General features: G+C 72.1%; 44 protein-coding genes and 1 tRNA gene (1 of these 45 running past the window's edge). 23 read left to right on the forward strand and 22 right to left on the reverse strand.

Annotation, left to right across the window (positions count from 1 at the left end; all coding sequences use genetic code 11):
- From ABT053_RS40105 to ABT053_RS40120, 4 genes are all read right to left on the reverse strand, one after another.
- Positions 1-1,411, reverse strand: a 1,411-nt coding sequence (locus ABT053_RS40105; RefSeq protein WP_350976732.1) for a type I polyketide synthase, incomplete at its 3' end; no start/stop codon positions are given.
- Positions 1,401-11,345: a type I polyketide synthase gene (locus ABT053_RS40110; RefSeq protein WP_350976735.1), complete on the reverse strand. Its 9,945-nt coding sequence runs from the start codon at positions 11,343-11,345 to the stop codon at positions 1,401-1,403. The genes ABT053_RS40110 and ABT053_RS40105, both read right to left, overlap by 11 nt.
- Positions 11,346-11,937: 592 nt before the next feature.
- Positions 11,938-12,156: a DUF6461 domain-containing protein gene (locus ABT053_RS40115; RefSeq protein ID WP_350976737.1), complete on the reverse strand. Its 219-nt coding sequence runs from the start codon at positions 12,154-12,156 to the stop codon at positions 11,938-11,940.
- A gap of 26 nt (positions 12,157-12,182) precedes the next feature.
- Positions 12,183-12,395 carry a hypothetical protein gene (locus ABT053_RS40120; RefSeq protein WP_350976738.1) on the reverse strand — a complete coding sequence of 71 codons (213 nt, stop codon included), beginning with the start codon at positions 12,393-12,395 and terminating at the stop codon, positions 12,183-12,185.
- Between the two features lie 105 nt (positions 12,396-12,500).
- Between ABT053_RS40120 and ABT053_RS40125 the strand changes: the two genes are divergently transcribed.
- Entirely contained in the window at positions 12,501-13,568 is a 1,068-nt protein-coding gene (locus tag ABT053_RS40125) for a hypothetical protein (RefSeq protein ID WP_350976741.1), read from the forward strand.
- Between the two features lie 318 nt (positions 13,569-13,886).
- Here the strand turns inward: ABT053_RS40125 and ABT053_RS40135 are convergent, their stop codons facing one another.
- Entirely contained in the window at positions 13,887-15,008 is a 1,122-nt protein-coding gene (locus tag ABT053_RS40135) for a glycosyltransferase family 2 protein (RefSeq protein WP_350976743.1), read from the reverse strand.
- A gap of 234 nt (positions 15,009-15,242) precedes the next feature.
- Here ABT053_RS40135 and ABT053_RS40140 point away from each other — a divergent pair, with 234 nt between their 5' ends.
- From ABT053_RS40140 to ABT053_RS40155, 4 genes are all read left to right on the forward strand, one after another.
- Positions 15,243-15,551, forward strand: coding sequence for a hypothetical protein (locus ABT053_RS40140; RefSeq protein ID WP_350976745.1), 309 nt, complete (start codon positions 15,243-15,245; stop codon positions 15,549-15,551).
- Positions 15,552-16,054: 503 nt separating this feature from the next.
- The gene (locus ABT053_RS40145; protein WP_350976747.1) at positions 16,055-16,696 is read left to right on the forward strand and encodes a TetR/AcrR family transcriptional regulator; all 642 of its coding nucleotides are present in this window, start codon (positions 16,055-16,057) and stop codon (positions 16,694-16,696) included.
- Positions 16,693-16,908, forward strand: a complete 216-nt coding sequence (locus ABT053_RS40150) for a ferredoxin (RefSeq protein ID WP_350976750.1) — start codon at positions 16,693-16,695, stop codon at positions 16,906-16,908. The genes ABT053_RS40145 and ABT053_RS40150 overlap by 4 nt, the downstream gene beginning before the upstream one ends.
- Positions 16,895-18,169, forward strand: a complete 1,275-nt coding sequence (locus ABT053_RS40155) for a cytochrome P450 (RefSeq protein WP_350976753.1) — start codon at positions 16,895-16,897, stop codon at positions 18,167-18,169. Before ABT053_RS40150 ends, ABT053_RS40155 begins: the two co-directional genes overlap by 14 nt.
- A 152-nt stretch (positions 18,170-18,321) precedes the next feature.
- On the opposite strand, the gene ABT053_RS40160 is transcribed toward ABT053_RS40155, so the two are convergent.
- Positions 18,322-19,209 carry an LLM class F420-dependent oxidoreductase gene (locus ABT053_RS40160; protein ID WP_350976755.1) on the reverse strand — a complete coding sequence of 296 codons (888 nt, stop codon included), beginning with the start codon at positions 19,207-19,209 and terminating at the stop codon, positions 18,322-18,324.
- Between the two features lie 286 nt (positions 19,210-19,495).
- Between ABT053_RS40160 and ABT053_RS40165 the strand changes: the two genes are divergently transcribed.
- Positions 19,496-21,079 carry a S1 family peptidase gene (locus tag ABT053_RS40165; protein WP_350976756.1) on the forward strand — a complete coding sequence of 528 codons (1,584 nt, stop codon included), beginning with the start codon at positions 19,496-19,498 and terminating at the stop codon, positions 21,077-21,079.
- Positions 21,080-21,211: 132 nt separating this feature from the next.
- Here ABT053_RS40165 and ABT053_RS40170 read toward each other — a convergent pair whose 3' ends face one another.
- The 3 genes from ABT053_RS40170 to ABT053_RS40180 all read right to left on the reverse strand — a co-directional run bounded on the left by ABT053_RS40170 (position 21,212) and on the right by ABT053_RS40180 (position 23,973).
- Positions 21,212-22,528, reverse strand: coding sequence for a hypothetical protein (locus ABT053_RS40170; protein WP_350976757.1), 1,317 nt, complete (start codon positions 22,526-22,528; stop codon positions 21,212-21,214).
- Positions 22,529-22,537: 9 nt separating this feature from the next.
- A complete protein-coding gene (locus ABT053_RS40175; RefSeq protein WP_350976758.1) occupies positions 22,538-22,924 on the reverse strand; it encodes a cupredoxin domain-containing protein in 387 nt (128 codons plus the stop codon).
- Between the two features lie 209 nt (positions 22,925-23,133).
- On the reverse strand, positions 23,134-23,973 hold the full coding sequence (locus ABT053_RS40180) for a copper resistance CopC family protein (protein WP_350976759.1): 840 nt from the start codon (positions 23,971-23,973) through the stop codon (positions 23,134-23,136).
- Positions 23,974-24,409: 436 nt separating this feature from the next.
- Here ABT053_RS40180 and ABT053_RS40185 point away from each other — a divergent pair, with 436 nt between their 5' ends.
- Complete coding sequence (locus tag ABT053_RS40185; RefSeq protein WP_350976761.1) at positions 24,410-25,795, forward strand: glycoside hydrolase family 16 protein; 1,386 nt, start codon at positions 24,410-24,412, stop codon at positions 25,793-25,795.
- A gap of 61 nt (positions 25,796-25,856) precedes the next feature.
- On the opposite strand, the gene ABT053_RS40190 is transcribed toward ABT053_RS40185, so the two are convergent.
- Positions 25,857-26,291 carry a cold-shock protein gene (locus ABT053_RS40190; protein ID WP_350976763.1) on the reverse strand — a complete coding sequence of 145 codons (435 nt, stop codon included), beginning with the start codon at positions 26,289-26,291 and terminating at the stop codon, positions 25,857-25,859.
- Positions 26,292-26,726: 435 nt separating this feature from the next.
- Between ABT053_RS40190 and ABT053_RS40195 the strand changes: the two genes are divergently transcribed.
- Complete coding sequence (locus ABT053_RS40195; protein ID WP_350976765.1) at positions 26,727-27,707, forward strand: threo-3-hydroxy-L-aspartate ammonia-lyase; 981 nt, start codon at positions 26,727-26,729, stop codon at positions 27,705-27,707.
- A 241-nt stretch (positions 27,708-27,948) separates the two neighbouring features.
- Here ABT053_RS40195 and ABT053_RS40200 read toward each other — a convergent pair whose 3' ends face one another.
- Positions 27,949-28,908 (reverse strand): glucosyl-3-phosphoglycerate synthase, encoded by a 960-nt coding sequence (locus ABT053_RS40200; RefSeq protein WP_350976766.1) that lies wholly within the window; start codon positions 28,906-28,908, stop codon positions 27,949-27,951.
- Between the two features lie 131 nt (positions 28,909-29,039).
- Here ABT053_RS40200 and ABT053_RS40205 point away from each other — a divergent pair, with 131 nt between their 5' ends.
- Positions 29,040-31,283, forward strand: coding sequence for a CHAT domain-containing protein (locus ABT053_RS40205; protein ID WP_350976769.1), 2,244 nt, complete (start codon positions 29,040-29,042; stop codon positions 31,281-31,283).
- A 38-nt stretch (positions 31,284-31,321) separates the two neighbouring features.
- Here ABT053_RS40205 and ABT053_RS40210 read toward each other — a convergent pair whose 3' ends face one another.
- A complete protein-coding gene (locus tag ABT053_RS40210) occupies positions 31,322-32,791 on the reverse strand; it encodes a helix-turn-helix domain-containing protein (protein WP_502991967.1) in 1,470 nt (489 codons plus the stop codon).
- A gap of 394 nt (positions 32,792-33,185) precedes the next feature.
- On the opposite strand from ABT053_RS40210, the gene aceA reads away from it, so the two are divergent.
- On the forward strand, positions 33,186-34,478 hold the full coding sequence (gene aceA, locus ABT053_RS40215) for an isocitrate lyase (RefSeq protein WP_350976771.1): 1,293 nt from the start codon (positions 33,186-33,188) through the stop codon (positions 34,476-34,478).
- Between the two features lie 249 nt (positions 34,479-34,727).
- On the opposite strand, the gene mihF is transcribed toward aceA, so the two are convergent.
- Positions 34,728-35,036 (reverse strand): integration host factor, actinobacterial type, encoded by a 309-nt coding sequence (gene mihF, locus ABT053_RS40220; RefSeq protein WP_344750230.1) that lies wholly within the window; start codon positions 35,034-35,036, stop codon positions 34,728-34,730.
- Between the two features lie 163 nt (positions 35,037-35,199).
- On the opposite strand from mihF, the gene ABT053_RS40225 reads away from it, so the two are divergent.
- Both ABT053_RS40225 and ABT053_RS40230 read left to right on the forward strand, forming a co-directional pair.
- Positions 35,200-35,373 carry a hypothetical protein gene (locus ABT053_RS40225; protein WP_350976774.1) on the forward strand — a complete coding sequence of 58 codons (174 nt, stop codon included), beginning with the start codon at positions 35,200-35,202 and terminating at the stop codon, positions 35,371-35,373.
- A 536-nt stretch (positions 35,374-35,909) separates the two neighbouring features.
- Complete coding sequence (locus tag ABT053_RS40230; RefSeq protein ID WP_344750228.1) at positions 35,910-36,197, forward strand: HU family DNA-binding protein; 288 nt, start codon at positions 35,910-35,912, stop codon at positions 36,195-36,197.
- 216 nt (positions 36,198-36,413) lie between these two features.
- Here the strand turns inward: ABT053_RS40230 and ABT053_RS40235 are convergent.
- The 5 genes from ABT053_RS40235 to ABT053_RS40255 all read right to left on the reverse strand — a co-directional run bounded on the left by ABT053_RS40235 (position 36,414) and on the right by ABT053_RS40255 (position 41,497).
- Positions 36,414-36,547: transfer RNA gene (locus ABT053_RS40235), tRNA-OTHER, on the reverse strand.
- 123 nt (positions 36,548-36,670) lie between these two features.
- Positions 36,671-37,405: a DUF7873 family protein gene (locus ABT053_RS40240; protein WP_350976776.1), complete on the reverse strand. Its 735-nt coding sequence runs from the start codon at positions 37,403-37,405 to the stop codon at positions 36,671-36,673.
- Positions 37,406-37,552: 147 nt separating this feature from the next.
- Positions 37,553-38,368 carry an ABC transporter ATP-binding protein gene (locus ABT053_RS40245; protein ID WP_350976779.1) on the reverse strand — a complete coding sequence of 272 codons (816 nt, stop codon included), beginning with the start codon at positions 38,366-38,368 and terminating at the stop codon, positions 37,553-37,555.
- An 84-nt stretch (positions 38,369-38,452) separates the two neighbouring features.
- Entirely contained in the window at positions 38,453-40,102 is a 1,650-nt protein-coding gene (locus ABT053_RS40250; RefSeq protein WP_350976822.1) for a serine/threonine-protein kinase, read from the reverse strand.
- 264 nt (positions 40,103-40,366) lie between these two features.
- A complete protein-coding gene (locus tag ABT053_RS40255; protein ID WP_350976782.1) occupies positions 40,367-41,497 on the reverse strand; it encodes an alpha/beta hydrolase fold domain-containing protein in 1,131 nt (376 codons plus the stop codon).
- 549 nt (positions 41,498-42,046) lie between these two features.
- Between ABT053_RS40255 and ABT053_RS40260 the strand changes: the two genes are divergently transcribed.
- The 5 genes from ABT053_RS40260 (at position 42,047) to ABT053_RS40280 (ending at position 47,219) form a co-directional block, all read left to right on the forward strand.
- On the forward strand, positions 42,047-42,733 hold the full coding sequence (locus ABT053_RS40260) for an ABC transporter permease (protein ID WP_350976824.1): 687 nt from the start codon (positions 42,047-42,049) through the stop codon (positions 42,731-42,733).
- Between the two features lie 87 nt (positions 42,734-42,820).
- On the forward strand, positions 42,821-43,606 hold the full coding sequence (locus ABT053_RS40265) for an ABC transporter permease (protein ID WP_350976784.1): 786 nt from the start codon (positions 42,821-42,823) through the stop codon (positions 43,604-43,606).
- Positions 43,607-43,609: 3 nt separating this feature from the next.
- Positions 43,610-44,359 (forward strand): ABC transporter ATP-binding protein, encoded by a 750-nt coding sequence (locus ABT053_RS40270; protein ID WP_350976786.1) that lies wholly within the window; start codon positions 43,610-43,612, stop codon positions 44,357-44,359.
- Positions 44,360-44,814: 455 nt separating this feature from the next.
- Positions 44,815-45,645, forward strand: coding sequence for a helix-turn-helix domain-containing protein (locus ABT053_RS40275; protein WP_350976789.1), 831 nt, complete (start codon positions 44,815-44,817; stop codon positions 45,643-45,645).
- An 11-nt stretch (positions 45,646-45,656) separates the two neighbouring features.
- Positions 45,657-47,219, forward strand: a complete 1,563-nt coding sequence (locus ABT053_RS40280) for a sensor histidine kinase (RefSeq protein WP_350976790.1) — start codon at positions 45,657-45,659, stop codon at positions 47,217-47,219.
- Between the two features lie 191 nt (positions 47,220-47,410).
- Here ABT053_RS40280 and ABT053_RS40285 read toward each other — a convergent pair whose 3' ends face one another.
- Positions 47,411-47,887, reverse strand: a complete 477-nt coding sequence (locus ABT053_RS40285; RefSeq protein WP_350976791.1) for a hypothetical protein — start codon at positions 47,885-47,887, stop codon at positions 47,411-47,413.
- 102 nt (positions 47,888-47,989) lie between these two features.
- Between ABT053_RS40285 and ABT053_RS40290 the strand changes: the two genes are divergently transcribed.
- The 3 genes from ABT053_RS40290 (at position 47,990) to ABT053_RS40300 (ending at position 51,245) form a co-directional block, all read left to right on the forward strand.
- Entirely contained in the window at positions 47,990-48,544 is a 555-nt protein-coding gene (locus ABT053_RS40290; protein WP_350976793.1) for an MFS transporter, read from the forward strand.
- A 76-nt stretch (positions 48,545-48,620) separates the two neighbouring features.
- The gene (locus ABT053_RS40295) at positions 48,621-49,370 is read left to right on the forward strand and encodes a YcnI family copper-binding membrane protein (protein ID WP_350976795.1); all 750 of its coding nucleotides are present in this window, start codon (positions 48,621-48,623) and stop codon (positions 49,368-49,370) included.
- A gap of 513 nt (positions 49,371-49,883) precedes the next feature.
- Entirely contained in the window at positions 49,884-51,245 is a 1,362-nt protein-coding gene (locus ABT053_RS40300; RefSeq protein WP_350976797.1) for an ABC transporter substrate-binding protein, read from the forward strand.
- Between the two features lie 197 nt (positions 51,246-51,442).
- Here the strand turns inward: ABT053_RS40300 and ABT053_RS40305 are convergent, their stop codons facing one another.
- The 3 genes from ABT053_RS40305 to ABT053_RS40315 form a co-directional block, all read right to left on the reverse strand.
- The gene (locus ABT053_RS40305; RefSeq protein ID WP_350976799.1) at positions 51,443-52,354 is read right to left on the reverse strand and encodes an ABC transporter permease; all 912 of its coding nucleotides are present in this window, start codon (positions 52,352-52,354) and stop codon (positions 51,443-51,445) included.
- Positions 52,355-52,583: 229 nt separating this feature from the next.
- The gene (locus tag ABT053_RS40310) at positions 52,584-53,612 is read right to left on the reverse strand and encodes an ABC transporter ATP-binding protein (RefSeq protein ID WP_350976801.1); all 1,029 of its coding nucleotides are present in this window, start codon (positions 53,610-53,612) and stop codon (positions 52,584-52,586) included.
- Positions 53,613-53,936: 324 nt separating this feature from the next.
- Positions 53,937-55,205: a LolA family protein gene (locus ABT053_RS40315; protein ID WP_350976802.1), complete on the reverse strand. Its 1,269-nt coding sequence runs from the start codon at positions 55,203-55,205 to the stop codon at positions 53,937-53,939.
- Between the two features lie 172 nt (positions 55,206-55,377).
- On the opposite strand from ABT053_RS40315, the gene ABT053_RS40320 reads away from it, so the two are divergent.
- The 3 genes from ABT053_RS40320 to ABT053_RS40330 form a co-directional block, all read left to right on the forward strand.
- Complete coding sequence (locus tag ABT053_RS40320; protein ID WP_350976805.1) at positions 55,378-56,052, forward strand: response regulator transcription factor; 675 nt, start codon at positions 55,378-55,380, stop codon at positions 56,050-56,052.
- A 94-nt stretch (positions 56,053-56,146) separates the two neighbouring features.
- A complete protein-coding gene (locus ABT053_RS40325) occupies positions 56,147-57,601 on the forward strand; it encodes a sensor histidine kinase (protein WP_350976807.1) in 1,455 nt (484 codons plus the stop codon).
- A 59-nt stretch (positions 57,602-57,660) separates the two neighbouring features.
- Positions 57,661-57,671, forward strand: the beginning of a protein-coding gene (locus ABT053_RS40330; RefSeq protein ID WP_350976809.1) for a TetR/AcrR family transcriptional regulator. It continues 634 nt past the right edge of the window; only the first 11 of its 645 coding nucleotides appear in the window; the start codon lies at positions 57,661-57,663; the stop codon falls past the right edge of the window.

The following is a 57,671-nucleotide window of genomic DNA, read 5'->3' on the forward strand; positions in this document are numbered from 1 at the left end:
CCACCAACGGCACCGGAACCCCTGGAACCTCCGAAGACCCGAGAGACTCGACCACCGGCCCCTGCTCCAACACCACATGCGCGTTCGTCCCGCTGATCCCGAATGACGACACCCCCGCCCGCCTCGGACCACCCGTCTCCGGCCACGGCACCGACGACGTCAACAACGACACCGCACCCGACGACCAGTCCACATGCGGCGACGGCTCATCCACATGCAACGTCCGCGGCAACACCCCGTGCCGCATCGCCATCACCATCTTGATCACACCAGCCACCCCAGCAGCCGCCTGAGCATGACCGATGTTCGATTTCAACGACCCCAACCACAACGGACGCTCACGCCCCTGCCCATATGACGCCAACAGGGCTTCCGCCTCGATCGGATCACCCAACCGCGTCCCCGTACCATGCGCCTCGACCGCATCCACCTCCGACGCCGCCAGCCCCGCGTCCGCCAACGCCCGACGCACCACCCGCTCCTGCGCCAGGCCGTTCGGCGCCGTCAACCCGTTCGACGCACCGTCCTGATTCACCGCCGAACCACGCACCACCGCCAGCACCCGGCGGCCGTTGCGCACGGCATCGGACAGACGCTCGACGACGAGCACTCCCACGCCCTCGGACCAGCCCGTGCCGTCGGCCGAGGCCGCGAAGGACTTGCACCGCCCATCAGAGGCCAGCCCACCCTGACGGCTGAACTCCACGAACATCCCCGGATTGGCCATCACCGTCACCCCACCGGCCAACGCCAACGAACACTCCCCCGCCCGCAACGCCGACACCGCCTGATGCAACGCCACCAACGACGACGAACACGCCGTGTCCACCGTCACCGCCGGACCCTCCAACCCCAGCACATACGCCACCCGACCCGACACCACACTCGACGTCGTACCGGTCAGCAGGTGGCCTTCGAAGCCCTCCGGCGGGGAGTACAGGGGAGCCGCGTAGTCCTGCGCGATGGCGCCGATGTAGACGCCGGTCTGGCTGCCGCGCAACGACGACGGGTCGATCCCGGCGCGCTCCACCGCCTCCCACGAGGTCTCCAGCAACAACCGCTGCTGCGGATCCATCGCCAACGCCTCACGCGGAGAAATCCCAAAAAACTCCGCATCAAACTCCCCCACCCCCTCCACGAACCCACCCACACCAGACGCCGACACCTCCCCCAACACCCCAAGATCCCACCCACGATCCACCGGAAACCCCGACACCACATCCCGACCCGACACCACCACATCCCACAAACCCTCCGGAGACACCACCCCACCCGGAAAACGACACGCCATCCCCACAATCACCACCGGATCGGGGCTGCGGGACTCCGCCTCCTGGAGGCGCTGCCGGGTCTCCTGCAACTCGATGGTGACCCGGCGCAGATACTCGACGAGCTGCTCGTCATTCGCCATGGGTGAGCTCCTTGTCGATGAAGCTGAGGAGGTCGTCGACGCTGGCCGTGCGGAGCCGCTCGGTGACGTCCGAGCCGGGCGGCGGTGCCGGTGGGATCGCCGGTCGGACCGGCGGTTCCGGGGCGGCCCGGTCCTCGGGGAACAGCCGATCGCGCAGATGGCGGGCCAGGACCCCGGGACTGGGATGGTTGAACAGCAGGCCGGTCGGCAGCCGCAGACCGGTGGCGGCGCTCAGCCGGTTGCGCAGCTCGACCGAGGTCAGGGAGTCGAACCCGAGGTCCTTGAACGGCGTCTCGCCGTCGATCGCGTCGGCGGCGTCGTACCCGAGCACCAGGCCGGCGTGCGTGTGCACCAGGTCGAGCAGGAGTTTCTCGCGCTCGGCGGGAGCCGCCCCCTCGAGCCGCTCGCGCAGCGTGGGCCCAGCGGTCTCCTCGACCGGGACGGGCGTCGCGTCTCCTCCGGCCCGCGCGGGCGTCCCGTCCCCGGTCGACATGGACGTTCCGGTCCACATGGACGTTCCGGCCCGCGTGGATGCCGCGTCCCCGGGGTGCGCGGTCAGCAGCCCGCGCAGCACCGCCGGTGTCTCCCCGCCGCGCGCACGCAGCGCGCCCAGGTCGAACGCGGCCGGTACGGGAACCGCCTCGTCCCCGGCCAGGGCCAGGTCGAACAGGGCGAGCGCGTCGGCGGTCGGCATGGGCCGCAGCCCGGAGCGGGCCATCCTGGCTAGGTCGGCGGCGGCGAGGCCACCGGCCATGCCCTCCTCCTGGCGCCAGGGGCCCCAGGCGAGCGCGGTGGCCGGCAGGCCGTGGGCCCGCCGGCTCTGCGCCAGCGCGTCGAGTGCCGCGTTGGCCGCCGCGTAGTTGGCCTGCCCGGCGCCGCCCAGAGTGGCCATGACGGAGGAGAACAGGACGAACGCCGACAGGTCCGCGCCGGCGGTGAGCTCGTGGAGGTGCAGGGCGCCGTCGACCTTGGCACGGAGCACGGTGTCGAGCCGTCCGGGGGTCAGCTCGGTGATCACGCTGTCGTCGAGGACACCGGCGGCGTGCACGACGGCGGTCAGCGGGTGCTCGGCGGGGACGGTGTCGAGGAGCGCGGCGACGGCCGCACGATCGGCGACGTCACAGGCGGCGAAGGTGACCGTGGCGCCCAGTCCGGCCAGTTCCCGCCGCAGGTCCGCGGCGCCGTCGGCGGCGGGGCCGCGGCGCCCCGCCAGGATCAGGTGGCGCGTGCCGTACGCGTCCACCAGGTGCCGGGCCAGGGCCCGGCCGAGCGCGCCGGTGCCGCCGGTGATCAGGACCGTGCCTCGCGGGTCGGGCCCGTCCGGGACGGTCAGCACGACCTTGCCGGTGTGCCTGGCCTGGCCGACGAACCTGAACGCCTCGGGTGCCCGGCGCACGTCCCAGGCGGTGACCGGCGGTGGTTCGAGCGTCCCGGCGGCGAACAGCGGGGCGAGCTCGGAGAGCATGCGGCCGATCCGGTCCGGTTCCCGTTCGAGCAGGTCGAGCAGGTCGAAGGCGTGGTAGCGGATTCCGGCCGGGTCCCGGAGGTCGGTCTTGCCCAGCTCGACGAAGCGGCCCCCGGGGGCCAGCAGCCGCAGGGAGGCGTCGGTCGGCTCCCCCGCGAGGGAGTTGAGCACGACGTCCACGCCGCGACCGCCGGTCGCCGCCCGGAACCGTTCCTCGAAGGCGGTGTCACGCGACGAGGCGACCCGCCCGGGTGGCAGGCCGGTGGCGCCGTGCTTGGCCGGGGAGGCGGTGCCGTACACGTCCGCGCCGAGGTGCAGGGCGAGCCGGACGGCGGCCGTGCCCACCCCGCCCGCCGCGGAGTGGATCAGTACGGACTCGCCGCGCCGCAGCCCCGCCAGCTCGACCAGCGCGTGGTAGGCGGTGAGGTAGGCGATGGGCGTGGCGGCCGCCCGCGCGTACGTCCAGCCGTCGGGGATCGGCGTGACGGCCCGCCGGTCGGTGACCGCGACGGGGCCGAAAGCGCCGGAGAAGACGCCCATCACCCGGTCGCCCGGCGCGATCCCCGTGACTCCCCGTCCCACCTCGCTGACCGTTCCGGCCGCTTCGAGGCCGGGGAGACCGGGATCGCCCGGGTAGTGGCCCAGGGCGCCGAGCACGTCGCGGAAGTTCACCCCCGCCGCGCGTACCGAGACCCGGACCTGGCCGGGCGCGAGTGGTCCGTCCACCTCGGGGCAGGGCCGCAGGGCCAGCCCGTCCAGCGTGCCCCGCCGGACGACCCCGAGCCGCCACGGGACCCTCCGGCCGGACACCGGGGAGGCGTCCCCGTCGGGCAGGGGGAGCGAGCCGGGGCGCGGGGCGGCGGCTCTGGCCAGGCGCGGGACACGGACCGTGCCGTCGCGAAGCGCGAACTGGGGCTCCCCGGTCGCGAGCCCGGTCGGGAGCACGGTCGCGAGCCCAGTCCTGAGCCCGGTCGGGAGCACGGTCGCGAGCCCAGTCCTGAGCCCGGTCGCGAGCGGGTCCCCGGAGCCGTCGTCGGTGTCCACCAGCACCAGGCGCCCGGGATGCTCGGTCTGCGCGGAACGCACCAGCCCCCACACCGCGGCCTGTACCGGGTCGGCGTCCTGTCCCGCCTCGGTGGCGACCGCGCCGCGGGTCACCAGGAGCAGCCTGGCGTCGGCGAGACGCTCCTCCGCGAGCCAGTCGCGCACCAGCGCCAGGACACGCCCGGTGACGGCGCGCACGCCACCGGACCGAGGACACCAGGCGACCACCACCTTGGGCCGCTCCGCACCAGAAACCGAGCCGGAAACCGGACCGGGGACCGGACCAGGAACCGAGCCGAGGACCGGTCCGGGGATCGGAGCGGAGACCGGACCAGAGGTGCCGTCGGAGGACCGGTCGAGAGCTACGTCGAGGACCGGCGCACCGGTCGCGTCGAGGACCGGGCCGAGGGCCCCGGCGGTGATCGGGCCGTGGGCGAGACTCATCCCATCGACCACCGACCCATGGTCGAGGTCAGGGGCCGGGGCAGCGGTTTCGTCGAGAACCGGGCCAAGGGCGAGGTCCTCTCCCAGCGTGACGATCCGTCCCACCCCCACCGGTGACCCACCGGGCGGCACGGAGAGCCAATCAAGCCGGAACATCGCGTTCACCGGCGCCACCGAGCCGGGGCGGGCCGGGCGCAGCACCAGCTCGTCGATCGACAGGACGACCCTGCCCTCCTCGTCGGAGGCGGTCAGCGTGATCCCGCCGCCGTCTACGGGCGCCAGGCGTACCCGCAGGGTCTCCGCGCCGGTCGTGACCAGCGACGCGCCGCTGAAGGCGAAGGGCAGCTCGGGCGGTCCCTCACCGGCCGCCGGGCGACCGGCCCACGCGTGCAGGGCCGCGTCCAGCAGCGCGGGGTGCAGCCCGAAGCCGCCGCGCGGCAGGCCCCCCGGCAGCCTCACCTCGGCGTACGCCTCCGCGCCCTGATAGCGGACGGTACGCAGGCCACGGAAGGCGGGCCCGTAGGCGTAGCCGCGTTCGGCGAGCCGGTCGTAGACGGCGCCGGCGTCCTCACCGGCGTCTCCGGTGACGTCTCCGGCGACCGGCGGGATCGCGTCGCGCGTGATCCCCGCGTCGCACGTGGTGCCCGCGTCCAAGCCGGACGGCGTCGTCCCGGCCCGAGCGAGAGTGGGAGCGGGGCCCAGCAGCCCGGAACCGTTCCTCGTCCACTCGCCGTCCCGGGACCGGCTGTAGAGTGTGAGGGCCCTGCGGCCCTCGGCGTCCGGGGCGGCGACCACGAGCTGGACCTCGACGTGGCCGTCTCCGGGCAGCGTCACCGGTCGTTCGAGGGTGAGCTCCTCGACCCCCGGGCAGCCCGTCCGCGCGCCCGCGTGCCAGGCCAGCTCCAGCAGCACCGCCCCGGGCAGGATGACCGATCCGGCCACCTCGTGGTCGGCGAGCCACGGGTGGGAACGGCGGGAGAGCCGGGCCGTGAACAGCGTCTCCCCCGAGGCGGCCGACTCGACGGGAGCGTCCAGCATCGGGTGCTCACCCGCCGCGGCCCGCGGCGTCTCCAGCCAGTAGCGACGGCGCCGGAACGGGTAGGTCGGCAGCGGGGCGGGACGCGCGCCGCCGAAGAACGCGCCCCAGTCGACGTCCGCACCGCGCACGGCGGCCGTCGCCAGCGCGGTGGCCAGGGTCGTCGTCTCGGGTACGCCACGGCGCAGCACCGGCGCGAAGACCGCGTCCGGCGCGCATTCGGCCCCCATCGCGGAGAGCACCCCGTCGGGCCCGAGCTCCAGGAACGTCCGCACCCCGTCCGCGTGCGCGGCCCGCACGGCGTCGGCGAACCGGACAGGTCCGCGTACCTGGCGCACCCAGTGTTCGGCGGAGAAGTCGACCGGCCCCCCGGTCACGGTCGACACGACGGGAACACGCGGCTCCCCGTAGGTCAGTCCCTCGGCCACCTCCCCGAAGGCGTCGAGCATCCCGTCCATGCGCGGCGAGTGGAACGCGTGGCTCACCCTCAGCCTGCGGACCTTGCGGCCACGCGCCTCGAAGTGCGCGGCCACGCCGAGCACGGGCGCCTCGTCGCCGGAGACGACGACCGCGGCCGGGCCGTTGACCGCGGCGAGCGCGAGTTCGTGCTCGTGCCCGGCCAGCAGGCCGAGCATCTCCTCCTCCGACGCCTCCACCGCCGCCATCGCCCCGCCCTCCGGCAGCGCGCCCATCAGGCGGCCTCGGGCGGCGACCAGCGCGCACGCGTCGGGCAACGAGAGCACCCCGGCGACGTGGGCGGCCGACAGCTCTCCGACGGAGTGCCCGGCGAGGACGTCCGGGCGGACGCCCCAGTGTTCCAGCAACCGGAACAGCGCCACCTCCAGCGCGAACAGCGCGGTCTGGGTGTGCTCGGTCCGGTCGAGCAGCTCGTCGGGCACGTCGCCGAACACGATGCCGGCCGGTGAACGGCCGAGATGCGGCCGGAGCCCGTCCCAGACCTCCTCCAGCGCGCGGGCGAACACCGGATGGGCCGCGTGCAGCTCACGGCCCATCGCGTGCCGCTGACTCCCCTGGCCGGTGAACAGGAAGCCGAGCCCGCCGGAGGCCGTACCCGTGACCAGGCCCGGCGTCTCCCGTCCGGCGGCGAGCGCCGCCAGGCCGCGGTCGAAGTCCCGGATGTCCGCGGCGACCAGCGCCGCGCGCCGGGTGAACGTGGCGCGGGTGGTGGCCAGGGCGTGCCCGACGCCGGCCGGGGTGACCGCGGGATGTGCGGCCAGGTGCTCGCGCAGCCGCGCCGCCTGCTCGCGCAGCGCGCGGTCGTCCCTGCCGGTGACGATCCACGGCACCGGACGAGCCGCCTCCCCGGCCTCCGCACCCTCCCCGGCCTCCCCAGCCTCCGAACCCCCCGCGCCCTCCCCATGCTCCGGACCCCCGGCGTCTTCCCCGCGCTCCCCGGACTCTGGGCCCTCCGCGCTCTCCCCCTGCTCCGGGACGGCCGCAACCCGCGGGACCACCCGGACCTCTTCGCTCTCCGGAGGAACCGCCACAACCCGCGAGACCTTCGCGCTTCCCCCGGCTTCCGGAGCGCCGATTTCCCCAGTTCCCCGGGCTCCCTCGACTCCCCCGGCTTCCCCGTCGGCCTCCCGGGGCTCAGGGACCTGCGGTCCCTGCTCCAACACCACATGCGCGTTCGTCCCGCTGATCCCGAACGACGACACCCCCGCCCGCCTCGGACCACCCGTCTCCGGCCACGAAACCGACGACGTCAACAACGACACCGCACCCGACGACCAATCCACATGCGGCGACGGCTCATCCACATGCAACGTCCGCGGCAACACCCCATGCCGCATCGCCATCACCATCTTGATCACACCCGCCACCCCCGCAGCAGCCTGAGCATGACCGATGTTCGACTTCAACGACCCCAACCACAACGGACGCTCACGCCCCCGCCCATACGACGCCAACAGGGCCTTCGCCTCGATCGGATCACCCAACCGCGTCCCCGTACCATGCGCCTCGACCGCATCCACCTGCGACGCCACCAGCCCCGCGTCCGCCAACGCCCGACGCACCACCCGCTCCTGCGCCGGACCGTTCGGCGCCGTCAACCCGTTCGAGGCACCGTCCTGATTCACCGCGCTGCCGGCGACGACGGCCAGCACGGGCCGCCCCAGGCGCCGGGCCTCCGACAGCCGTTGCAGCAGCAGTACGCCGACGCCCTCGGACCACGCCGTGCCGTCGGCCGAGGCCGCGAAGGACTTGCACCGCCCATCCGAGGCCAGCCCACCCTGACGACTGAACTCCACGAACATCCCTGGATTGGCCATCACCGTCACCCCACCGGCCAACGCCAAAGAACACTCCCCCGCCCGCAACGCCGACACCGCCTGATGCAACGCCACCAACGACGACGAACACGCCGTGTCCACCGTCACCGCCGGACCCTCCAACCCCAGCACATACGCCACCCGACCCGACACCACACTCGACGTCGTACCGGTCAGGCCGTAACCCGCCGTCTCCCCCCCGGTCTCGTGCAGGCGCGGGCCGTAGTCGGTCGGCATCGCGCCGATGTAGACGCCGGTCTGGCTGCCCCGCAACGACGACGGATCGATCCCCGCCCGCTCCACCGCCTCCCACGACACCTCCAGCAACAACCGCTGCTGCGGATCCATCGCCAACGCCTCACGCGGAGAAATCCCAAAAAACTCCGCATCAAACTCCCCCACCCCATCCACAAACCCACCCACACCAGACGCCGACACCTCCCCCAACACCCCAAGATCCCACCCACGATCCACCGGAAACCCCGACACCACATCCCGACCCGACACCACCACATCCCACAAACCCTCCGGAGAGGACACCCCACCCGGAAAACGACACGCCATCCCCACGATCACCACCGGATCGGTGGAGGGCGTCGCGACGACCGGGGTCTCGGGGACGGCCGGTGCCGAGCCCAGGTGGGCGGTGAGGGCCGAGGGGGTGGGGTGGTCGAAGACGGCGGTGCCCGGCACCGGCCGCCCGGTGGCGGCGGCGAGCCGCTCGCACAGCTCGACCGACATGGCGGAGTCGAAGCCGAGGTCCTTGAAGGTCCGGTCCATCTCCACGGCGTCGGCCGCGTAGTGGCCCATGATCGCGGCCACCTGCGCGCGCACCACGCCCGCGAGGTCCCGTACCGGCTCGGGGGAAGTGTCATGAGCGGCGGGAAGGGACACGGGGAGAGACGAGGTGGCGTCGCGGGACGGTCCCGGGCCGGTCCGCGTGTCCAGCCAGTAGGGGCGCCGTTCGAACGGATACGTCGGCAGGTCCACCGGCCGCCCGCCGGGGAAGATCGTTTCCCAGTCGACGGAGGCGCCCGCGACCTGCGCCTCGGCCAGTGAGGCCAGGAAGCGGTCCGTGCCGCCCTCGTCGCGGCGGAGGGTGCCGACGACCGCGCCCCCGGCCCCGAGGGTGTCCCGGACGGCCCCGGTGAGCAGCGGGTGCGGGCTCACCTCGACGAAGAGGTCGTGTCCCGCGGCCTCCAGTGCGCGGACCGTCTCCTCGAAGCGGACCCGCCGCCGCAGGTTGAGGTACCAGTAGGAGGCGTCCAGCCGGTGGGTTTCCAGCGGCCCGGCCGTGACGGTGGAGTAGAACGCGACGCGCGACCCTCCCGGCCGGAGGTAGGACAGCTCGCCGAGCAGCCGCTCGCGTACCGCGTCGACGTGTTCGCAGTGCGAGGCGTAGTCGACCGCGACCCGGCGGGCTCTGACGCCGTCCGCCTCGCAGGCGGCCCGCAGCTCGTCGAGCGCGTCCAGGTCTCCGGAGACCACGACCGACGCCGGGCCGTTCACGGCGGCGACCGCGAGCCTCCCGGACGCGCGGGCCAGCCGCGCCAGGACCTCGTCGGCGGGCAGGGCCACCGACAGCATGCCCCCGCGCCCGGCGATCGCGGACATCGCCCGGCCGCGCAGCGCCACCAGGCGCGCGGCGTCGTCCAGTGACAGCGCGCCCGCCACGTACGCGGCGGCGACCTCGCCCTGGCTGTGGCCCACGACGGCGGCGGGCCGCACCCCGTGGGAGCTCCAGAGGGCGGCCAGCGAGACCATCTGGGCGAACAGCGCGGGCTGGACAACGTCGTCGCCCGTCAGGGGCTCACCGTCGGCCAGCCGGTCGATGAGGGAGAAACCCAGGTGGGGGGCGAACGCCCGGGAACAGTCGGCGAGCCGGTCCCGGAAGGCGGGGACGGTCTCCACGAGCCGGGCCGCCATCCCGGTCCACTGCGAGCCCTGGCCGGGGAAGACGAACGCGATCCGTCCGGCACCCGCCGTACCGGCTCGCTGGACGAGGCCGGGCGCGGGTTCGCCGCGTGCCAGCCCGGCCAGGGCACGCAGCAGCGTCTCGCGGTCCGGCGCGACGACCGCCGCGCGGCGCTCGAAGGCGGTCCTGGTGGTGGCGAGCGAATGTCCGAGGTCGGCGAGGTCGAGTCCCGGGTCGCGCTCCAGCCTGTCCAGCAACAGGCCCGCCTGCGCCCGGAGCCCTTCCTCACCACGGGCCGAGACCGGCCAGACGCCGGGAAGTTCTCCGCGTACCACGGGCTCCGCGCCGGTGGGGCTCACGGAGGACCCGGCGGTATCCGAAAGCGAGGCGGAGCCCGAAGAGACGGTGGAACCCGGGAAGCCCGTGGAACCTGGGAAGGGTGCGGGCCGTGCGGGGACCGGGCGCGGGGCCTCCGCGAGGATGACGTGACAGTTCGTGCCGCCCATGCCGAAGGAGCTCACACCGGCCACCCGCGGGCGGTCCGCGGCGGGCCACGGGCCGGTCTCGGTCTGCACCCGCAGGCGCAGCTCCTCCAGCGGGATGTCCGGGTTGGGCATCTCGAAGTGCAGGCTCGGCACCAGCTCGCCGTGGGCGACGCACAGCGCCGTCTTCACCAGCCCGGCGATGCCGCCCGCGCCTTCCAGGTGACCGATGTTCGTCTTCACCGAGCCGACCCGCAGCGGTGTCCCGGCCGTTCCCGTCGCTCCCGCGAAGGCCGCGCCGAGGGCCCGCGCCTCGACCGGGTCGCCGACCGGGGTGCCGCTGCCGTGCAGCTCGACGTACTGGACCTCCTCGGGGCGCACCCCCGCGCGGGCGTGGGCCCGCCGGACGACCTCTTCCTGGGCCGCCGCCTCGGGTGTGGTGAGCGTACGGCCGCCGCCGTCGTTCCCGGTCGCGGTGGCGCGGATGACGCAGTGGATCCGGTCGCCGTCCGCGAGGGCCGCGGCCAGGGGTTTGAGCACGAGGACGGCACCGCCCTCGCCGCGCACGTACCCGTCGGCGCGGGCGTCGAAGGTCGCGCACCGGCCCCGGGGGGACAGCCCGCCGAAGGCCGCGGAGACCTCGGCGCTGTCGGGGCCGATCATCAGGTTGACGCCCCCGGCCAGCGCGAGGACGGACTCGCCCGCCAGCAGGCTCTCGCAGGCCAGGTGCACGGCCACCAGCGAGGACGACTGCGCCGTGTCGACGGTGAGGCTGGGACCGCGCAGGCCGAGCGTGTAGGAGAGGCGGTTGGCGATGACGCCGCGGTGCAGCCCGGTCATGGCGTGGGGTGTGAGCGCGGACGCGTCCCGCCCGCCCGCGAGGGCCGCGTAGTCGTCCCAGATCGCGCCCGCGAAGACTCCCGTACGGCTGCCGCGCAGGCTCGCCGGCACGATCCTGGCCTCCTCCAGCGCCTCCCAGCCGAGTTCCAGCATCAGCCGCTGCCGCGGGTCCATGAAGGCCGCCTCCCTCGGCGAGACGCCGAAGAAGGCCGGGTCGAAGTGGTCGATCCGCTCGATGAACCCGCCACGCGGGCCGGCCTGACCGGGGCGGCCGCCGGGCGGCCCGGTGACGGCGTCCACCCCCTCCCTGAGGAGGGTCCAGAACTCCGCGGGACTCCCGGCCATGGGGAACCGGCAGGACAGTCCGATGATCGCGATGGCGTCGTGGCCGCTCCGCGCACCGGGATCGCTCATTCGTACACCTCACCCCCGTGAGAACACCCGCCCCCGCGGCGGGTCAGACCCCGCCGTCCCGCGTGAACGCGCCGTCATGCCACGTCAGCGGCGTAAATCACCAAGGCCCCCTTTGGTGAAAGATGATCTACAACACGCATAGTACGTCGCCGGATGAGCGAGTAAATGTCCGTCCTGTTACTTGTTATGGGGCGACCTGACTTGCCACTCGATGTGGTGATCACGGAGGGCGTGACCCCACTCTCCTCCTCCGATGCGGCCGATGGTCAGCGAGGGTCGTGGAGTTGACTGAAAGGTTGACAGGGAGCCGGAGCGACACCGGTTTCGCGTGGAGCGAACGCACACGTATTGACACACCGAATTACCCAGAAGCACACGTAATACCATTTACAGCGCCATCCATCATCACAGATAACTAATCTTGCCAAATACTACGAAAAATGTAAAAAATAACATTACAGCCATTAAAATGGGACACTCAACCCGTCGGCACGACGTATGGGACATCGCCCGCATCCGAAGGATCCACGGAGCAAGAGGAGTGCATCACTGCGTCACCACCACTCCCGGCCCGTTCCATCGCCGGGGTAAGTCAGAAACAGGCACCGAGAACGGGGCGGTGAAGGTGTTGCGGGGTGATCATGACACCGGTGACACGGGTGGCGAGAGCCAGGGTCGCCGGGACGGGGTTGTCGATGGAATCCTCGATGGCCGGATCGATGCCCAGCTCACGGAGGTGACGATTGAGCCGGTCGGGATCCGCGCCCTGCCTGTCGAGGGGAAACCTCGGGTTGACGTCGGCATCGGACATGATCAGAAACTATCGAAGCCGCGACGTCAGCCGGCGCCACACCAGTAGGCGAGTTGCGCGCTCGTACTTTTGACCACCTGTGGGACGGACTCGGGCTGCGGCCAGATCTGCAGCAGATATCGATCTTCCGCTCCCGAATCCTCGTCCATGTTCACGGCGTGGTAGCGCAGCCGGTACCACCCCGGCCCCGAGGGCAGGTCGGGCAGCTGGTGGACGTCTCCACCTCCCCACTCGCACAACAAGATCCGTCTGGCCTCGGACCGGAAAGCGACAGCCGGATCTCACCACCCCGTCCTGCCGCATGCAAACTTTTCCGCCGAAAGGCGCGTCTCACCTTTATGGGAATGTTGTTTCGCGGCACCGCCGCGGCCGTCGCCTTCTTCGTCGCAGCCGGGCCGGCCGCCGCCCACGCCGAGGCACCGGCCGGTCGGTGGAGCGTCGTCCACGACCAACCCCGTGACTCCTACGACGCGGTGACGGTGACGCCGGGTGGGGCGGTCTGGGTCGCCGGGACGAGGCGCCCGGATCGCGCGTCGAGCCGCACCGAGTCGCTCCTGCTCAAGGGCGGCCGTACCGCCTTCAAACGGGTCACCGGGCCGGGCTTCCGGGTGAGGCGGCTGGCGTCGGCGTCCGACACCAGGGTCTGGGCGTTCGGCTCGTCGCGGTACGCCCGGTGGGACGGCAAGCGCTGGCAGGTCAAACGATGGCGTCATGGCCGGGTCGATCGGGCGTACTCCATCGGCCAGAACCTGTGGGTCATCGAGAACTCGAACACGTTCCCCGCGGCCGGTGACGCCGGGTGGAAGGCGCGGTCCACGCTGCGGCGCCTGACCGGGTCGGTGTGGCGCAAGGTCGGCACGCCGATCGTGGTCAAAGGACTCGACGGCAAGTGGGCGGCGGGTTCGGCGCGGGGCAGGGCGGCCCTGGCCCGCTGGACCGGCACGGCCTGGCGCGCGGTCGCGCTTCCCGCGATTCCGTCCGCGCACTCGGGCCAGATCTCGGAGTTGACGGATGTCGCGGTCGACGGTGAGACCGGCCGGGTGATGGCCGTCGGCTGGGTCGCCTGGCCGTGCGGCGGTGCGAAGCGCTCCTTCTGCGGCGAGACTTTGCTGCTGTCGGGCTATCTGGGCGACTTCGACTTCGAGGTTCGTGGCGAACCGGGCATCCAGCCGCGCGCCCAGGCGGAGCCCGACGGCAGAGGCGGGGCCTGGGTCGTCTACGACGCCAAGGGCGGAGGCAGCGGGTTCCTGCACATCGGCACCGACGGTGTCGAGCCGGGCGCCTTTCCGGCTCCGCCGAACCGGAAGGCGTCCGTCCGTGACCTCGCCGTCCAACTGGGGACCGGTTCCGTCTGGGCGGTCGGCGCGGCACCTTCCCGCCGCGGCGGTTTGATCTGGACCTACCGCCGCTGAGCAGGCCGCGGCGATCCGAACCATGCCCGGTCGCTGCTGCCTCCGCCAGAAGCCGCCGCCGGGCTGGCGCGGAAACCAAAAGGCTACTTCGGAGCAGGTGCAGGTCGGCAGGTGTCGGCGCTCCGCAAAGGAAGAAATAAACCAGCCGCACAGAAAACTCCCCCACACCAGCTCCGCGGCCCCGGCGAGCGCGCCAACGCCGTGTCGAAGACCTGGCACATCCTCCGGAAACCACGCTGCCGCCCACTTCGCGCAGGTCGGCTGGTCAAAGCCGTCTTCGTCCCTCAGGCCCGCGAAACGGGATGGAACACGCTCAACTTATCCGCCGTCCACCGGGTAGCGGATGAAGATCTCGGCTCGCCGCGTCGCCGACGGCCGGTGGAAGTAGAGCAGCTCGCCGGGGGTGTCCACGCACTGGACCAGGCCGGCCAGCTCGGCGCCGAGGGTCTCGTCGATGATGAGAAGATCGCTCGTCGCCCCGCGGGCCACCACCTCCGCCGTCGCGGCGTCGACCGTGTCCTCCTCGACCACCACGAGCCGGTAGGTGACGGGCGCCGGCAGCCGGCCCTCGAGGGCCCGCGCGGCGACCTCGAAGCAGCGCATCGCCTCCACCCAGCCGATCCGCGGGCCAGCGGGGTTCATGGCCAGGCCGACGATCGACTGGATCGCCACTTCGGGCGCCTGGTGCTTGGCCATCATGTAGGCGAGGTTGCGGACCCAGTCGCCGTACATTCCGGCGTCTATCCCCCGGCGCCGCTGGTGGTAGGCCACGGCCGAGGCGTTGAACGCGAAGGCCAGTCCCGCCTGCCGCAGCCGATACCCCAGGTCGGTGTCCTCAAGTCCCCAGCCGAGAAACGCCTCGTCGAAACCACCGAGCCGGCGTAGGTGCTCGACGCGCACCGAGGCGTTGCAGGTGAACAGGAGATGCCAGCAGATGGCGAGCCGGTTCATGTTGCCCGAGAATTCGGCCAGCACCTGCTCGCGCGGATCACCCCAGGCGACGTCGGGCATGGCGTCGAAGGTGAATTCGCGGCTGAGGCGCTCCTCGTCGAATTCTCCGTCTCCGAGGTCGGGGCGGGGGCCGATCACGACGAGATCATTCCTGAGCCGGTGATAGCGAACGTGTTCGGCGAGATAGGTCGGCCCGACCACCGTATCGGCGTCGACCATGACGATGAGCTCCCCGCTGGCCTTGGCGATGGCCGCGTTGCGGGCGGCCGCCCGGCTCGACCGATCGGTGCGCGGAAGGTAGAGGTAGGTCAGATTGTCATGGCCCGCCAGCTCGGCGACCATCTCGCCGGTGCCGTCGGTGGAGCCGTCGTCGGCGACGACGAGCTCGAAGAAGTCGTCCGGATCGAGCACGCTGTGCGCGAGGGTGTACAGCAACAGGCGCAACTTGCTCCGTACGTTGAAGGCTGGAATGACGACGCTGACCTTCACGGAACCTCCTGTGAATGGGCGACAAAGGATGACCGGCACGGCCACGGACACGTCGAACGCCTTCGCGACCAGAATTATCAACCGTCCGCAAGTCCAGTGCAATGATCTCCGTATGTTCTCCCTGGATGAGTTCGGTTATCCGGTGAGTGTGAGCACGATCTCCCCGGATAACTTCGGGGCAGGGCAGAGGCCAGCGCCGGAAAAACTCCCCGGATAAGAAGGGGAGTCCGAAGGGTGACCGCGACCGCCTACCGGCGCCAGGCGCCGGCCTACCGGGAGTGGCTGCTCGCGCGGGCGGCCGGGCACGCGGACGCGTTCGCCGACCTGGTCGGCGCCGAAGCCGCCGTCACCGCCTGGCGTCGGCACTACGACCGTCGCCGGGTCAAAGGCGACCGGCACTCCAGCGCGCTGCGCAACACCTTCAACCGGATGCTCGGCTGCCTGCGGGAACGCAGGACCTACGACGAGTTCGCCACGGTCCCTCCATCGGATAACCAGCCAAGACCACGGGTGTTACCGCCGGACACCGTCGACGCGGCCTGATCGCCGGCCGACACCGGTTTGCTCAGGCGCACCTTCTCCTCCGCATAACCTCACGGGTCTCCGCTCGGCGCACAGACTCCTCGTCGCCAATGCGGACGCCCGCCAGGTCAGCAGCGGACCCGCTGAACACCTCTAGATGCATAGCGCGCACGACCTCGGCACCTATCCCGGTGGCGGCTCTGCCCCCCTCACATGTCTCCGGGGTCGCGACGATGCCGTACGCCAGTGAGCGGACATCGCCAGACAGTCCCCGCACATCGAGCCCCAGTGACTCGACGAGTGCCCGTTCCGCACCGCCATCCGATCAACCCAAGAGGAGAACGACTCGTCGGGCTGCGGCTCAACCGCCAACGCCAGGCGCCGAGGGAGGAACCCGACTCTCGTCTTCGACTCCTCACTCTCAAGATCCACGCTGCACTCTCAAGTTCGACGGCCCCAGACACAGTTGGACGAGTCCGGACAGCCCTGTTGACATATCAAATGAACGTTCTTTTAATTAGCGCATGGGGCGTATCGCGGGTGTCACCGCCACCGAGACCCGGGAGCGGCTGCTGCGGGCGGCGGCCGAGGCCTTCGCCCTGCGCGGCTACGACGGCACGCGCGTGGCCGACATCGCCGCGGCGGCGGGGGTGAGCAACGGCGCCCTGTACGCCCATTTCGGGTCGAAGGCCGAGTTGCTGGTGGTCGCGCTGCGCGCGCACGGGCCGCTGCTGCTGGCCAAGTTGTTCGCCGCCGACCCGGACCGGCCGATCACGGAGCTGCTGGCCGTCGTCGGCCGAGGGCTCCCGCGCCGGCGGCCCGACGCCCACGGCTCCCTCATCGTCGAGGCTCTCGTGGCGGCACGCCGCGACGAGGACGTCGCCCGGCCGATGCGCGACTACGTCGGCGAGCGCGCCGACTGGCTGGCCGGTCTCGTCCGTGCCGCCCAGAACGACGGCGAGCTGGACGGCGCGCTGTCGCCGGACGCGCTGTCGCACTTCTGCCTGCTGCTCGCGATGGGCAGCGCGCTCGTCACCTCCGACCTGCACACGGTCGACGACGAGGAGTGGGCCGCGTTGCTCACCCGTGTCGTCGCCGCCCTGGCTCCTGCCGACGACACCGCGCAGAAGGCCGACAGCACCGCGCAGAGAGGAGCGCCACGATGAAGGTAAGAATCGACTCCGGACGATGCCAGGGGCACGGTCGATGCTACGACCTCGCCCCCGGCCTGTTCGGCGAGGACGACGAGGGCTACGGGCACGTCGTCGGCGACGGCCTCGTACCGCCTGGCGAGGAGCAGGCGGCGCGCCTGGCCGTGGCGAACTGCCCGGAAAGAACGATCGAGATCCTCCAGGAGGCGCGACATGACCGTCGATGACCGCTTCGGCGAGCACGAGTTCCAGGAGAGGCTGCGAGACCGTCCCGACGGCGTGCGCAACGCGGTCGTCACCGGGCCGGTCTCCGACTGGGCGACCGACTTCTCCCACACCGAGCCGGAGTGGGCGGCCGACCCGTACCCGATCCAGGACGACCTGCGGCGGCGCTGCCCGATCGCGCACACCGAACGGTTCGGCGGCGCGTGGCTGCCGACCCGCTACGAGGACGTCGCGGCCATCGCCTACGACACCGATCGCTTCTCCTCCCGGTCGATCATCGTGAGCAACTTCCGGCCGCCGCCCGAGGTGGCCCCGGTGGGCGGCACGCCGCCGATCTCCTCCGACCCGCCCTTCCACCACGACGCGCGCAAGCTGCTGCTGCCGATGTTCACCAAGACGACGGTCGCCAGGCAGGAGCCGGCGACGCGGGCGTTCTGCCACTCGCTCCTCGACACGCTGGAGGGGCGGGACGTCATCGACGCCGCCCGTGACTACGCCCAGCACATCCCGACGCGCGTCATCGCCGACATGCTGGGCTTCCCGCCCGAGGACGGGCCGCGCTTCCGGGAGTTCGTCGAGAACGCGCTGGAGGGCATCAACCTGCCGCCGGAGGAGCGCATCCCCCGGATGGAGATGCTGTTCGACTACCTGCTGGCGCAGATCCGCGACCACATCGACAACCCGCGCGACGACCTCACGACCTACCTCATCAACGCGGAGCTGTACGGCAGGAAGCTGGAGTCGCTCCACGTGGCTGGCACGATGGCGCTGCTGCTCATCGCCGGCATCGACACCACGTGGAGCGCGATCGGCGCGTCGCTGTGGCACCTGGCCAAGACGCCTGCCGACCGCGAGCGCCTCGTCGCCGAGCCCGACCTGCTGCCGACCGCGATGGAGGAGTTCCTCCGGGCCTACGCGCCGGTCACGATGGCGCGGCTGGTCAAGGAGGACATGCACTGGAACGGCGTCGACATGAAGGCCGACGACTGGATCCTGCTGTCGTTCCCCGCGGCCAACCGCGACGAGGCCCAGTTCGAGCGGGCGGGCGAGGTCCTCATCGACCGCGAGGTCAACCGGCACGCCGCGTTCGGCCTGGGCATCCACCGCTGCGTGGGCTCGCACCTGGCCCGCATGGAGCTGCGGGTCGCACTTGAGGTCTGGCTGGAGCGGATCCCGTCCTTCAGCCTCGACGACCCGGCGGCGGTGACCTGGGCGACCGGCCAGGTCCGCGGGCCACGCACCCTCCCGCTCCGCATCGGCTGACCGCCCCCCGGGGCCAGCCCCCGGGGCCGGAACTCCGCTCACCTCCCGGCCCCGGCGGTGGTGCGTCCCGGGGCGGAAACGGTCACCTCCCGATGCGCGGCGGTACGCAGCCCGCAGAGCGGGTCCCTGTCCCCCCGGGGTGTGGCCGGTGCTCAGCCGTCCATCGGGAGTGCCTCGGCCAGGCGGCGCCACGCGGCGCGCGGCAGGTCGCGGAAGGGGTCGCCGGTCACCACCTGGATCGCGAGGTGATCGGCTCCCGCGGCCAGGAAGTCCGCGGCCCTCCCCGCGACGGCGTCGGCGTCCCCGAGCGCGAACACCGCGTTCACCAGCCGGTCGCTGCCGCCGTCGCGGAAGTCGTCCTCCCCGAAGCCCAGCCGGAGCAGGTTGCCGGTGTAGTTGGGCAACGTCAGGTAGAAACGGAGATAGCCGCGCGCGGTCTCGCGGGCGCTTTCGACGTCGGGATCGAGGACGACCTTCAGCTCGGGGGCGAGCAGGGCGTGCTCCCCCAGGATCTCGCGGGCCTGGGCGGTGTGCTCGACGGTGACGAGGTACGGGTGCGCGCCCGCGGCCCTGTCCCTGGACAGCTCCAGCATCCTGGGGCCGAGAGCGGCCAGGACGCGCGCCTGCGCGGGCACCGGATCGGCGGCGGAGTCCAGCGCGTCCAGATACTCCCGCATCGCGGAGTACGGGCGCGTGTACCGCTCGACGATGCCCTCGTGGCTCACGCCGAGTCCCAGGACGAAACGCCCGGGATACCGCTGCTCGATGGCGGCCCGCTGCGCGGCGACCTCGGCGGCCCCGTAGTCCCAGATGCTGAGGATGCCGGTGGCCACGGTGACGCGAGGGGCGGCGTCGAGCAGCGGTACGGCGTAGTCGACGGCCGGGCTGCCGCCGAGCCAGATGGTGCCGTACCCCAGTGCGTCCAGCTCGGCCGCCGCGTCGCCGAACTCGCCCATGTCGGCCGGGCCGTCGCCGCGCAACGCGCTCCCCCAGGCCCCGCTCCAGATACCGAACCTGCCCAACCGGCTGTGCCGCGGCATGACGACCTCCCTGAACGTAGACGGACATGTCTGCTGCCCCCCGGTCCCGCCCGCGGTACCGGGGCGCGGTCACCGGCCACCCGACGACACCGGCTCTCCCGCCTGCCCCTTCATCTCCACCACGTCCCACGGTCAAACCGGGCGGGCGCGCAGCGTGGCGTCCGGCTTCGCCGGCCGGAACCGGTGGTGGCTGGATTAGGGTGGCGATGCCCGTGTCGCACGGTTCATCACGACGCGGGGCGATCTCCCCCCTCACGCTTCACAGCCGAGGCCGAGGAGAGACCACATGTCCCGCAGCCACATCGCCGCCACGGGGTGCGTCCTGGCGATCACCGCGCTCACCCTGACGACCCTTCCGGCCGTCGCCGCGCGCTGGGCGGCGGACGCCGTCCCCGCCCCGGCACGTCCGCCCGCCGTCACCCCTTCTCCCGCCGTCACCGCCCCGGCACGTCCGCCCGCCGCCGCCCCTTCTCCCGCCGTCACCGCGCCCCGGCCGGGGGGCACCGTTCCCACCCCGGCGGCCGTCATCCCGACGGTCCTCACCCCGGTGGCGCCGCCCCAGAGGGCGGAGAGCACTCCCCCCGCGATAAACCTGCCGCCGGGCGTCATCGAGGCGCTCCAGCGCGACCTCGGTCTCACCAGGAGGCAGGCCGAGGCCCGGCTGCGCAACGAGATCCGGCTGGCACCGGTCGAGGCGCGGCTGCGCGAGGAGCTCGGCGGACGCTTCGCCGGCTCCTGGTTCACCGGGACCACGGCGCGGACCCTCGTGGTCGCCACCACCAGCGCCGCCGACATCCCGAGGATCGTCTCCGCGGGCGCCAGGGCCGAGGTCGTCCGCGCGTCGCTGGCGACGCTCAAGGCGGTCAAGCGGAAACTCGACGACGCCCTGCCCGCCCATCCGGCCGGGGGCAGTGTCCGCTACGTCGACGTGCGGAGCAACAAGGTCGTCGTCCTGTCCCGGTACGCCCCGGTGACCCAGAGCGTCGTCAAGTCCATCGGGGTGGACACGAACCTGGTCGTCGTGGTGGCCTCCGAGGAGGACCCGCGTCCTCGTACCGTCGGCGGTGGTGCCCTCGAAGCCGCTGTCGTGGTGGCCACCGAGGAGGAGCCGCCTCCCCTCCAGGGACGTTCCCCGCGCGTCCCGGAGCGTCCTTTGCGCGTCCCGGGGCGTTCCCCGCGCGTGGAGTCGCGCGTCCCCGAGCGTCCCCGGTACGACCTCAAGGGCGGTGACGCCTACTACATCGGTACGGGCCGGTGCTCCGTCGGCTTCCCGGTGACCCGCGGGAAGCGCAGGGGGTTCGTCACCGCCGGTCACTGCGGCAAAAAGGGCGACGTCACCACCGGCTTCAACCGGGTCGCGCAGGGAGTTTTCCAGGGCTCGACCTTCCCGGTCAGCGACTTCGCGTGGATCGCGGTGAACGACGACTGGGTGCCCACGGCGGAGGTGAGCACCGGCGGCGCGGAGACCACCGTGCCCGTCACCGGCGCCACGGTGGCCGTCGAGGGCGCCTCGGTCTGCCGGTCGGGCTCCACGACCGGCTGGCACTGCGGCCTCATCCTGCAGCACGACGTCAGTGCCGTGTACCCCACGGGGAAGCTGTTCGAGCTGACCCGTACCAACGTCTGCTCGGAGAGGGGCGACTCCGGCGGCGCCTTCGTCTCGATCGACCAGGCCCAGGGGGTCACCTCCGGCGGCTGGGGCGACTGCGAAACGGACGACACGGACACCGTCACCTACTTCCAGCCGATCCGCGAGATCCTCAAGGCCTACCGCCTCACCCTGATGACCGCCGCCCCCGCCCCGCCTCCTGCGTCCGCCCCGTCTCCGGTCCCCACTCCGCGGCCGGTCCCCGCCGTTCCGCTCCGATAACGGAGCGGAACCGGTAGCGAGACCGGTGACCGGTAGCGGGACCGATGACCGGTAGCGGGACCGATGACCGGTAGCGGGACCGATGACCGGCCCAGCCCGGCCCGGTGACAGGGCGGATCCGCCGACGGCCGGTCAGCCCGCGAAGAGGAGGAGCAGGCCCACCACCGTGTAGACCACCATCAGCACCAGGAGGGGAATCTGCCCGATGACGGCGGTCCGCCTCGGGAAGAGGGCCAGCGCGCGGTCGTGGGCGAGCACGGTGCCGAGCACGTGACCGATGACGATGACCGTCACCTGGAGCATCGCGATCCCGGCGGGGGAGGTACCGATCGCCTGGACGGTCCACCCCGCCGTACCGAGCCAGTTGCCTCCGTTGACCAGCGGGTCGGAGAGCAGCGAGATGGTCCGCTGGCCTTCGAGGAGGAGGAGCGTGTAGTAGTGGGCGACCACGTACCCGACGGCGATCGGGACCACCGCGTGGGCGAGCTCGCCCGCCGTCGTGCCCGGCTCCGCCGCGCCCCAGCGGCCGGCCAGCGAGGTCGCGCCACGGTACGCCGCGAGGACCAGCCCGATGACGACGAGCAGGCCCACCGTCCCCACGACCGGGGCCGGCACCGAGCTCTCCTGCACGAAGCGCACCCAGATCGGGGCGTTGGAGAGGCTGTCGTACATGGTGGAGCCGAGGAGCACCACCACCAGCACCGTCAGCCCCGGCACCGGCCGGAGCCCGGCCATCCCGTCGAGCGAGTTGCGCCAGGTCACGACGCCGTCGGGGCCTCTCACCACCGGGGCGAGCCGGCCGACGAGGGTGCTGTAGACCTCGAACGCGTCCGCGTGGCCGAACCAGCGCGACCCGAAGAGCACCGCTCCGCCGAGCATGAACACGACGTACACGGCGAGCCAGGCCCCGATGACGGGCAGGGTGGCCCGCTCGGGGGCGACCAGTTCCAGCCAGACGAACGCGAGGAGACCGGCCGCGGCGGGCCAGTAGCCGATCCCGCCCGGCAGCGGGCGCAGCCCGGTCTCGGGGTCGCGTCCGAGCCCCTTGCATGCCAGCAGGTGCAGCGTCCGCAGCGGGTTGAGGACCGGCCACACCGGTCCGAACAGCAGCGAGAGCGGCACCAGGCCGACCCAGAACAGGACGTAGAACACCCCCGCCGTGGGGTTCTCGACCCGGTCCGGGCCGAAGAGCAGGCCCACGCAGAAGTACGCCCCGGCGACGAGCCCGGCGGCGCGCCAGAACCACGGCCACGCCCGCGCGGACACGATCCCCTGGACCACGGAGGCGAGCGGGCGGGGACGGCGGAGTTCGCCACCGAGCCGAGGCTCGGTCCACAGGGCGCCCAGTGCCACGAACGACACCAGCAGGGCGAGGATCGCGCCGGTCAGCGCTGCCTCGAAGGGGATCGGCAGGTCCTGACGGCCGCCGATGCCGTGAGCGAGGAGCATCACGCGGGCCTAGCGCACCACGAGCTGGAAGAGCTGCAGCTTCGAGTCGTGGGTCTCGACCTCGAACAGACCGTCCTGGTCGGCGACGAACTCGATCGTCGCGGGGGTACCCGGCTTCAGGTCGGCGGCCTTGTCGTAGCCGTGCACGTGCGCCACGTCGGCCGCGTCACCGGTCACCGTGATCCGTACCGTCTGGCCCTTGGTCACGTCGATCCGCCCGGGCGGGGGCGTCACCTGCCGCCCGGCGATGGTCACCGCGATCTCCTTGACCGTCGAGGCGCCGGGGGCCGCGCTGGGCGAGCCGCAGGCCGTGGCCGTCAGCAGGGCCATCAGCAGGGTCGCGCCGAGCACGAGCACGGCGAACGGCGAACGGCGGCGGGCAAGGGGGGACGTCATGACTCTTCTCCTGGAGGGTGGGTGTCAGGCCGGCGTGGGAGGCGGCGAGCCGGCACGGTGGCGAGGACGGCGGATCGGTACGGGGACGGGATGGCGGGACCCCGGCGGGGCCCAGGGGGGACTGACAGGTGCGGGCAGGTACGGGCAGGTACGAACGGGTGCGGCAGGTACGAACGGGTGCGGGCGGGTGCGAACAGGTGCGGGCCGGGTCAGCGTCGCTTGGCGGTCTTGACCGCCTTGCCGTTCCGCGCCTTGCCCGCCGTGGTCGCGGGCCGGCCCGGGGGCTTTCTCCCGGGCGGCCCGGTGGAGCGCCGCCGGACCTCCGCGTCACGGGGGGACGGCCGCCGTGCCGCCCGGACCACCATGAACCCCACTCCGACGACGAGGAGGATGGGCAGCAGCCACACCGACAGGTCGAAGCCCGAGCCGGCCTGCGGCGCGTTCGAGGCCGCGGCCTGGGGTGTGGTCTGCGGGGTGGCCTGGGAGGTGGCGGGCACGGCCGGTCCGGCCGACGGCGCGGTGACGCCGGGTTCCGCCGGGTTGAGCAGCGCGGGGTCGGGCTCGTTCGTGGGAGCCTTCCAGCCCTTGGGCGGCCCGGACATCTTGCCCTTGTAGGTGAACTTGACCTCTCCGGTGACCTTCTCGCCGTCCGAGGCGACCGACACGTAGCGGGCGACGTACAGCCCCTGCTCCGGCCAGTACGCGACCGGGACCATCGCCGGGAACCCGGTGTGATAGAGGCTCGGCTGCCAGGTGCCGTCCACGAGGTTGTACTCGGTGACCGGCTCGTCGAGGCGCTTGGGCTCCCCGTGCGACCACGGCTCGTCGACGCGGGCACCGCTGGGGGTGGTGACGGTGAAGTACGCGTTCGGGGCGGGCTTCTCGGTGAAGTAGAGCGCGAGCGACTCCAGCGGCTCTTTCACCGTGCTGTCCTTGGCCGGCGTCGACATCGCGAGCTGGCCGTGCGCGGACGCGGGCGTCGCCAGGGCGGTCAGCGCGACGCCGGCGACAACGGCCAGTACGAGCAACTGGCCCAACCAGCGCGCCATCGCCACCCCTGCTCTCCACCGAAGGCCCGCAGGCCAAGGGAACCGCGGGCGATTTCGACCGCTCAAGGTCAATTCCCGTCGAGAGTAGCCGCTTTTGTCCCATATGAACAGAACTACAGTGCGTATCCAACGAAAGAGGGCCGCGGATTGTGAGCCCGCCGCCCCGCATCTCCTCCGCACCTGTCCCGCACCCGCCTCGCACCCGGCCCATGCCCCTTCCGCATACCGCTCCGCGGCGCGCACGGCGGATCCCCGGCCCTCGCGACCAGGCATGACAAGGCGCGATCAGGCGTGACCAGAGGTAGAGAGCGCTCTCAGGCTTTTTCCGACAGGGGTGTTGACCAAACTTAACATTCGCGTAACAGTGAAACCAATCGGTCTTTACGCTGCAGCGACGTTCGGCCGTCCTTCTCGTTCGCCCTGTGAGAGGTTCCGAATGAGCAACCCCCCGCGAAGAAAGCGCTCTCTCGGATGGATCTCGGTCATCGCCGCCGCCCTGGTGCCGACGCTGATCGCGATCGCCGCCCATGCCTCCGTACCGCCGACCCCCTCCGGGTGGTCCCTGGTCTGGAGCGACGACTTCAACGGCGGCGCCGGATCGCTCCCCTCGTCCGCCAACTGGATCGTCGACACCGGCCACGCCTACCCGGGCGGCCCCGCCAACTGGGGCACCGGTGAGGTCCAGCGCTACACCGACAGCCCCGCCAACCTGAGCCTCGACGGCGGCGGGAACCTGCGCATCACCCCGATCAAGAACGGGAGCGAGTGGACGTCGGGCCGCGTCGAGACCCGCCGCGCGGACTTCAAGCCCGCCGCCGGGCGCGTCCTGCGCATCGAGAGCCGCCTGCAGATGCCCAACGTCACCGGCAGCGCGGCCCTGGGCTACTGGCCCGCCTTCTGGGCGCTGGGAGCGCCGTACCGCGGCAACTACTGGAACTGGCCGGGCATCGGCGAGTTCGACATCATGGAGAACGTCAACGGCATCAACTCCGTCTGGGGCGTGCTCCACTGCGGCGTGAACCCCGGCGGCCCCTGCAACGAGACCACCGGCCTCGGCGCCAGCAGGGCGTGTCCCGGCTCCTCCTGCCAGTCGGCGTTCCACACCTACCGCTTCGAGTGGGACCGCGCCGTCACACCGAACCAGTTGCGCTGGTACGTCGACGGGCAGCAGTTCCACAGCGTGAGCCAGTCGCAGTTCGACGCCACGACCTGGAACAACATGACCGGCCACCAGGGCTACTTCCTGCTGCTCAACGTGGCCATGGGCGGGGCTTTCCCCAACGCGCTGGCCGGGCAGACCCCGACCGCCGCCACGGTCTCGGGACGCCCGATGCTCGTCGACTACGTGGCCGTATGGCAGAGCGGCTCCGGTCCCGGCCCCACCCCGACGATCACGCCTCCCCCCGGCGGGGTGGACGCCCGCTCGACCATCCAGGCCGAGCGCTACCAGGCGCAGTCGGGCACGTCGCTGGAGACCACCACCGACAGCGGCGGCGGGCAGAACGTCGCGCAGATCGGCAACGGTGACTGGCTGCGCTTCGACGGCGTGAACTTCGGCACCACGGCGGCCAGGCAGTTCACCGCCCGCGTCGCGTCCGGGGCGGCCGGAGGGGCCAGCGGGCTCGTCCAGGTGCGCCTCGGCAGCCCGACGGCCACCCCGATCGGCGACTTCGCCCTCGGCAACACCGGGGGCTGGCAGAGCTGGCGCACGGTCCCGGCCAACATCAGCGGCGTGACCGGGACCCAGACGGTCTACATCACCTTCAGCAGCGGGCAACCCGCCGACTTCGTCAACCTCAACTGGTTCTCCTTCGGCGGCTGACCCCCGGCCACCGGACCGACCGCGGCTTGCGCGCCCTCCGGGACGCGCAAGCCGTACCGCCTCAGTCGTCGACCCAGCCGTGGGACCGGGCGAACACCAGGAAGCGCTGCCTGACCTGCGCGATCTGCGCGCCCGTCAGCGTGGGCGCGTGCTCGATGAGCAGCTCGGTCACCGCGCCGCTGAAGGACTTCGCCGACAGCACGTCGCACACGCCGTCGTCGTCACCGAGCTGCTGCGAGGCGGCCAGGGCGACCGGGGGCGCCGCCGCCACGACCGGCCGCCGGACCGGCGGCGGGTCCAGGAGACTGACGGTCGAGACCTTCAGGCCGCGCTCGCCCTCCATGACCTCGTACTCCACCCGCAGGCCGGGCTGGACGACGTGACGGCTCTCGCCGAAGTCGTTGGCGTGGAAGAACACATCCTCGCCCCCGCCGACCGCGGCGATGAAACCGTACCCGCGTACCTCGTCGAAACGAAGGATCGTACCTACTGCCACAACAACACCACCTACACAGAGAATCGCACCGCTTCGCCGTCACCTTCCGGAACTGTCCGGACGGTGAGTCCGCCTGCCTGTCACACCGCGGACGACCCGATGCTAGACCGGACGGCCGACCGTGTCCCAGCCGATTCCACGACCTCACCCGCACCACCCCCGCGACACCGCTTCACGACATCGCTTCACGACACAGCTTCACGACACAGCTTCACGACACAGCTTCACGACACAGCTTCACGACACAGCTTCACGACACAGCTTCACGACACAGCTTCACGACACAGCTTCACGACACAGCTTCACGACACCGCGAACGGTCACCCGCCGGAACCGCCCCGCGCCGCGCGGGGAACCCGCCCCCGGTACACCGGCCGGACGGCGGGGATGCCAGGCTTCGAGTCCGTAGCCGTGCCGACCGAGGAGAGGCAGCCGATGTCCCCGTCACCGACGCCACCGACGCCACCGACCTACGACGACGTCCTGAGCGCCGCCGCCCACATCGCGCCGCAGGCCCACCGCACCCCCGTGCTGCGCTCGCGCCGGATCAACGAGAGCGTCGGCGCCGACGTGGTGTTCAAGTGCGAGAACTTCCAGCGGATGGGCGCCTTCAAGTTCCGTGGCGCGTTCAACGCGCTGTCGCGGTTCACCCCCGAGCAGCGGCGCTCCGGCGTGGTCACCTACTCCTCGGGCAACCACGCCCAGGCGATCGCCCTCGCCGCCCGGCTGCTCGACATCCCGGCCACGATCGTCATGCCGCACGACGCTCCGGCCTCGAAGGTGGCCGCCACCGAGGGGTACGGCGGGAAGATCGTCCGCTACGACCGCTACACCGGGCACCGGGAGGAGATCGGCCGCGCGCTCGCCGCCGACCACGGCCTCACGCTGATCCCGCCCTACGACCACCCCCACGTGATCGCAGGTCAGGGCACCGCCGCCAAGGAACTGTTCGACGAGGTCGGCGACCTCGACGCGCTCTTCGTCCCCCTCGGCGGGGGCGGCCTGCTCTCCGGCACGGCGCTGTCGGCCCGCGCGCTGTCACCCGGCTGCGCGCTGTACGGGGTCGAGCCGGAGGCGGGCGACGACGGGCGGCGGTCGCTGCGCGAGGGTTCCATCGTCCACATCGACACGCCGAAGACCATCGCCGACGGCGCGCAGACCCAGCACCTCGGCGCCTACCCCTTCGAGATCATCCGCCGCGAGGTCGACGACATCGTCACCGCCACCGACGCCGAGCTCGTCGACGCCATGAAGCTCTTCGGATCCGCGATGAAGATCGTCGTCGAGCCCACCGGCTGCCTCGGCCTCGCCGCCGTCCGCAACCCCGCCGCCGAACTGGGCGGGAAGCGGGTCGGCGTGATCGTCAGCGGAGGCAACGTCGACCTGGAGCGCTACGCGTCCCTGCTGGCCTCGTGACCGCCGCGCCCCAGGTCCCGGCCCGGAGAACCATCCGGACCCCGGCCCGGAGAACCGTCCGGAGCACCGCTCGGAACGCCGGTTCCGGGGACGCCTCTCGCGAGGCCGCGAGCGCGGACCAGGCCCTCCCCGCGAGAACGTCCCCGGAGCCGCCGATGTCCTCACCGCCGGACGTCGGGCTCCCGGCCGTACGACCTGGTAATCCGGCCGTACGACGTGGTCATCCGGCCGTACGGCCTGGTCAGCGGGCGGGGCGGTCGGCGCCGTAGGCCGGGATCGTGATCATCGGGGGGCGTTCGGCGACGGCGACGTCGCGGACGCTCACCTGGTGGCCGTCCGCGCCCCGGCGGAACTGGGCCAGGCGGGGGGAGGGCCGGTGCAGGGAGACCATCATGTTCTGGCGTTCCAGGCGCGACCACGAGGTCTGCAGGATCTGCGCGGCCATCCCGCCGAGCGCCTCCGTCGACTGGTGGGAGTGCACCCGGCGGCCCAGGTCGACCTGGGCCAGGGCGTCGAGACCGGCGAGGTCGAGCAGGTCGATCAGCAGGGCGAGCTCCACCCCGTAGCCGGTGACGAACGGGACGCTCTCCAGCACGGACCTGCGCCCGGCGTACTCCCCCGCGAGGGGTTGCACGAACCCGGCCAGCCGTGGCCAGTGCAGGTTGAGCAGGGGGCGCGCGACCAGCTCGGTGACCCGGCCGCCGCCGCTCTGCACGTTCCGCAGGGGACGGTCGTAGCAGCCCTTGACGTAGACCACCGCCGGGTCGGCGAGCAGCGGGCCGAGCAACCCGGTCACGAAGGACGTGCGGAACTCGCGCAGGTCGGCGTCGACGAAGACGAGCAGGTCGCCGGAGGTCGCGGCGAGGGACTTCCAGAGCGCCTCGCCCTTGCCGTCCAGTGGCTTGAGGTCGGGCAGGACCTCGTCCTGGGCGATCACCGTCGCCCCGGCCCGCGCCGCGCGCGCGGCGGTGTCGTCGACGGAGCGGGAGTCGATGACCACGAGTTCGTCGACGAGCGGCACGGCCTCCACGAGATCGCGGCGGATCGCGGCGACGATCTCCCCGACCGTCTCCTCCTCGTCGCGGGCGGGCAGCACGACGCTGATCGTCGTCTCCCCCTTCGCCGCCAGCAGCTCCGGCAGCGCCCAGTCGGCCGAGGATGAGGTGCGCCCGCGTAGCCACGCCTCGACCTCAGGTAGCACAACCCGTCCTTTCCATCACCTCGGTGGTTAGGGGTATCACCATATGTGGCGCCGATTCCGCACACCTACCGGCTCCCGTCCCCACCGCGCAGGTGGGAAGATCAGTCCAGTCCGGAACGAGGGGGAACGGCATGAACCCGGTAGCCGTGATGCGGGCGGCGCGCGGCGTCCGCGACGAGCTCGACAGCTTGATGGGCGGCGCCTCCGGCGAGCTTCGCGACCGGCTGGATCCGCTGCTCGCCGAGGCGGGCAACCGGCCTCCCGGGCAACTGGCCGACGCGGTCATCATGCTCATCGCCGAGTACGGCCCCGCCTGGGACCGGCTCACCACGCTGCTCAGCCTGGACCGGGGCGTCACCGCCGAGCAGGTGCTTCCCCTGCTCGCCCAGGGAACGGGCGCCGAGTCCGGCTCGCACGGGGGCGGGAGCAGCCTCAGTCCTCCGTCGCCGGGCGGCGCGGGTCCCACGCCGCCCTCCTGGGGCACGGCGCCGCCGAACGGCACGGACCCCTCCGGCTGGGACCCGGCCGACGCCCCGCAGACCGCCGCCTACACCCCGGACTGGATGCTCCCCGGCGCGGAGGAGCGGGAGCGTCCGGCACCCGGCCCCGGGCGGGCGTCGCGGGAGCGGGGCGAGGACCCGCGCGAGGGCGGGCACGACAACGGGTACGACGACCTGCCGTCCACCGGTGCCATGAGCGCCGACTGGCTGCGCCCCGACCAGGCCGCCGACCCCGCGCCCCCTGTTTCTCCTGCGTCCCCGCCGTTCCCGTCGCCGTTCCCCCCGCCGCCGTCCCCTGGTCCGCAGACACCCCAGTCCCTCTCCCCAGAAGCACCGGGAACGCCGGGAACGCCGGGAACGCCGCAAGCATCACAGGCACCGGAGGCATCACAGGCACCCCAGGCACCGCACGGGCCACCGTCACCGGCGCCTCAGGCCTCGCCGGTGCCGACCCCGCAGCCCCCGCCGACGCCGGCCGATCCGCCCGCCGGGACGCCGGCTCCCACCGGGGACCGGGGGCCCTCGGTTCTCGACCGGCTCACCGGCGCCTTCCGCAGGCGGCGCAAGGAGACGCCCGCCACCGCGCCGGGGCCCGAGTGGAAGGGGATCCCGCTGATCGAGTCCCCCGCCGAGGCGGTCGCGGGCTGGGGTGCCGAGGTGGCGATCGGTGTCGCGCCCGGCCAGGGACAGGACGGCACCGCGATACCGCGCGAGCCGCTCGACCTGGACATCCAGCTCGTCGCCGAGGGCTTCGACGCTCCCGGCGGGTGGCGGGTGCGGCTGCGCGCCGACGGGACGGCACCGTACCCGCGCGCCGCGGTCAACCTGGTCGCCCTCGCCCAGGAGGAGCCGGAGGTCTCCAGGCAGATCCAGGCGGCCTACGCGGTGCGCGGCCAGGTGATCGGGTTCGGCCTGCGCGCGATCACGGTCCACGGCTCGCCCGGCAGCCTGAGCGGGCACGAGGCGCTGGAGCCGGTCTCGGGCACCCCCATCCGCCCGTCCCTGATGGGCGAGCCCGCGGATGTCACGGCGATCATCGTCCACGGCGACAGGCCGGGGCGGCTGTGGTGGACCTACCAGTCGCCGCACTTCGTCACCCCCGACCGCGCCGAGCTCTGCGACCTCGGCACGCGGGCCTCGGAGTTCGGCGCGCGGCTGACCGGGCGGGGCCGCCTCTCCGAGGAGCTGGGACGGGAGGTCGGCTCGCGCGTGCCGTGGGGGTTCTGGGAGCTGCTGAACGCGGTGGCCGCCCGGGTGGCGCCGCGCCGCCCGAGCGTGCTGTTCCTCTCCCAGGAGCCGCACGTGCCCTGGGAACTGGCCGTGCTGGAGCAGCCGTACGACCCCTCGCTCCCCGGTTACCTGAACTGCCAGGCGGTGACCGGCCGCTGGCCCCTCGGCGGCCGGCGTCCCGAGCTGCCCCCGCCCTCGCACGCGCGCTCAGACCGCGTCGTGGTGGTGTCCGGCGAGGCGCGGGCGCATCCGCTGGTGACGGACCACGGCGCCACGCAGGTCTCCCCCGCGCTCGGCGACGTCCTGGGCGTGCTCGGCCAGGGTCCCGAGGTCGTCCACTTCACGGACGGCGGATCCGCGTCCGAGGCGCTGGGCCACGACCTGGCCGGGGCGCCGTTCGTCTTCCTGGAGGAGCCGGGGAACGCCCAGGCGTTCCTGCTCGCGGGCGCGAGCGCGGTCGTCGCCCCGCTCTGGTCCGCCGGTGGCGGTGCGGTGCCGGAGTTCTACCGGCGCTGCCTCGGCGGCGAGCCACCGGCCGAGGTGCTGCGGTCCATGCGCGCGCAGGACCCCGACGGCGCGGGCGCCTACCAGTTCCACGGCCACCCGTCCCTCACGCTGCACCGGACGGCCCCGCCCACGGGATGACGCCGGACGCCCCGCGGCGTGCTCCGGGCCCCGCGCGTTCAGCCCGCGGCGTGGCGCTCCAGGAAGGTGTAGACGTCGGCCTCGTCCACCCCGGGGAAGGACCCGGGCGGCAGCGCGGCCAGGATGTGGGAGTTGCCGCGGGCCGAGGGCCAGGCGTACCCCTCCCAGCGCTGGGTCAGCTCTGCGGGCGGGCGGCGGCAGCAGTCGCCGGTGGGGCAGCCGGACTTGGTGCGGGTGGTGACCTCCCGGCCGCGGAACCAGCGCGACTCGCGGTACGGGACGCCCAGGGTGATGGCGAAGTCGCGCTCGCGCGAGATGTCGACGTGGGCGAGGCAGAAGTAGGTGCCGGTGGGCGAGTCGGAGTACTGGTAGTGGACGGAGAAGCGGTCGGGTGACAGGAAGACCTGGCGCCCCGACCACTGCAGGCACATGCGCTGGCCCTCGATCGCGCCCTGCTCGTCGGCGGGGAAGACGATGCCGTCGTTCTCGTACGCCTTGTAGATGATCCCGTCGGCGTTGTTGCGGACGAAGTGGCAGACCAGGTCCAGGAAATTGGTGGCCAGGTTGGTGAAGCGGTGCGCGGCCATCTCGTAGGAGACGGCGAACACGTCGCGCAGGTCCTCCACGCTCAGCGCGCGGTCCTTCTTCGCCTCCCGCAGGTACGGCACGGCGGCGGCCTCGGGCACCAGGACGGCGGCGGCGAAGTAGTTGGCCTCGGTCCGCTGGCGCAGGAAGTCGGCGAAGTCGCGGGGCCGGTGGTGGCCGAGGGAGAGGTGGCCGAGGGTCTGCAGCAGGATCGTGCGCGGGGTGTGCATGCCGACTTGCTCGTGCTTGACGTAGATGCGCCGGTTGCGCAGGTCGGAGATGGAGCGGACGGTGCGCGGCAGGTCCTGGACCGTCTGGACGGTGTAGCCGAAGTGGTTGACGAGCGCCTGGACCGTGCTCTGCGACAGCGCGCCCGAGCGGTAGCCGACCGCGGCGAGCGCCTCGGCGGCGGCCTGCTCGATCTCCGCGAAGTAGTTGCCCTGCTCGCGCTGCTTGCGGCGGAGCTCGGCGTTGGCGGCGCGGGCCTCCTCGGGGGTGGCGGTCCCCCTGGCCTGGCGTGACCGCAGCTCGCCGTAGAGGCCGAGGATGTGTTCGAGCACGTCGTTGGGGACGCGCGCGGAGAGTTTCAGCCTGGCCAGGCCGAGCCCGGCGTACAGCGGGTCGCGCTGCGCCTCCTCCAGGGCCATCTCCAGCTGGGCCCGGCGGTTGGGGGCCTGCCTGCGCAGCAGCTCCTCGATCGGCACGTTGAGCGCGGCGGCGAGCGACTTCAGCAGCGACAGCTTCGGCTCGCGCTTGCCGTTCTCCAGCAGGGAGAGCTGGCTGGGCGCGCGGCTCACGCGTTCGCCCAGGTCGGAGAGGGTGAGGCCGCGCTGCTTGCGCAGGTGTCTCAGCCGCTGGCCGAACGCGATGAGATCGAGCTCCTGCGTCAAGGAAAGCGGTTCTTCACCCACCAAAGATGCCATGACCCGATGCTAAACGAAATTTCCGAGGAAATTTCATCTCCCGCCGGGTCGTCGGGCGGATGTCGCCCCACAGGACGCGCCCGGACGCCCGGCGCGCCCGGCGCGAGGCGGGCCCCGGTCCGGCGGCGCGGTCGGCGCGCCCGCCCGCCGGTGATCGTCTCCGCGCCGGAACGGATGCGCGCGTCCCGGCCCCCGGCATCCGGACACCTGATCCCGGCACAAGAATTGGTCTAGTCCATAGAGAAAACTATTAACTTCTTCCCCTCCAAATACCGATGAGTATTGATCCCAGGAGAATAATCTCCATTCTTTCGCCCGAGTCGACCTTGTTTGACCGTTTCGCCGAGGCACACACTCGGAGTAGGCCACCCAGGGGACGAAAAGGAGCGACACCATGAATGATCGCCTCAAGGGAGCCGCAGACGAGCTGCGGCGCGAGTGGGAGACCGACCCTCGCTGGAAGGGGACCGAGCGGACCTACACGGCAGAGGACGTGGTTCGACTCAGGGGTTCCGTCCAGGAGGAGCACACCCTCGCCCGGCTCGGCGCCGAGCGGCTGTGGGACCTGCTGAACAACGAGGAGTACGTGCACGCCCTGGGCGCGCTCACCGGCAACCAGGCCGTGCAGCAGGTCAAGGCCGGGCTCAAGGCCATCTACCTGTCCGGCTGGCAGGTCGCCGCCGACGCCAACCTGGGCGGCCAGACCTACCCCGACCAGAGCCTCTACCCGGCCAACTCGGTCCCGGCCGTCGTGCGGCGCATCAACAACGCGCTGCTGCGCGCCGACCAGATCACCTGGTCGGAGGGCGACGGTGACGCGCCGCACTGGCTGGCGCCGATCGTGGCCGACGCCGAGGCCGGCTTCGGCGGCGTGCTGAACGCCTTCGAGCTGATGAAGGGCATGATCGCCGCGGGCGCCGCCGGGGTGCACTGGGAGGACCAGCTCGCCTCGGAGAAGAAGTGCGGCCACCTGGGCGGCAAGGTGCTCGTCCCCACCGGCCAGCACATCAAGACCCTCAGCGCCGCCCGTCTCGCGGCGGACGTGCTGGGCGTGCCGACCCTGGTCATCGCGCGGACCGACGCTCAGGCCGCGACCCTGCTGACCACCGACGTCGACCCCCGCGACCAGGCGTTCACCACCGGCGACCGTACGGCGGAGGGCTTCTACCGGGTCCGCAACGGCGTGGACGCCTGCATCGCCCGCGGCCTGGCCTACGCGCCCCACTCCGACCTGCTCTGGATGGAGACCTCCACCCCGGACCTGGACGTGGCCCGCGAGTTCGCCGAGGCTATCAAGGCCGAGTATCCCGACCAGATGCTGTCCTACAACTGCTCGCCCTCGTTCAACTGGAAGAAGCACCTGGACGACTCCACCATCGCCAAGTTCCAGCGCGAGCTCGGCCACATGGGCTACAAGTTCCAGTTCATCACGCTGGCGGGCTTCCACTCACTGAACCACTCGATGTTCGACCTCGCCCGCGGCTACGCCGAGGACGGCATGACCTCCTACGTCGAGCTCCAGGAGGCCGAGTTCGCCTCCGAGGCGCGCGGCTACACCGCCACCCGCCACCAGCGCGAGGTCGGCACCGGATACTTCGACCTGGTCAGCACGGCCATCGCGCCGGACTCCTCCACCACGGCCCTGAAGGGGTCGACGGAGGAGCAGCAGTTCGCAGAGGCTCACTGACTCTCCGGACCGGGCTCGTCGGGACGGCTTCCAGGGCATGGGACGGTTCCCCGGACGAGCTCGACGACCAGGCCGACGGGCCCCGCCGCACGGATTCCCCCCGAGTCCGCAGGGCGGGGCCTTCCCGTTTCCCGGCCCGCCCGCGCCGCGCGCTCCGCGCTCCGGTCACGGCGGGCCCTCCCGTTCTCCACGGCCCGCGTTCCCGGCGATCTTCCCCGGGAACGCGGGCGGTGGACGGCGGGAGGCATCTCAGCGGCCGACGGCCTCGATGAGCTTGCGGCGCTGCTGGGTACCGAGGCCTCCCAGCCTGCGCGCCTCGTCCACGTCGGCCTGCGCCATCAGCTGCGCGGCCTTGACGGTACCGACTCCGGGCAGGGCTCGCAGGGCCTGCGACACCTTGATGCGCTTGGCGATGTCGTCCTCACGGCCTAGCAGTTGCTCCAGGCTGAGCGCGCCGTTCTTGACCTCGGCGAGAAGCTTGGCGCGAGCTGTACGGGTCTCGGCGGCCTTGACCAGGGCGGCCTGACGCTGTTCGGGGGTGAGCTTGGGCAAAGCCATGGTGTTTTCTCCCTGATGACGGTAATTCCAGCGTCCTGCTACCCAAAGTCGCCAGGTTAATCATCAGGAGACATACATATAGATCCACAGCCCCTATGCCGTGTATCACGATATGCCCGTTTGGTTACCCCGCCCTTACCCCGTTCTCCGTAGCCTCGGGCTCATGGGTATCTGGCGAAGCCCTCAGGGCATCGAGGTTGAGGCGATCGTGGTCCACGACGGCCCCTGCCTGCTGGTCACCCGCCGGATCGACGGGCGGCGGGTCCTGGTGGCGTACTGCATGAGCATCCGTGAGGTCGGGGAGCACGTCGACCTGGCACAGCTCGTCCCGGCGTAGCGGACCCCCCGCGTATACGAACGATCAACGTTGGATCACGCCCGAGTCTTGTTCGGTACGTGTGTCAACTTCTGCGTCCGCTGGGGCGTCAAGTAGTCAGGGAGGCTCGATGGATGTTCTGATCGGCCTCGTTGACGAAGATCTCCTTCTGGAGCTCATCCTCGTCGAGGCACTGCACACAGAGGCGGAAAGGCTGGCCGCCCAGCCCGACCGCTGAACGAGGACGGGTGCCCGCCCTTCGAAACGGCGGGCACCCACGCGACCGGCGAAGGCCATCCGGGCCACGCCGGGACCCGGTCGTCGTGAAAGCCTCCCACCCGCGCGGCAACCGTGCGGAGCCCGGTCACCGCGAGAGCGTCCTCCCGGCACAGGCCGGACCGGACGACCGCGGCCCGTGCGGGGACCCGGTCACCGTGAGAGTCCCCGCGCGACAGGCGCGGGACGACCCGGCCGTACGGGGACCCGATCACCGCGCGGGCGGCGTGAGTGCCGGACGGGGCTCGATTCACCGGGTGGTGATGGCGTTAACTGTTCCCATGAACAAGCGCGAGCTGATCGAGAAGGCCGCCGCCGAGGCCGGGCTCACCCGGAGGCAGACGGCCGCGGCTCTCGACGCGATCCTGGGCACGATCCAGACGGCCGTGGCGGCCGAGGACAAGGTGGCGATTCCCGGGTTCGGGTCCTTCGAGATGGTGCACAGGCCCGCGCGGAGCGGGCGCAACCCGCAGACCGGGGAGCCGCTGGAGATCGCGGAGACCTGGACCGCGAGGTTCAAGCCCAGCCCGGGGTTCATGGGCCTGATCCGCCAGCGCAAGAAGGACTGACGGCCCCTCCCCACCGCCTCGGACACGCCCCCCACCGCCTCGGGCACGCCCCCTCGGACACGCCCCCCGCCGCCTCTGGCGGGAAAGGCGACGGCCCCCGGGGAAGTATCCATTCCCCGAGGGCCTGGAGTGCCGCCATGTCGCGGCACCGGCACGTTTAAGGATCCGGGTCACTCATGATGAGGTCGCACTCTGCCGTTAAGTTATAGGCGCATGTGGAGCACCCAGCGGGATTCGAACCCGCACTCGACCATCGTCGCCCGTATCCGCTCGATCCGGCGCCCGGCGGCGAATGCTGAATCTGGAGCGAGAGTCTGAGTGTGAGCGGCTGCCTCTGCCGGTTGGGCTACCCCGGCAGGTGGTGCCGGGGGAGGGTCTCGAACCCCCACTGTGACCGCGTGTCAGTCTGACGGTTCAGTTTCAGCTTTCGCGCTTTCGCGCATCCCCGCGCTCCGGCGGGGAGTCCTGTGATCTTACCCCAGCAGGTAGCCCAGCACCTTCTCGCCGACGCGCTGGTAGGTGATCTCGGTGCCGTTCGCCTCCTCGCGGGCGAACTTCACCGCGTTCTGCAGCCTGCCGACCCGCTCCAGCAGCTCGTTGACCCGCTTCTGCGGCACGGCACCGGAGAAGGTGACCTTGGTCCAGAAGCCGACGACGATGTCCTCGTGGTAGACCTCGACCTGGGCCGGGTGCTTGTCGGTGGCCTCCGCCTTGACGTGGTTGCGGGGCACCTTCTTGGTACGGGTCGTCTTGACCGGCTCGGTCCGCCAGCAGTCGGTCGACTGGTCCAGCGTCCAGGCCTCGGCGGCGTCCAGGACGGGCAGCTTGGCGATGAAGGTGTGCAGGTCGACCAGCTGCTTCTCCAGGAACAGGAGATAGGTGACGGGCACGTCCTCCAGGAGGGTGGAGCCGTCGACCTTCACGTCGGCCCGCGCGGCGCAGTTGGCCCAGTCCTTGGTGGCGGTGACGTCGAACAGCCGGGTGAGCGCGGCGCCGACCTGCTTGAGCAGGTCCTCGCCCTGCACCTGCACCCGGGTCGACTCCGGGGGCAGCCGCTCGCCCTCGTCGTCGATGGGCTGGTAGGTCCGCGAGAGGCCCGACAGCAGGGCGTTCTTCTGGATCGTGTGGTAAGCGTCGGTCACCTTGCGCTGGGTGTCGGACTTGACGCCCTTCTCCACGGCGAGGATCTGGTTCAACTTGGTCGCCATGCGTGACACCGTACCGGGAAGATCACCCGCATAACACCGCTTTTCCCGCAGATCACCCCTCTTCTGGGCGGGGCTCCCAGCGGCGTACCGCCCGGGGCTCTCTGCGGCGTACCGTACGGACTCTCAGCGGCGTACCGTGCGGGACTCTCAGCGGCGTACCGCGCGGGCGGACCAGCGGCCGTCGAGGTGGTCGACGCGCAGCGGGCGCCCGAAGCACTCCGACAGGTTCTCCGCGGTCAGGATCTCCGCCACCGGCCCGCCCACCTGGACGCGGGCGTCGCGCATCAGCAGGGCGTGGGTCGTGGTGGCCGGGACCTCCTCCAGGTGGTGGGTGACGGTGACCGTGGTCAGCGCCGGGCGGGTCGCCGCCAGGTCCTCGACCGCGGTGATCAGGTCCTCCCGGGCGGGCAGGTCGAGACCGGCGAAGGGCTCGTCCAGCAGCAGGATCACCGGATCGGCCATCAGCGCCCTGGCGACGCGGACGCGGGCCCGCTCGCCCTGGGAGCAGACGCGGAAGAGCCGGTCCGCGAGGTCCTTGCAGCCCATGTCGGCCAGCAGCCGGTGGGCGCGCTCGTGCTCGGCGGGGCCGTAGCGGTCCCAGAGCGGGGCGCTGGTCCCGGTGTGGCCGGTCAGGACGACGGTGTGCGCGGTGGCGCCCTCCTCCTCCAGCAGCTCCTCGTCGACGAGCCGCTGGCTCGCCGCGACGAGGCCGATGTGGCGGCGCAGCTCCCGCAGGTCGACCCGGCCCAGCCGCTGGCCGAGCACGGTGACGGCCCCCTCGGTGGGATGGCGTACGGCGGCGGCCAGCGAGAGCAGCGTGGTCTTCCCGGCTCCGTTGGGGCCGAGCACCACCCAGTGCTCCCCGTACCCGACCCGCCAGCCGATGCCGTCCAGCAGGGTGCGGCCGACCACCCGGACCCCGACGCCGCTCAGTTGCACCGCACCGGACACAGGCCCGCCCATCGGTATCCCCCTCCGCCTCGATTCGCGGCGCTCACTTTAACCGATGAACCGATATCTCCCTGTAAATCGTCCTAAAAGGATGACTCAGCCTATTTGCAGGGAGGGGCCCGGGGTGGGGTGCGGGGTGATGGTCGTCCCCGAGGGAGCCGGGGCGGTGGGCGTCGGGGACGGGCTCTCCCCGTCGCCGGTCTGCGGGATCTGGGTGAAGGAGGGCTTGGGGTCGCTCGAAGCCGTCGGGCAGTCCCTCGCCCGGCCCTTGCCCTTGGCGGTCGCGTCGGCGCACTCTCTCGGGTCGTCGCCCTCGTCGGGCGAGTCGCCCGAGCCGCGGGGCCCACGGGGGCGCTCCGGAGGCGGATCCTCCCGGCCGTCGCGCCCGTCGACGCCCGCGGTGGGCAGCGAGACGGTCCTGGTCGCGGTGACCTGGACGGTGGAGGGAGTGGTCGGCGTCGGCACCCGCTGCCTGCCGGGGGGCGGGCGGGTGCCGTCGCGGAAGATGGAGGCGGTGGGCGTGCCGTCGGCGGGGAGGACGAGCGGCACCGGCTCGGCGGCGCCGGGACCGCCGGCGGGGTCTGACCCGCCGCCACCGCCGGTCGCGGCGGCCACGGTGACCGCCGCCATGGAGACCGTGGCCAGCGCCGCGAAGCCTGCCTGCGACAGGTGCGCGCCCTTGCGCGGCCCGGCCCTGCGGGCCCCCTTGCCGGAGACCCTCACCGGGACCGAGGGCTCGTCGTGGAACGAGGACGGCGACGGCGGCGATGACGATGACGATGACGACAAGGACGACGACAGGGACGACGACAGGGAGGCCGCGGACGGGAGCCGTACCCTCCCGGCTCCCGGGGTGTAGGGCACCGGCGTCCAGATCTCCGCCAGCACCTCGGCGACCGCCTCGCGCAGGTCCCACGGGTCGCCCACGCCGCCCGCGGCGAGCAGCGCGCCGAGCAGGTCGGCGGCCCTGGGCCGCTCGGCGGGGTTCTTGGCCAGGGACGCCTCGACCGCCGGGCGCAGCAGCGCGGGCACCGAGGCCACCCTCGGCGGCTCGACCAGGATGCGCCGGGTCAGCACGTCCGCCTCCCCCGCGCCGAAGGGGTGGTGCCCGGCGGACGCGTAGGCGATCAGGCAGCCCCAGGCGAACACGTCGGAGGCGGGCAGCGCGAGCCCGCCGGTGAGCCGCTCGGGGGCGACCCAGCCGGGGCTGCCCATCACCTGCCCGGCCTGCGTGTGCGCGGCGAGCACGTCGACGTCCCTCGCGATGCCGAAGTCGATCACCCGGGGGCCCGTGTCCGACAGCAGCACGTTGCCGGGTTTGAGGTCGCGGTGCACCAGCCCCGCCTCGTGCACCGCCACCAGCGCGGCGGCCACCCCCAGCGCGACGCCGTACGCCAGGTCGGGGGTGAGGGGGCCGTGCGCGGAGACCACCTGGGACAGCGCGGGGCCGGGGACGTACTCCGACACCAGGTAGGGGCGGTCCTTGTCGGTGCCGTCCTCGATCACCGCGGCGGTGCAGAAAGGCACCACTCTCCGGGAGAATTGCACTTCCTCCGCGAAACGGGCGCGGAGCGTGGCATCGTTGAGATGCATCGGGTGCGGCGTCTTGAGCGCCACCACCCCGCCCTGCGGGTGTTCGGCCAGATAGACGATGCCCATGCCGCCCACCCCGAGGCGGCCGAGCAGAAGATAACGGCCGATGATGACCGGGTCCCCGACGGTCAGCGGCCGCACACCGGTCGGCATGCCGTTCACGGGACCTGCTCCCCCACGTGCCATCCTCGTTGAGCCTCTCGTGCGCGGGCTACGGCAAGCACACTGTGGCGGGATTCGGGCGTTCTTCGCTCCCGACCGGTCAGAAGGGATATGAGAGGTAAGGCGAATGATCCCTCGGGGTAAGGAATCCGTGGTGTGCGGGATGCCCTTGGGATGGGGCGGAACGGTGTGACCAGCGGGAAGGGCACGCGCGCCGTCGCACGGGCGTACGTCGCGGGTGCGCCGTGACACGCCTCAGGCGGCGGCGGAACCGGGGCGGCTGGACGGCTTCCGCGGAGCCGGGGCGGCGACGTCCTCGAGGCCCGACAGGAGAAGGTCCGGGCCCGAGAGGTCCGGCACGGGAAGGTCGGGAAGATCGGGCAGTTCGAGGGTGGACGGGGCGCGGCTCCGCTTCGAGCCGCCGCGGCCGGACACCAGGTCCTGGGTCGCCGCGAGGAAGCGGGCGATGTGCGGATACACCTCGCGGGCCTCGGGGACGACGTCGGCGAGGATCGCGAAGACGTGCGGCATGCGGGGCCACTCCTCGTACATGACCGGCACCCCGGCGGCACGGGCCCGCTCGGCCACCCGGCGGCCCTCGTCACGCAGGACCTCGGTGGAGCCGGTGACGATCATCAGCGGGGGCAGGCCGGTGTAGTCGCCGAGGACCGGGGAGAGCAGCGGGTCCTGGGGGTCGAGCCCCGCGGTCCAGCGCCGGGCGAGCCAGTCGACGCGGCCGGCCGGGATCATCGGGTCGAGCAGCCGGTTGACCCTGCGGGGCGCGCCGGTCAGGTCCGCCCACGGGGAGAGGCACACGGCGGCGGCCGGCAGCGGCATGTCCTGGTCGCGAAGCGCCAGAAGCGCGGCCAGGGTGAGGTGGCCCCCGGCGGAGTCCCCGCCGAAGACGATGTCGGCGGGGGCGTACCCGTGCTCCAGGAGACATCGGTAGGCGGCGAGGGCGTCCTCCAGGGCCTCGGCCGGACGGTGGACGGGGCCCTGACGGTAGTCGACCGCGAGCACCGGGCGCCGGGTCGCGGCCGACAGGCGCCAGGTGATGGGCCGGTGGGTCGCCGGGGAGCAGGCGAAGTAGCCTCCGCCGTGGAAGTAGAGCAGGACCTTGCCCTCGTCGAGCTCCTCCCCCGCGCGTACCCACTCCCCCGGGCACGCCCCCGTCTCGTCGGGGGTCACGCGTACGTGGACGGGCAGGCGGAACGGCACCCTGCCCGCGAGCGCGACGATGCGGGAGGCCGCGGCGAAGCCGACGTCGTTTCTCAGCAGGAGGTCGGAGATGGGCTTGAAGGTGCCGCGCATGATCGCGTTGAGGGTCGCGGCCTGCCAGCTGAAGGGGTAGGCCGGACTGACATCCATATTGATCTCGTCGCGCATGGGGGACCTCCACAAAAGGACATTCCCCCCAGAATGGGCTTCTATCGGCGATTGAACATATCAGGGAGATTACAACTACATATCACGCAGGTACACGTCACCCTGAGAACATGTCCGCACACCGAACGTCATGATCCTTCAAGGTCCCGGACCACGGGTCACTCGAACGGTCGTTTCGACGGCCGATGCCGCAGCTCCCCTGACACCCCTCGGCCCACGCCCGCTCACCCTGCCCCCCCGGCTCGCTTGACCTCCCCGGCCTCCCTGCTCTCCCTGGCCCACTCCAGCCTGCCCAGGTATCCCCTCCCCCGGCTCGCCCTGCCCTTTCCGGCTCGCCCCGGCCCGCGTCGGCCCGCCCGGCAAGCCCCGGCCCGCCGCTGAAAATCCGTTGCCTCGCCCCGGAGCGCCCAGGAGGATAGGAGGGTTGTCCGGACCCCTCGGGAGGCAGCCTTCCTGCTCTACGCGCGCATCGCCGGGTACGGCTTCCGCCGCCACTCCACCTATCGTGCCGCCGCCGTCGCCGGAGCGTTCACCAACACCGTCTTCGGCATCCTCCGCGCCTACGTCCTGATCGCCCTCTGGGAGGCCCGCCCCGGTCTCGCCGGGTACGACCTCGCCGACGCCGTGACCTTCTGCTTCCTCAGCCAGGCCTTCATCGGCCCCATGCAGGTCTTCGGCGGCGGCCTGGAGCTCTCCGAGCGCGTGCGCAGCGGGGACGTCGCCCTCGACCTGCTCCGTCCCGCGTCCCTGCAGATGTGGAACCTCGCCGACGACCTCGGCCGGGCCTCGTACCTCTTCCTCGCCCGCAGCCTGCCGCCCACGGCCGTCGGCGCCGCGCTGTTCGGCCTCGTCTTCCCGTCCGACCCGCTGACCTGGCTGTCCTTCACGGCCGGCCTCATCCTCGCGGTGATCGTCAGCTTCGCCCTCCGCTACCTGGTCGCGCTGTCCGCCTGCTGGGTCGTCGACGACCGGGGCGTGCAGACGATGTCGCTGGTGATGACCTTCTTCTTCAGCGGCATGGTCCTGCCCCTCAACCTCTTCCCCGGCTGGCTCGGCACCCTGGCGCAGGCGCTCCCCTGGTCGGCCATGGTCCAGGTCCCCGCCGACCTCTACCTCGGCAAGCGCGACGCCCTGGGGGCCCTGGCGTTCCAGGCCGCGTGGGCGGTGGTCCTGCTGGCCCTCGGAGCCCTGGCCACGAACGCGGCCCGCAGGAAGGTCGTGATCCAGGGTGGATGACCACGACGAGAGGAACGCCCGGGACCGCGGGGAAGACGGGCCCGCCGTACGGGAGACGGACGGGAAGCCGGGCGGAGGGGGCGGACGGTGAGGACGTACCTCCTGCTGGCCTGGACCTGGCTGAGGGCCTCGGCGCAGTACCCGAAATCGTTGATCATGATGGCGGTCGGCTCGTTCGTCATCAACGGGCTGGACGTGGCCGCGATCTGGGTGATCTTCGAGCACACCGGCTCGCTGGGCGGATTCGACCTCGCCGAGGTGATGTTCCTGTACGGCACCGCCGGCCTGTCCTTCGCGCTCGCCGACATGCTCTTCGGCAACGTCGACCGCCTCAGCCAGCACATCAGGAGCGGCGGCTTCGACACCATGCTGATCCGACCGGTGAGCGCGTTCACGCAGATGGCCGTCGACCGCTTCGGGGTGCACCGCTTCGGCAGGCTCGCCCAGGCGGCCGTCGTGCTCGGCGTCGCCGTTCCCCAGCTCGGCCTGAGCTGGGGAAGAGCCTGGATGATCCCGCTGATGGTCGCGTGCGGGCTCGTCATCTTCACCTCGGTCTTCGCCCTCGGCGGGGCCGTGCAGTTCCTGCTGACCGACGCCCCCGAGGTGGCCAACGCCTTCACCTACGGAGGCGGCACCCTCACCCAGTACCCCCTGAGCGTCTACGGCTCCGAGCTCGTCAAGGGCGTCACCTTCATCGTGCCGCTGGCGTTCGTGAACTGGCAGCCCGCGCTGTTCGTGCTCGACCGCGACGATCCCCTCGGCCTGCCGTACTGGCTCCGCTTCGCCTCGCCCCTGGCGGCCGTCCTCCTGGCCGCCGTCGCCGCCCTCGCCTGGCGGGCGGGCATCCGCCGCTACCGCTCGACGGGAAGTTGACACATGATCGAACTCGACCGGGTCGGCCGCTCGTTCACCGTGGGCCGCCGCAGGACCAGGAAGACCGTGCACGCCGTACGGGATCTGTCGTTCACCGTGGAGGCCGGGGAGTTCGTCGGCTACCTCGGCCCCAACGGCGCGGGCAAGTCCACCACGATCAAGATGCTCACCGGCATCCTGGCGCCGACCTCGGGCAGCGTCCGGGTGGCCGGGCTCGACCCGGCCCGCCGCCGCACGGCGCTGGCGCGCCGGATCGGGGTGGTGTTCGGCCAGCGGACGACCCTGTGGTGGGATCTGCCGCTACGGGACAGTTTCGAGCTGATCCGACACCTGTACAAAGTAGATCAAACGGACTTCCGGCGGCGGCTGGCCGAGCTGACCGAGCTCCTCGACCTCGCCGCCTTCATGACCACCCCGGTCCGCCAGCTCAGCCTCGGCCAGCGCATGCGCGGCGACATCACCGCCGCGCTCCTGCACGACCCCACCGTGCTGGTGCTCGACGAGCCCACGATCGGCCTGGACGTGGTCAGCAAGGCCGCCATGCGCGACTTCCTGCGACGCCTCAACGCCGACCGGGGCACCACCGTGCTGCTCACCACCCACGACATGGGAGACATCGAGAAGCTCTGCCGCCGCGTGATGCTGATCGACCACGGCAGCCTCGCCTTCGACGGGACCCTCGACGACCTGCGCGCCACCGCCCCCGAGGGCGACTCCATCGAGGAGGTGGTCGCCCGCCTCTACTCCGGCTGACCACCGGACCCCACCCGGACCCCGTGGCCGAGCGGGGGTCCCGGTCTCGTACGCCATCCGTAAGCGGGAGGTCAAGACGCCCCCCAAGATTCTCCGGCGAGGCAAGTGTGATCCTAATCACATTCCCGCACCCCCGTGGGCGCGGGTGCGTCCTTCACTCGTGTTTGGAACCCTCTTGACCCCCCGGGCATTCTCCATACGAAAAACCGGTTTCCGGTAACCGTTCCCCGCCGCACTTTACCTCTGGAATCCCCCGCGCCCGGCCGATAATGCCGTCGGAAGGACAAAGGTAAAACGCGGCCGGACGAGATTCGAGGATCATCGATCCGGGGCGGGAAACGATCGGAAAGAAACCTTATAAAGAGGCTCCCACCAGGGCGTTCGTCAAGTCCCTGGAGCGTCCGTGGGAGTAATACTGCCACCATGTCAAATGGGTTCTGGCATACCTTAATGCTATGGACAGCGACAATCTCCTAGGTGAGTTCCTGCGCGCTCGGCGTGAACTCACCACTCCCGAACAGGTGGGCCTCCTGCCCGCCGGTTCCCGGCGGACGCCGGGGCTGCGCCGGGAAGAGGTGGCGATGCTGGCCGGAGTCAGCACCGACTACTACATACGCCTGGAGCAGGGGCGGGAACGTCACCCGTCCGAGCGGGTGCTCGGCGCCCTCATGCAGGTCCTCAACCTCAACGCCGACGCCGCGACGCACATGCACGAGCTGGCGCACCCCGGGCCGCGGCAGTCCAGGACCGCCGACCGGCCGGAAAGGGTGAAGCCGGCGCTGGTGCGCCTGATACGCAGCTGGCCCTACACCCCGGCGATCGTGACCAGCCGCTGGATGGACGTGCTGGCCTCGAACCAGATGGCCGACGCCCTCTACGACGGGCTGGCGCACCGGGACAACCTGCTCCGGCTGCTCTTCCTGAACCCCGGATCCCGCCGGTTCTACCGTGACTGGGAGGAGTCCGCCCGCCTCAAGGTCGCCCAGTTACGCGCCGTCGCGGGCGCGGACCTCGACGATCCGTACCTGACCGACCTGGTCGGCGAGCTCTCGCTCAAGAGCAAGGACTTCCGCCGGATGTGGGCGCGCCACGACGTGTTCAGCGGGAACGTCGCGACCAAACGCTTCCACCACCACGACGTCGGCGACCTGACGCTCACGTACGAGCTGTTCAACATCAACGGCTCCACCGGCCAGAAACTGATCGTCTTCCAGGCCGAGCCGGGAAGCCCTTCCGCGCACGCCCTGAACCTGCTGGGCAGCCTAGCGGCGCTGACGTCGCCATGAAGGGGCCGCGCATGCGCTCGATCCAGGCGCGCTACACGATCATCACGACGATGCTGTTGCTGGTCATCCTCGCCCTGGTGGGCACGAGCATCGACATGGCGATCCGCTACCGGATCCAGGACGACGGCTTCGGCAACGCCGAGCGGGTCGCCAGCCAGTGGAGCGCGCTGGTACGGATCGGCAACATCCCCGATCCGATCCCCGCCACCGCCCCGGTCGACCTCGTCCAGCTGGTGAACTCCCACGGCGTGGTGGTCAACTCCAGCAGGCAGGCCATCGGCATGGCGCCGATCAGCACGAGCCGCCCTCCGGCCGACGACCGGTTCCAGCAGCTGACCGAGGGATCCGTCATGGTCATGGCCATCCGGGTCTCCCCCGCGGCCGACTCCCCGGTGGTCTACGCGGGCCTGGAGGAACCCGCCATCCTGCACGAGCACCATCTGGAGTACTTCATCGCCGCGGGCGTCCTCATCCTGCTCGCCCTCGCGGCCTGGATGACCTGGTGCGTCGTGGGGCGGACGCTGAGACCGGTGGCGGCGATACGCGCGCGGATGTCCGAGATCACGGTGAGCGATCTGAGCCTGCGGGTGCCCATACCCCCGGGCGAGGACGAGATCGCGCTGCTCGCCCGCACCGCCAACCAGACCCTGACCCGCCTGGAGGAGGCCGTGGAGCAGCAGCGCCGTTTCGCCTCCACCGCCTCCCACGAGCTCAGGACCCCGATCGCCGGCTTGCGCGTGCAGCTGGAGGAGGCCCTGCTCTACCCCGACGACGTCGATCCGCGCGACACCATCCGGGGGGCGCTGACGGCCAGCGGCCGGCTAGAGGCGATCGTCAACGACCTGCTGCAGCTGGCCCGGCTGCGCGCCGCCGACCCGGCGCCGCAGGAGCTGATCGATCTCGGCGCCCTCGTGACGGAGGAGGCGGCCCAGGGCACCGGGATGCCGGTACGGGTCCAGGTGTCCGCCCGCGTACACGTCCGGGGCTCCCGGATCCAGCTGATCCGGGTGGTGGGCAACCTGCTGAGCAACGCGCGGCGGCACGCCGACAGCCGCGTCGAGGTCTCCGTCGGCTTCGAGGACGGCAAGGCCGTCGTGGCCGTGGTCGACGACGGCGCCGGTATCGCGCCCGCCGACCGCGAGCGCGTCTTCGAGCGCTTCACCCGCCTGGACGACGGACGCCTGCGCGACTCCGGCGGCAGCGGGCTCGGCCTCGCCATCTCCCGCGACATCGCCCACGCCCACCAGGGAACCCTGCTGATCGAGGACTCGCCGCGAGGGGCCAGGTTCGTCCTCAGGCTCCCGGCGGAGGACGCGCGGCCGCTCGGGACCGACACGGAGGTCCAGCTCGCCGGTCCGGGGAAGGCCGCCCCGCCCTCCAGGAGAGCGGCCGGCAAGGACTCCGCCGTCAAGGATTCCGCCGTCAAGGAGTCAGCCGGTAAGGACTCGGCCGTCAGGGAGGCCACCCGTGAGGAAGGCCCCCGGGAGAGGGAGGGGACCCGCGAGGAGGGGACGCCCCAGGAGGCCAGCGGCACGAAGAGCCCGGCCGGCTGGGCCGGTCACCGCCGGCGGTGACCGGGGTCACGGCGCGGGCCGGCGGACGCGCGGTGCGGTGACGGGCGCGACCCCGGTGATCGAGGACTCGGCGGCGGGGAGCGCGGTTCCGGCGACCGGAAGCCGCGGCGACCTGAAGCCGCGGTGACCTGAAGCCGCGGTGACCGAAGGCCGCGGTAGCGAGCGCGGCTCCGGAAGCCGGGGCCGGGGGCTCAGCGGTAGCCGTGGGCGTCGGACTCCTCGTACTCCTCCTCCTCGTCCCGGAAGCGCGGCGCCCAGCGGGAGGGCATCAGCACCGGCAGGAACAGCAGGATGCCGAGGAGCGCGTAGACGCCGGTGGTCAGCAGCAGGCCCATGCCGCGCCCGGCCTGCAGGATCACCTCGTGGAAGGCCGGGTCGTCGGGGACGAGGCCCATGGCACGCCTGACGTCCAGGGCGTAGACCACGGTCCAGGCGAGCAGGACCATCGACGGGACGAAGGCCGCCAGCGGGGAGACGCGACCGGCGACCACCAGGCCGATCAGGAGGCCGATCCCGGCCATCACCCCGAGGGCGATCCAGGTCCTCGAACCGCTCTCCGCCGGGAGGGGCACCAGGCTCGCCCCCGCCTCCTGTACGGCCCAGCCCGCGCCGAGGAGCAGCACGGCCGCCACGAACAGCCCGACAAGCACCCCAACGACGTGCCGCATCGCCACCACCTCGGCTGGAAGGACCTGTCACGGTCGCGGCAACCATAGCGACAAAAAGTCCAGAACGGCAGACACCCTGGGCGTGAGAACATATGGGTCACCATGCGCGCCCGCCTCCCGTTACGCCTCACGCGCGCGGCCACCTTCTCGGCCGTCTGCCTGGCACTCGCCGTCCTCGGCCACGTGGCCGCGGGCGGTTCCTGGCCGCGGCCGTGGGTGGTGGCCGCGACGGGAGCGGCGGTCATGGCGATGGCCGTGCTGCTCGCCGGGCGCGAGCGGTCGATGGTGACGATCAACGCCGGGCTCGCCACCCTGCAGCTGGCGCTGCACGAGCTGCTCGCCCTCGGTGGCACCGCGGGGGTCCCGCCCCCGCATCCGCACCTCAGGGGGCTGGGCGAGAGCCTCGGCATGCTCGTCGCGCACCTCACCGCGACCCTGATCACCGGATGGTGGCTGGCCCGCGGCGAGAGCGCCCTGTGGGTGCTGCTCCGCTCGGCCGGTCGCCGCCTCGGCGCCATGTTCCTCCCGCTGCCGTGGCCCCCGGCCGCCGTCGCCGCCCCGGCGGGCGCCGCGTACGCCCCGGTCACGCCCGTTCCCGCGCGTGCCGTCCTCCGTCACTCCGTCAGCCGGCGCGGTCCTCCGCTTCCCGTCGCCTGACCCGTCCCCGGAAAACCCGGAATCCCGGAATCCCGAAATCTCGGAATCCTGACGTTTCGAAGTGGAGAAAACCCCCATGTCGCTCTCGCACGCCTTCCGCCGTCTGGCCGCCGTCACCGCCGGTGCCACCGCCCTCACCCTCGGTCTCGCCCTTCCCGCCCTCGCGCACGTCACCATCAACCCCGGCACCGCCGTGCAGGGCGGCTTCACCAAGGTCGCCTTCCGGGTCCCGAACGAGCGTGACGACGCCTCGACGACCAAGCTGGAGGTGGCCTTCCCCACCGACCACCCGCTGGCCTTCGTCTCGGTCAAGCCGGTGCCCGGCTGGGACGTCAAGGTCGTCGAGGACAAGCTGCCCGAGCCGATCACCACCGAGTACGGCGAGCTCACCGAGGCGGTCACGAAGGTCACCTGGTCGGGCGGGAAGATCGATCCCGGCCAGTTCCAGGAGTTCGAGGTGTCCATGGGCACGCTGCCCAAGGACACCGACCAGCTTGTCTTCCCCACCACCCAGACCTACAGCGGTGGCGAGGTCGTCAAGTGGGCGGACGAGCCCAAGGCCGACGGCTCCGAGCCCGAGCGCCCGGCCCCGACGCTGAAGCTCACCCCCGCCCCCGCCGAGGGAGCCGGTCACGACGCCTCCGCTCCCCCGTCGGCCGCCGCCTCCTCCTCGGCTCCGGCGGTGTCGACGCCGTCGGTGGCTCCCGTCGCCTCCTCTGAGGGCTCGGACGGCACCGCCCGCCTGCTCGGCGGGGCCGGTCTGGTGCTCGGGCTCGCCGGGCTCGTGGTCGCGGCGTTCGGCCTGCGCCGGGGCCGCGCCTCCTGACCGTCTCACCAGCCTTCCGGGCCTCCCGAGCGTCCGCTCCCGGCGACCGTCTTCCGGCCGTCCTCCGGCTGCCTTCCGGCCGCCTGTTGACCGGTTCGTGACCACTTTCTGACCCTTCTCCGATCTCCTTCCGATCTTCCTCCGATCGCGCGGAACGGCCCCGGGAAGCCTCCCGGGGCCGTTCCGCGTTTTCCGGCGCCGTCCCGCGTTCTCCGGGCACCGCCCGCGCTCCTCCCGTCCCCCTCCGCCGGGAAGCCGCGTCCTCCGCCGGGAGGCCGCGCCACACGCCCTCCCGGTGTCCCACGGCCGCGCCGACGCCCCGCCGGGCCGTGAGACAGGGCGCCCGGCCGCGCGTCACGGAAATGTTCGCAGGTCAGGGCGGCGTTCTATCGGTATGTCTGTCGCGTCACACCTCCCGGGCCGTCCCGTCGCCTCCCTCCCCCGCGACGCCGCCCGTTCCGCCGGCCGAGGCCGCCGGGCACCGCTCTTCCACTCCTCATGGAGGTCCCCGTCATGCGGCACAGCACTCGCGTCACAGCGGTCGCCGCGCTCTCCGTCGCCCTGTTCGCCCCGGTGGCCTGCGGCGTGCCGACCCCCCATCACGCCTCGCAGCCCCCGCCCCCCGAGGTCAGGGCCGCCGACATCGAGAGGGCGCTGCAGACCCGGACCACCCTGACGTTCTGGTCCTGGGTACCCAACCTCGGGAAGACCGTGGCGCTGTTCGAGCGGAGGTACCCCAAGATCAAGGTCAACCTGATCGACGCCGGCCGGTCCAGGATCGAGTACACCAAGCTCAGGGCCGCGCTGAAGGCCGGCACCGGCGTTCCCGACGTGGCGCAGATCGAGTACTTCGCGCTGCCCCGCTTCGCGTTCTCCGGAGCCGTGACCGACCTCAACGCGTACGGCGCGGAAGGCCTGGCAGGGAGGTTCAGCCCCTCGGCCTGGGACCAGGTCGACCTCAACGGCAGCGTCTACGCGGTCCCCCAGGACACCGGCCCGATGACCATGATCTACCGCAAGGACGTCTTCGACCGGCTCGGCCTGGCACCGCCGAGAACCTGGACGGAGTTCGTGACGGTCGCCGAGGCGATCAGGAGGAAGGACCCCCGCGTCTTCGTCACCAGCGTCGACCCGACCGACTCCGGCATCGCCGACAGCCTGATCTGGCAGGCGGGCGGGCGGCCGTTCGGCATCGAGAACGCCACGACCATCCGGATCGACCTGCAGGACAGGGGAACCAGGCGGTGGGCGAGGCTGTGGACGCGGCTGTCGCGGGAGAAGCTCGTCAACCCGGCCGTGACCTGGACCAAGCCGTGGTGGAAGGACATGGCGAAGGGCAGGTACGCGCTGTGGATAACGGGCGCCTGGGCACCCGGCGTCATCCAGGGCGCGATCCCTCGGACCAAGGGCCTGTGGCGCGCCGCGCCCCTCCCGCGCTGGGACACCGGGAAGCCGGTCAACGCGGAGAACGGCGGCTCCGGCGTGTCCGTCCTCGCGACGAGCGGGCACCGGCTCGCCGCCTACGGTTTCGCCCGGTGGCTGAACTCCGACCCCGAGGCGGTCAGGTCACTGAACACCGTCTCCGGGGTGTTCCCCGCGACGACGGGCCTGCTGGAGAGCAAGGAGTTCCTCGACGTCGAGATCCCGATGCTGGGAGGCCAGCGGGCGAACAGGCTGTTCAGCGAGGGCTCGGCGCAGGTGGCGAAGGGCTGGCAGTATCTGCCGTTCCAGCTCTACGCCAACAGCGTCTTCGCCGGCAGCGTGGGACGGTCGCTCTCGCACGCCACCAACCTCGACACCGGCCTGATGGCCTGGGAGCAGCGGCTCAGCGCCTACGCGCGGCGGCAGGGCTTCAAGGTCTCCCCCGACCGCTGAGCCCTCCCCTCGACGCCTTCGTGACTCGACGCCTTCGTGACTCGCCGCCTTCGTGACTCGCCGCCTTCGTGACCGGAGACATCGTGGGAGGTACGGGCTCACCGGCGGCTGAGCGGTTCCGGACCGCCGGGGAGCCCGTCCCGCACGACCTCCGGCCCCCGTGCCTCCACGGGGCGCGGGAACCGGAGAGGGCGCGGTCAGGCGGTGATGTCCTTGCCGGTGAAGCGCGCCCAGGCGATGGAGCCGAAGACGGCGGCGTAGGCGGCGAAGACCAGCAGGCCCTGCCCCATGTCGCCGGTGGCCATCGGATCCCGCAGGACGCCGTCGAAGCCGTTCCACCACTCGGTGAGCATGTACGGCCGGATCGCCGACAGCTGCGGGATGACTCCCAGCACCTGGGCCACGATGACGACTACCACGGTCGAGGCGATGGCCCCGACGGACACCTCGGTCAGGGTCGACAGGGCCAGCGCGATGGCCGCCAGGGCGGCCATGCCCGCGGTGACGTACAGGACGACGACGCCGATCCGCAGCACGCCGTCGAGGAAGGGGATCGTCCCTCCCGACAGCAGCGTGATCGGACCGGCGGGGAACAGCAGCAGGCCGGTGAGCAGTGCGGACAGCGCCACCACGGTGACGGCGGCGAGGCAGAAGAGGATCACGCCGGCGTACTTGACGGCCAGCAGGCGGGTCCGGCCGGCCGGGGCCGCGAGCAGGTAGCGCAACGTGCCGATGCCCGCCTCCCCGGCGATCGAGTCCCCGGCGACGACCGCGACGGCGACCGGCAGCAGCAGCTGCACCAGGACCGAGAGCGCGGCGAAGGTGAGGAACAGCCCGTTCCCGGTGACCTGTTCGAAGATCGCCGGCCCGCCGCCGCCTCCGCCGTCGCCGTCGCCCATGGATCCGCTGAACGTCCGCAGCGCGATCCCGATCAGCGCCGGGATCGCGGCGAGCACCGCGAGCATGGCGAGGTTCCTCGGCCGCCGGAAGATCAGGCCGGCCTCCGAGCCGAGCAGCCGCAGCCACGCCCGGGGGGCGCCCACCGCCCGCGCGACGGGGGCCGGGCTCCCGGAGGCGCGCCCGCCACCCGCGAGGGCCGTTTCCGGCACGAGGGCGGTTTCCGTTCCCGGCGCTAGGCTCGCCCCCGCTCCCGGCGCTGGGCCCGCGCCCGTTTCCGGCGCGAGGTCCGACCCCGTTCCCGGCGCTGGGCCCGCGCCCGTTTCCGGTACAAGGTCCGCCCCCGCTCCCGGCGCGGGACCCGCCCCCGTGGCGGGCTCCCGGCCGGGCGTGGCGCGTGTGGCGCGTACGGCGTTCTCGGTGGACACGGCTTCCTTCCCGCTAACCGTCGACATCGAATCCCTCCCCGGTCAGGCCCACGAACATGTCCTCAAGGCTGGGCCGCTGGACGGCCAGGCCGCGGACGGCGACGCCGCCGGCGACCAGGGCGGCGCACACCCGCTCCGGCGCGCCGGCTCCCAGCGCGGCGCTGACGTCGCCGTCGCCGAGCCGGATCTCCGGCAGGCCGAGCCCGGCCAGCACGGCCGCCGCCTCGACGGTGTCGGGGGTCTCCACCCGGATCCTGACCGTCTCCCCCGCGCGCAGCTCCGCGATGGACCCCTGGGCGACGAGCCGCCCGGTCCGCATGACGGCGACGTGGGAGCACATCTGCTCCACCTCGGCCAGCAGGTGGGAGGAGACGAACACCGTCGTCCCCTCGGCGGCGATCTCCCTGACCAGGCCGCGCACCTCGCGGGTGCCCTGCGGGTCCAGGCCGTTGGTCGGCTCGTCGAGGATGAGCAGCTCCCTGGGGCCGAGCAGCGCGGCGGCGATGGCGAGCCGCTGGCGCATGCCGAGCGAGTAGGCCCGGTAGCGCTTGCGGGCCGCGGCGGCCAGGCCCACCCGCTCCAGCGCGTACCCGATCCTGGCCGTGACGGTACGCGGGTCGGCCGAGGGGTCGGCGGCGTCGTAGCGGCGCAGGTTCGCCTCGCCCGACAGGTAGGGGTAGAAGGCGGGCCCCTCGACGAGGGCACCCACCCTGGGCAGCACGCCGCCCGCCCCTCCGGGCATCGAGGCGCCGAGCAGCCGCCAGTCGCCCGCCGTCGGGGCCACCAGGCCGAGCAGCATGCGGATCGTGGTGGTCTTGCCCGAGCCGTTGGGGCCGAGGAAGCCGAACACCGACCCGCCGGGGACGGCGAGGTCGAGGGAGTCCACGGCCACCTGGCCGCCCTTGAAGCGCTTGGTCAGCCCGCTGGTGACGATGGCGAACCCCCCGTCGGCGGGGCTCGCGGCCGGTCCCTCGACGGTCACGGCCGCCGGGTCCTCCCCAGCCTCGCCGGTCCGGTTCTCCTCGCTCCCACTGTTCCTCACGTTCTGGACGATCGGCACTTCTCCCCCACTGCTCGTCGGTTCCGGGACGGCCGCGCGGCCGTCCCGGCTGGATCTCGCGCCCTAGACGTTCGTGAGCGTCCCCGAACACTCACGAACCGGCGGGTACGCCGAGTCCGCTGGATGTCGTACCGGACGCGCCGGGCTCCCGGAACGTCGCGCGCGGCCCGGACGGCGTCCCCGGTTCACACCGCCGGTCCCCGCTGACGGATCCCGCCGCCGGGCCCCGCCGATGGGCACCACCGGTGGAACCACCGGGAGCCGGGCGCCTTCCCGTACGGGGGCGCCGGGCTCCCGGTGCCGGGCTCACTTCTGACCGGCCGCCTCGGACAGCCTCTCCGGGGTGACGGCGCCGACCAGCAGGCGGCCGTCGTCGGTCAGCAGCGCGGAGACGAGCTTGGTCTGGATGACCTTGCCACTGCCCCACGTGCCACTGATCGGCTTGGCCGACTTCAGCAGGGCGTCGGTGATCGCACCGGCGTCCTGTCCCGCACCCTGCCCGGCGCCCTGTCCGGCGTCCTGCCCCGCGGGGCCCTCGCCCTGAGGTGCCGAGGTCAGCTTCGCCGTCTCGGAGGCGGGGATCACCGCGACCGTGGTCCAGCCCTCACCGACCGTCCTGACCTTCTCGCCGATCTTCTCGCCCTCCCTGAGCTTCTCGCCCTGCCGCGCGCCGCCGTCCTTGGCGAGCTCGCCGATCGACGCCTCCTCGACCTTGGCCCCCGCGGGCGGGGTGAAGGTGAAGTTCTCCGCGGCGGGCGGGGAGAACGTGACCGAGGTGAAGCCGACCTCGAAGGCGGGCTCGGCCGCGCTCCTGGCGTACACCTGGATCCGCAGCGGGACGAAGGTCTCCCCGTCCAGTGCCAGCTTGACCTCCTTGACCAGGGACGAGGCGTCCTTGGGCGCGAGGACGAGCTGGTAGGCCGCGCGGTCGGCGACCTTCTCGGTGCTGGTCACGCTGACCGCGGTGTCGGCGCCGACCCGCTTCAGCAGCTCCTGGGCGAGCTGCTGCGGCGTGGTCGCCGTGGGCAGCGCCCGGTGCGCGTCGCCGGGCCCGGTGCCCGGCCTCCCGTCCCCGAGACTCCCGGGACCCCCGGTCTTCCCCGTGCCCTCCGCGCCTTCCGTGCCTTCTGGGCTGTCCGCCTTGACGCGGGTGGCCTTGTTGAGGTCGCTCTGCCACAGCCAGACCTGGTCGCCGTTGACGATCAGGTCGGTCTCGCTCATCCGGCCGGGAAGGGCGAAGCGGACCTTGTCCTCGCCGCCGTACCAGACCTTGAGCTCGTGCGAGCCCGCCAGCAGCGCGGCGGGCGAGGATCCGCCCACGCCCGACACGCCGGGCAGGCCGGGCAGCCCGAGCGAGGCGGTCTGCATGACGGTGCCCGACATGGGCTTCAACCCGCTCCGGCTCGCCTGGGCGGCGCTCGCCAGCAGTTGCTCCGCGGTGCGCTCGGGCAGCGCGGGATCCCCCTGGACCGCGGCGATGACCGGTCCGGCTCCGATGGCTCCGGCGACCAGCGCGACCGCGGCGACCGGTACGGCCCACCTCACCGCGCGACCCCGTCTCGCTTGCTCAGACATCTCATTCCTCCACGGTATGCCGTCCATCCCTGTCGACAGCAGCCTGCGTGACGGCTCCTGTGCCGAAGCTGAGACAGACTGAGAGGGCTCACAGGCTTCTCAGCCGCCTCTCAGGCCGGGTGGTCGAGGATGGGCACGTCCAGGTGGTGACAGGTGGTGGAAGGAGCGGTTCATGCGGGTTCTCGTCGTGGAGGACGAGCGGAGGATGGCCGCCGCTCTGCAACGCGGCCTGCAGGCCGAGGGGTTCGCGGTCGACCTCGCGCACGACGGGGAGGACGGCCTCCACCAGGCCAGGCACGGCGAGTACGACGTCGTGGTGCTGGACATCATGCTGCCCAGGATCTCCGGCTACAACGTCTGCAAGCAGCTGCGGGCCGAGGAGAACTGGGTGCCGATCCTGATGCTGTCGGCCAAGGACGGCGAGTACGACATGGCCGACGGGCTCGACCTCGGCGCCGACGACTACCTGACCAAGCCGTTCTCGTACGTGGTGCTGGTGGCCAGGCTGAGGGCGCTGCTGCGGCGCGGGGCGAACCGGCGGCCGTCCGTGCTGAGGGCCGGGGACCTCGCGCTCGACCCGGCGAGGCGGCGGGTCACCAGGGGCGAGACGCCGGTGGAGCTGACGCCCAGGGAGTTCGCGCTGCTGGAGTTCCTGATCCGCCACCACGACGAGGTGGTCTCCAAGACGGAGATCCTGGAGCACGTCTGGGACACCTTCGACACCGATCCCAACGTGGTCGAGGTGTACGTCGGCTACCTGCGCCGCAAGATCGACGTGCCGTTCTCCCGGAACGCGCTGCAGACGGTACGGGGAGCGGGATACCGGCTGGCCGGCGATGGCGGCTGACCAGGACCCCCGGGCAGGCCGGGACATCCGCGCCCGCCACGACCGGCCCGGAGCGGGGGCAGGGACGGGGACGGACGCGGGACACCCGGCCGGTGTGACCTCCCCCACCGGCGCGCCTCTCCCCGCCGCAAAGGCCTCCTCCGCCGGGACGGCCTCCCCGGCCGACGTGATCGCGCACGGGGGAGGGCGCGCGGTCGGCCTGTGGCGGCGCAAGAGCCTGCGCTTCCGGCTGACGGCGGTCGCCTCGGCCGTGCTGGCGGTGGCGCTGGTGGTCTCGGCCTACGTGATGATCACCGTGCTCGGCAACGCGCTGCTGTCCACCATCGACGAGTCGATCTACCAGCGGGCCAGGGAGACGGTCTCGCTGGCCGACGCCGGGCGGCTGCCCGACGAGATGACCTCCCCCGACGGCACGCTCCTGCAGGTGATCGACGGCACGGGGCGGATCACCCACACGACCACCGGCACCGACAGGCTCGTGCCGCTGCTGGACGCCGGGGACCGGGCGGCGGCCCTCCGCAGGGGTGAGGCGCGCTTCCTGGACGGGAAGCCCTACGGCATCCCGCACATGCTCCGGGTCCGGGTGCTCAGCGCCGACCGGGGGCAGACGGTGATCGCGGCCCGTCCCTTCAGCGAGGTGCAGACCAGCATCTCCACGGCCGGGCACCTGCTGATCATCGGTACGCCGCTGCTGCTGATCCTGCTCGCGGGAGCCAGCTGGGTGATCATCGGCGGGACCCTGCGGCCGATCGCGGCGCTGCGCCGGGGCGCGGACGAGATCACCGACACCGCCCGCTCGCGCCGCCTGCCGGTGCCCGAGGCGCGCGACGAGGTGCACAGCCTGGCCACGACGCTGAACGCGATGCTGGCCCGGCTGGAGAAGGCCGGCGTCCGGCAGCGGGCCCTGGTCTCGGACGCGGCGCACGAGCTGCGCAGCCCGCTGGCGAGCATCCGGCTCCAGCTGGAGGTGGCGCTCGGCCACCCCGAGGGGCAGGACTGGCGGGAGACGGCCGAGGGTGTGCTGGAGGACACCATGCGCCTGTCCAGGCTGGCCGAGGACCTGCTCTCGCTGGCCCGGCTGGACGAGCGCGGCGGCACGCCCGCGCGGGGGGAGCCGGTGGAGCTGGACGAGCTGGTCGCGCAGACCGTCGAGCGCTACGGCGACGCCGTCACGGTACGGATCGCGGGCGAACCGGGGAACGGGCCGGTCAGGGTCACCGGGGACGCGCTGGACCTGAGCCGGGTGCTGGTCAACCTGGTCGACAACGCGCTGCGGCACACCTCCGCCCCCGTGGTGGTCGAGCTGCGGGCCGAGGGGGCCGACGCCGTGCTGACCGTCGCCGACGACGGTCCGGGCATCCCCGAGGCCGACCGGGAGCGGGTGTTCGACCGGTTCACCCGGCTGGACAGCGCGCGCAGCCGCGACGAGGGCGGAGCCGGGCTGGGCCTGGCCATCGTGCGCGAGACGGTCCACGCCCACGGCGGCGCGGTCCACCTGGAGGACGCCTCCCCGGGCCTCCGCGCGGTCGTACGGCTTCCGCTATCTTGACCGAGGCTTGTGAATCACCCGCTTGGCCGGGCGATCGCCCGGGACCTAGCGTCACCCTTATGACTTCCGT

Source organism: Streptosporangium sp. NPDC002524, from assembly GCF_040295985.1.
GTDB lineage: Bacteria > Actinomycetota > Actinomycetes > Streptosporangiales > Streptosporangiaceae > Streptosporangium.

What these genes read in the sequence shown, in the direction of transcription:
- ABT053_RS40245 (WP_350976779.1), bottom strand. Translation starts at nt 38,368, where the DNA reads ATGGGCGGGCCTGTGTCCGGTGCGGTGCAACTGAGCGGCGTCGGGGTC.
- ABT053_RS40160 (WP_350976755.1), bottom strand. Translation starts at nt 19,209, where the DNA reads ATGCCGCGGCACAGCCGGTTGGGCAGGTTCGGTATCTGGAGCGGGGCC.
- ABT053_RS40290 (WP_350976793.1), top strand. Translation starts at nt 47,990, where the DNA reads ATGCGCGCCCGCCTCCCGTTACGCCTCACGCGCGCGGCCACCTTCTCG.
- ABT053_RS40320 (WP_350976805.1), top strand. Translation starts at nt 55,378, where the DNA reads ATGCGGGTTCTCGTCGTGGAGGACGAGCGGAGGATGGCCGCCGCTCTG.
- ABT053_RS40195 (WP_350976765.1), top strand. Translation starts at nt 26,727, where the DNA reads ATGTCCCCGTCACCGACGCCACCGACGCCACCGACCTACGACGACGTC.
- ABT053_RS40205 (WP_350976769.1), top strand. Translation starts at nt 29,040, where the DNA reads ATGAACCCGGTAGCCGTGATGCGGGCGGCGCGCGGCGTCCGCGACGAG.
- ABT053_RS40150 (WP_350976750.1), top strand. Translation starts at nt 16,693, where the DNA reads ATGAAGGTAAGAATCGACTCCGGACGATGCCAGGGGCACGGTCGATGC.
- ABT053_RS40225 (WP_350976774.1), top strand. Translation starts at nt 35,200, where the DNA reads ATGGGTATCTGGCGAAGCCCTCAGGGCATCGAGGTTGAGGCGATCGTG.
- ABT053_RS40240 (WP_350976776.1), bottom strand. Translation starts at nt 37,405, where the DNA reads ATGGCGACCAAGTTGAACCAGATCCTCGCCGTGGAGAAGGGCGTCAAG.
- aceA (WP_350976771.1), top strand. Translation starts at nt 33,186, where the DNA reads ATGAATGATCGCCTCAAGGGAGCCGCAGACGAGCTGCGGCGCGAGTGG.
- ABT053_RS40175 (WP_350976758.1), bottom strand. Translation starts at nt 22,924, where the DNA reads ATGACGTCCCCCCTTGCCCGCCGCCGTTCGCCGTTCGCCGTGCTCGTG.
- mihF (WP_344750230.1), bottom strand. Translation starts at nt 35,036, where the DNA reads ATGGCTTTGCCCAAGCTCACCCCCGAACAGCGTCAGGCCGCCCTGGTC.
- ABT053_RS40165 (WP_350976756.1), top strand. Translation starts at nt 19,496, where the DNA reads ATGTCCCGCAGCCACATCGCCGCCACGGGGTGCGTCCTGGCGATCACC.
- ABT053_RS40285 (WP_350976791.1), bottom strand. Translation starts at nt 47,887, where the DNA reads ATGCGGCACGTCGTTGGGGTGCTTGTCGGGCTGTTCGTGGCGGCCGTG.
- ABT053_RS40145 (WP_350976747.1), top strand. Translation starts at nt 16,055, where the DNA reads ATGGGGCGTATCGCGGGTGTCACCGCCACCGAGACCCGGGAGCGGCTG.
- ABT053_RS40170 (WP_350976757.1), bottom strand. Translation starts at nt 22,528, where the DNA reads ATGCTCCTCGCTCACGGCATCGGCGGCCGTCAGGACCTGCCGATCCCC.
- ABT053_RS40280 (WP_350976790.1), top strand. Translation starts at nt 45,657, where the DNA reads ATGCGCTCGATCCAGGCGCGCTACACGATCATCACGACGATGCTGTTG.
- ABT053_RS40210 (WP_502991967.1), bottom strand. Translation starts at nt 32,791, where the DNA reads ATGGCATCTTTGGTGGGTGAAGAACCGCTTTCCTTGACGCAGGAGCTC.
- ABT053_RS40230 (WP_344750228.1), top strand. Translation starts at nt 35,910, where the DNA reads ATGAACAAGCGCGAGCTGATCGAGAAGGCCGCCGCCGAGGCCGGGCTC.
- ABT053_RS40300 (WP_350976797.1), top strand. Translation starts at nt 49,884, where the DNA reads ATGCGGCACAGCACTCGCGTCACAGCGGTCGCCGCGCTCTCCGTCGCC.
- ABT053_RS40250 (WP_350976822.1), bottom strand. Translation starts at nt 40,102, where the DNA reads ATGCCGACCGGTGTGCGGCCGCTGACCGTCGGGGACCCGGTCATCATC.
- ABT053_RS40275 (WP_350976789.1), top strand. Translation starts at nt 44,815, where the DNA reads ATGGACAGCGACAATCTCCTAGGTGAGTTCCTGCGCGCTCGGCGTGAA.
- ABT053_RS40295 (WP_350976795.1), top strand. Translation starts at nt 48,621, where the DNA reads ATGTCGCTCTCGCACGCCTTCCGCCGTCTGGCCGCCGTCACCGCCGGT.
- ABT053_RS40185 (WP_350976761.1), top strand. Translation starts at nt 24,410, where the DNA reads ATGAGCAACCCCCCGCGAAGAAAGCGCTCTCTCGGATGGATCTCGGTC.
- ABT053_RS40255 (WP_350976782.1), bottom strand. Translation starts at nt 41,497, where the DNA reads ATGCGCGACGAGATCAATATGGATGTCAGTCCGGCCTACCCCTTCAGC.
- ABT053_RS40155 (WP_350976753.1), top strand. Translation starts at nt 16,895, where the DNA reads ATGACCGTCGATGACCGCTTCGGCGAGCACGAGTTCCAGGAGAGGCTG.
- ABT053_RS40315 (WP_350976802.1), bottom strand. Translation starts at nt 55,205, where the DNA reads ATGTCTGAGCAAGCGAGACGGGGTCGCGCGGTGAGGTGGGCCGTACCG.
- ABT053_RS40180 (WP_350976759.1), bottom strand. Translation starts at nt 23,973, where the DNA reads ATGGCGCGCTGGTTGGGCCAGTTGCTCGTACTGGCCGTTGTCGCCGGC.
- ABT053_RS40115 (WP_350976737.1), bottom strand. Translation starts at nt 12,156, where the DNA reads ATGTCCGATGCCGACGTCAACCCGAGGTTTCCCCTCGACAGGCAGGGC.
- ABT053_RS40110 (WP_350976735.1), bottom strand. Translation starts at nt 11,345, where the DNA reads ATGAGCGATCCCGGTGCGCGGAGCGGCCACGACGCCATCGCGATCATC.
- ABT053_RS40270 (WP_350976786.1), top strand. Translation starts at nt 43,610, where the DNA reads ATGATCGAACTCGACCGGGTCGGCCGCTCGTTCACCGTGGGCCGCCGC.
- ABT053_RS40125 (WP_350976741.1), top strand. Translation starts at nt 12,501, where the DNA reads ATGTTGTTTCGCGGCACCGCCGCGGCCGTCGCCTTCTTCGTCGCAGCC.